The sequence below is a fragment of the Psychrobacter sp. GTC18467 genome (genome assembly GCF_055397455.1).
Map to the genome: position 1 here is coordinate 690,631 of NZ_AP038920.1, position 57,537 is coordinate 748,167.

53 protein-coding genes (2 of these 53 cut by a window edge) are annotated in these 57,537 nt (G+C 45.8%); 26 read left to right on the plus strand and 27 right to left on the minus strand.

Annotated elements, in window-relative coordinates; translation table 11 throughout:
* A protein-coding gene (locus ACZ5XY_RS02890) for a malate synthase G (protein ID WP_464743721.1) crosses the window boundary here: on the minus strand, positions 1-139 show its beginning. It extends 2,054 nt beyond the left edge of the window; only the first 139 of its 2,193 coding nucleotides appear in the window; it begins with the start codon at positions 137-139; the stop codon falls past the left edge of the window.
* Between the two features lie 611 nt (positions 140-750).
* Between ACZ5XY_RS02890 and ACZ5XY_RS02895 the strand changes: the two genes are divergently transcribed.
* Positions 751-1,473: a MiaE family protein gene (locus ACZ5XY_RS02895; protein WP_464742797.1), complete on the plus strand. Its 723-nt coding sequence runs from the start codon at positions 751-753 to the stop codon at positions 1,471-1,473.
* A gap of 74 nt (positions 1,474-1,547) precedes the next feature.
* On the opposite strand, the gene ACZ5XY_RS02900 is transcribed toward ACZ5XY_RS02895, so the two are convergent.
* The 6 genes from ACZ5XY_RS02900 to mtgA form a co-directional block, all read right to left on the minus strand.
* Complete coding sequence (locus tag ACZ5XY_RS02900; protein WP_464742799.1) at positions 1,548-1,763, minus strand: hypothetical protein; 216 nt, start codon at positions 1,761-1,763, stop codon at positions 1,548-1,550.
* A gap of 32 nt (positions 1,764-1,795) precedes the next feature.
* Positions 1,796-2,665 carry a hypothetical protein gene (locus tag ACZ5XY_RS02905; protein ID WP_464742801.1) on the minus strand — a complete coding sequence of 290 codons (870 nt, stop codon included), beginning with the start codon at positions 2,663-2,665 and terminating at the stop codon, positions 1,796-1,798.
* Positions 2,666-2,785: 120 nt separating this feature from the next.
* The gene (locus tag ACZ5XY_RS02910; RefSeq protein WP_464742803.1) at positions 2,786-3,145 is read right to left on the minus strand and encodes a hypothetical protein; all 360 of its coding nucleotides are present in this window, start codon (positions 3,143-3,145) and stop codon (positions 2,786-2,788) included.
* Between the two features lie 57 nt (positions 3,146-3,202).
* Positions 3,203-3,400 (minus strand): hypothetical protein, encoded by a 198-nt coding sequence (locus ACZ5XY_RS02915; RefSeq protein ID WP_464742805.1) that lies wholly within the window; start codon positions 3,398-3,400, stop codon positions 3,203-3,205.
* Between the two features lie 273 nt (positions 3,401-3,673).
* A complete protein-coding gene (gene ppk1, locus ACZ5XY_RS02920; protein WP_464742807.1) occupies positions 3,674-5,860 on the minus strand; it encodes a polyphosphate kinase 1 in 2,187 nt (728 codons plus the stop codon).
* Positions 5,861-5,988: 128 nt separating this feature from the next.
* Positions 5,989-6,669 (minus strand): monofunctional biosynthetic peptidoglycan transglycosylase, encoded by a 681-nt coding sequence (gene mtgA / locus ACZ5XY_RS02925; protein WP_464742809.1) that lies wholly within the window; start codon positions 6,667-6,669, stop codon positions 5,989-5,991.
* Positions 6,670-6,811: 142 nt separating this feature from the next.
* Here mtgA and ACZ5XY_RS02930 point away from each other — a divergent pair, with 142 nt between their 5' ends.
* The 8 genes from ACZ5XY_RS02930 (at position 6,812) to ACZ5XY_RS02965 (ending at position 16,240) form a co-directional block, all read left to right on the plus strand.
* Complete coding sequence (locus ACZ5XY_RS02930; RefSeq protein WP_464742811.1) at positions 6,812-7,135, plus strand: glutaredoxin family protein; 324 nt, start codon at positions 6,812-6,814, stop codon at positions 7,133-7,135.
* Between the two features lie 272 nt (positions 7,136-7,407).
* Complete coding sequence (locus tag ACZ5XY_RS02935) at positions 7,408-8,874, plus strand: FAD-linked oxidase C-terminal domain-containing protein (RefSeq protein ID WP_464742813.1); 1,467 nt, start codon at positions 7,408-7,410, stop codon at positions 8,872-8,874.
* The gene (gene glcE, locus ACZ5XY_RS02940; protein WP_464742815.1) at positions 8,871-9,929 is read left to right on the plus strand and encodes a glycolate oxidase subunit GlcE; all 1,059 of its coding nucleotides are present in this window, start codon (positions 8,871-8,873) and stop codon (positions 9,927-9,929) included. Before ACZ5XY_RS02935 ends, glcE begins: the two co-directional genes overlap by 4 nt.
* A gap of 12 nt (positions 9,930-9,941) precedes the next feature.
* Complete coding sequence (glcF, locus tag ACZ5XY_RS02945; protein WP_464742817.1) at positions 9,942-11,150, plus strand: glycolate oxidase subunit GlcF; 1,209 nt, start codon at positions 9,942-9,944, stop codon at positions 11,148-11,150.
* Positions 11,151-11,366: 216 nt separating this feature from the next.
* Positions 11,367-13,157, plus strand: a complete 1,791-nt coding sequence (locus ACZ5XY_RS02950; RefSeq protein ID WP_464742819.1) for an L-lactate permease — start codon at positions 11,367-11,369, stop codon at positions 13,155-13,157.
* 90 nt (positions 13,158-13,247) lie between these two features.
* Positions 13,248-14,453 carry an alpha-hydroxy acid oxidase gene (locus ACZ5XY_RS02955; RefSeq protein WP_464742821.1) on the plus strand — a complete coding sequence of 402 codons (1,206 nt, stop codon included), beginning with the start codon at positions 13,248-13,250 and terminating at the stop codon, positions 14,451-14,453.
* A 99-nt stretch (positions 14,454-14,552) separates the two neighbouring features.
* Entirely contained in the window at positions 14,553-15,371 is an 819-nt protein-coding gene (locus ACZ5XY_RS02960) for a rhomboid family intramembrane serine protease (protein WP_464742823.1), read from the plus strand.
* 59 nt (positions 15,372-15,430) lie between these two features.
* Positions 15,431-16,240 carry a MipA/OmpV family protein gene (locus ACZ5XY_RS02965; RefSeq protein WP_464742825.1) on the plus strand — a complete coding sequence of 270 codons (810 nt, stop codon included), beginning with the start codon at positions 15,431-15,433 and terminating at the stop codon, positions 16,238-16,240.
* Between the two features lie 100 nt (positions 16,241-16,340).
* Here ACZ5XY_RS02965 and ACZ5XY_RS02970 read toward each other — a convergent pair whose 3' ends face one another.
* On the minus strand, positions 16,341-17,285 hold the full coding sequence (locus ACZ5XY_RS02970) for a DMT family transporter (RefSeq protein WP_464742827.1): 945 nt from the start codon (positions 17,283-17,285) through the stop codon (positions 16,341-16,343).
* A gap of 232 nt (positions 17,286-17,517) precedes the next feature.
* On the opposite strand from ACZ5XY_RS02970, the gene ACZ5XY_RS02975 reads away from it, so the two are divergent.
* Positions 17,518-18,036 (plus strand): MarR family winged helix-turn-helix transcriptional regulator, encoded by a 519-nt coding sequence (locus ACZ5XY_RS02975; RefSeq protein ID WP_464742829.1) that lies wholly within the window; start codon positions 17,518-17,520, stop codon positions 18,034-18,036.
* Between the two features lie 168 nt (positions 18,037-18,204).
* On the opposite strand, the gene fumC is transcribed toward ACZ5XY_RS02975, so the two are convergent.
* Positions 18,205-19,608: a class II fumarate hydratase gene (gene fumC / locus ACZ5XY_RS02980; RefSeq protein ID WP_464742831.1), complete on the minus strand. Its 1,404-nt coding sequence runs from the start codon at positions 19,606-19,608 to the stop codon at positions 18,205-18,207.
* A gap of 247 nt (positions 19,609-19,855) precedes the next feature.
* Here fumC and ACZ5XY_RS02985 point away from each other — a divergent pair, with 247 nt between their 5' ends.
* Positions 19,856-20,512 (plus strand): 5-formyltetrahydrofolate cyclo-ligase, encoded by a 657-nt coding sequence (locus ACZ5XY_RS02985; protein WP_464742833.1) that lies wholly within the window; start codon positions 19,856-19,858, stop codon positions 20,510-20,512.
* Positions 20,512-20,763 carry a hypothetical protein gene (locus ACZ5XY_RS02990; protein ID WP_464743723.1) on the plus strand — a complete coding sequence of 84 codons (252 nt, stop codon included), beginning with the start codon at positions 20,512-20,514 and terminating at the stop codon, positions 20,761-20,763. Before ACZ5XY_RS02985 ends, ACZ5XY_RS02990 begins: the two co-directional genes overlap by 1 nt.
* Before the next feature lie 45 nt (positions 20,764-20,808).
* Here ACZ5XY_RS02990 and ACZ5XY_RS02995 read toward each other — a convergent pair whose 3' ends face one another.
* Entirely contained in the window at positions 20,809-22,170 is a 1,362-nt protein-coding gene (locus ACZ5XY_RS02995) for a Na+/H+ antiporter family protein (protein WP_464742835.1), read from the minus strand.
* Between the two features lie 382 nt (positions 22,171-22,552).
* On the opposite strand from ACZ5XY_RS02995, the gene lon reads away from it, so the two are divergent.
* Positions 22,553-25,012, plus strand: coding sequence for an endopeptidase La (gene lon, locus ACZ5XY_RS03000; RefSeq protein ID WP_464743725.1), 2,460 nt, complete (start codon positions 22,553-22,555; stop codon positions 25,010-25,012).
* A 196-nt stretch (positions 25,013-25,208) separates the two neighbouring features.
* Positions 25,209-26,171, plus strand: a complete 963-nt coding sequence (locus tag ACZ5XY_RS03005) for a hypothetical protein (RefSeq protein WP_464742837.1) — start codon at positions 25,209-25,211, stop codon at positions 26,169-26,171.
* A gap of 75 nt (positions 26,172-26,246) precedes the next feature.
* On the opposite strand, the gene ACZ5XY_RS03010 is transcribed toward ACZ5XY_RS03005, so the two are convergent.
* Positions 26,247-26,645, minus strand: a complete 399-nt coding sequence (locus ACZ5XY_RS03010) for a hypothetical protein (RefSeq protein ID WP_464742839.1) — start codon at positions 26,643-26,645, stop codon at positions 26,247-26,249.
* A 318-nt stretch (positions 26,646-26,963) separates the two neighbouring features.
* Here ACZ5XY_RS03010 and ACZ5XY_RS03015 point away from each other — a divergent pair, with 318 nt between their 5' ends.
* Positions 26,964-27,533 (plus strand): superoxide dismutase family protein, encoded by a 570-nt coding sequence (locus ACZ5XY_RS03015; protein ID WP_464742841.1) that lies wholly within the window; start codon positions 26,964-26,966, stop codon positions 27,531-27,533.
* 104 nt (positions 27,534-27,637) lie between these two features.
* Here the strand turns inward: ACZ5XY_RS03015 and topA are convergent, their stop codons facing one another.
* Both topA and ACZ5XY_RS03025 read right to left on the minus strand, forming a co-directional pair.
* Complete coding sequence (topA, locus tag ACZ5XY_RS03020) at positions 27,638-30,286, minus strand: type I DNA topoisomerase (RefSeq protein ID WP_464742843.1); 2,649 nt, start codon at positions 30,284-30,286, stop codon at positions 27,638-27,640.
* A 253-nt stretch (positions 30,287-30,539) separates the two neighbouring features.
* Positions 30,540-31,067, minus strand: coding sequence for a hypothetical protein (locus ACZ5XY_RS03025; RefSeq protein ID WP_464742845.1), 528 nt, complete (start codon positions 31,065-31,067; stop codon positions 30,540-30,542).
* Between the two features lie 243 nt (positions 31,068-31,310).
* Here ACZ5XY_RS03025 and ACZ5XY_RS03030 point away from each other — a divergent pair, with 243 nt between their 5' ends.
* Positions 31,311-31,820, plus strand: coding sequence for a DUF2799 domain-containing protein (locus ACZ5XY_RS03030; protein WP_464742847.1), 510 nt, complete (start codon positions 31,311-31,313; stop codon positions 31,818-31,820).
* A gap of 173 nt (positions 31,821-31,993) precedes the next feature.
* On the opposite strand, the gene ACZ5XY_RS03035 is transcribed toward ACZ5XY_RS03030, so the two are convergent.
* From ACZ5XY_RS03035 to ACZ5XY_RS03045, 3 genes are all read right to left on the minus strand, one after another.
* Entirely contained in the window at positions 31,994-32,395 is a 402-nt protein-coding gene (locus ACZ5XY_RS03035; protein WP_464742849.1) for an ExbD/TolR family protein, read from the minus strand.
* Between the two features lie 30 nt (positions 32,396-32,425).
* Entirely contained in the window at positions 32,426-33,082 is a 657-nt protein-coding gene (locus ACZ5XY_RS03040) for a MotA/TolQ/ExbB proton channel family protein (RefSeq protein WP_464742851.1), read from the minus strand.
* A 132-nt stretch (positions 33,083-33,214) separates the two neighbouring features.
* On the minus strand, positions 33,215-34,366 hold the full coding sequence (locus ACZ5XY_RS03045; protein WP_464742853.1) for an energy transducer TonB: 1,152 nt from the start codon (positions 34,364-34,366) through the stop codon (positions 33,215-33,217).
* Positions 34,367-34,628: 262 nt separating this feature from the next.
* Between ACZ5XY_RS03045 and ACZ5XY_RS03050 the strand changes: the two genes are divergently transcribed.
* The 4 genes from ACZ5XY_RS03050 (at position 34,629) to ACZ5XY_RS03065 (ending at position 38,725) form a co-directional block, all read left to right on the plus strand.
* On the plus strand, positions 34,629-35,702 hold the full coding sequence (locus ACZ5XY_RS03050) for a siderophore ABC transporter substrate-binding protein (RefSeq protein ID WP_464742855.1): 1,074 nt from the start codon (positions 34,629-34,631) through the stop codon (positions 35,700-35,702).
* Between the two features lie 40 nt (positions 35,703-35,742).
* Positions 35,743-36,834 (plus strand): ABC transporter permease, encoded by a 1,092-nt coding sequence (locus ACZ5XY_RS03055; protein ID WP_464742857.1) that lies wholly within the window; start codon positions 35,743-35,745, stop codon positions 36,832-36,834.
* 66 nt (positions 36,835-36,900) lie between these two features.
* Positions 36,901-37,926, plus strand: a complete 1,026-nt coding sequence (locus ACZ5XY_RS03060) for an iron chelate uptake ABC transporter family permease subunit (RefSeq protein WP_464742859.1) — start codon at positions 36,901-36,903, stop codon at positions 37,924-37,926.
* A 37-nt stretch (positions 37,927-37,963) separates the two neighbouring features.
* Complete coding sequence (locus ACZ5XY_RS03065) at positions 37,964-38,725, plus strand: iron ABC transporter ATP-binding protein (protein WP_464742861.1); 762 nt, start codon at positions 37,964-37,966, stop codon at positions 38,723-38,725.
* Here the strand turns inward: ACZ5XY_RS03065 and ACZ5XY_RS03070 are convergent.
* The 3 genes from ACZ5XY_RS03070 to ACZ5XY_RS03080 form a co-directional block, all read right to left on the minus strand.
* Positions 38,673-40,022, minus strand: a complete 1,350-nt coding sequence (locus ACZ5XY_RS03070; protein ID WP_464742863.1) for a PepSY-associated TM helix domain-containing protein — start codon at positions 40,020-40,022, stop codon at positions 38,673-38,675. The two genes, ACZ5XY_RS03065 and ACZ5XY_RS03070, sit on opposite strands and share 53 nt — an antisense overlap.
* A 269-nt stretch (positions 40,023-40,291) precedes the next feature.
* On the minus strand, positions 40,292-42,328 hold the full coding sequence (locus tag ACZ5XY_RS03075; protein ID WP_464742865.1) for a TonB-dependent receptor domain-containing protein: 2,037 nt from the start codon (positions 42,326-42,328) through the stop codon (positions 40,292-40,294).
* A gap of 370 nt (positions 42,329-42,698) precedes the next feature.
* A complete protein-coding gene (locus tag ACZ5XY_RS03080) occupies positions 42,699-43,352 on the minus strand; it encodes a TetR family transcriptional regulator C-terminal domain-containing protein (protein WP_464742867.1) in 654 nt (217 codons plus the stop codon).
* Positions 43,353-43,600: 248 nt separating this feature from the next.
* Between ACZ5XY_RS03080 and uraD the strand changes: the two genes are divergently transcribed.
* The 5 genes from uraD to ACZ5XY_RS03105 all read left to right on the plus strand — a co-directional run bounded on the left by uraD (position 43,601) and on the right by ACZ5XY_RS03105 (position 48,459).
* Positions 43,601-44,122 carry a 2-oxo-4-hydroxy-4-carboxy-5-ureidoimidazoline decarboxylase gene (gene uraD, locus ACZ5XY_RS03085; RefSeq protein WP_464742869.1) on the plus strand — a complete coding sequence of 174 codons (522 nt, stop codon included), beginning with the start codon at positions 43,601-43,603 and terminating at the stop codon, positions 44,120-44,122.
* Positions 44,123-44,181: 59 nt separating this feature from the next.
* Positions 44,182-44,550, plus strand: a complete 369-nt coding sequence (gene uraH / locus ACZ5XY_RS03090) for a hydroxyisourate hydrolase (RefSeq protein ID WP_464742871.1) — start codon at positions 44,182-44,184, stop codon at positions 44,548-44,550.
* 342 nt (positions 44,551-44,892) lie between these two features.
* Positions 44,893-46,149 (plus strand): urate hydroxylase PuuD, encoded by a 1,257-nt coding sequence (locus tag ACZ5XY_RS03095; RefSeq protein ID WP_464742873.1) that lies wholly within the window; start codon positions 44,893-44,895, stop codon positions 46,147-46,149.
* 515 nt (positions 46,150-46,664) lie between these two features.
* Complete coding sequence (gene puuE, locus ACZ5XY_RS03100; RefSeq protein WP_464742875.1) at positions 46,665-47,648, plus strand: allantoinase PuuE; 984 nt, start codon at positions 46,665-46,667, stop codon at positions 47,646-47,648.
* A 277-nt stretch (positions 47,649-47,925) separates the two neighbouring features.
* Complete coding sequence (locus tag ACZ5XY_RS03105; RefSeq protein ID WP_464742877.1) at positions 47,926-48,459, plus strand: ureidoglycolate lyase; 534 nt, start codon at positions 47,926-47,928, stop codon at positions 48,457-48,459.
* 61 nt (positions 48,460-48,520) lie between these two features.
* On the opposite strand, the gene ACZ5XY_RS03110 is transcribed toward ACZ5XY_RS03105, so the two are convergent.
* From ACZ5XY_RS03110 to ACZ5XY_RS03125, 4 genes are all read right to left on the minus strand, one after another.
* Complete coding sequence (locus ACZ5XY_RS03110; RefSeq protein WP_464742879.1) at positions 48,521-49,264, minus strand: amino acid ABC transporter ATP-binding protein; 744 nt, start codon at positions 49,262-49,264, stop codon at positions 48,521-48,523.
* A gap of 70 nt (positions 49,265-49,334) precedes the next feature.
* A complete protein-coding gene (locus ACZ5XY_RS03115; protein WP_464742881.1) occupies positions 49,335-50,057 on the minus strand; it encodes an amino acid ABC transporter permease in 723 nt (240 codons plus the stop codon).
* Positions 50,057-50,881: an amino acid ABC transporter substrate-binding protein gene (locus tag ACZ5XY_RS03120; RefSeq protein ID WP_464742883.1), complete on the minus strand. Its 825-nt coding sequence runs from the start codon at positions 50,879-50,881 to the stop codon at positions 50,057-50,059. Before ACZ5XY_RS03120 ends, ACZ5XY_RS03115 begins: the two co-directional genes overlap by 1 nt.
* A 289-nt stretch (positions 50,882-51,170) precedes the next feature.
* Entirely contained in the window at positions 51,171-51,755 is a 585-nt protein-coding gene (locus ACZ5XY_RS03125) for a PepSY domain-containing protein (RefSeq protein ID WP_464742885.1), read from the minus strand.
* 131 nt (positions 51,756-51,886) lie between these two features.
* Between ACZ5XY_RS03125 and ACZ5XY_RS03130 the strand changes: the two genes are divergently transcribed.
* The gene (locus ACZ5XY_RS03130) at positions 51,887-52,735 is read left to right on the plus strand and encodes a hypothetical protein (protein ID WP_464742887.1); all 849 of its coding nucleotides are present in this window, start codon (positions 51,887-51,889) and stop codon (positions 52,733-52,735) included.
* Positions 52,736-52,778: 43 nt separating this feature from the next.
* Here ACZ5XY_RS03130 and ACZ5XY_RS03135 read toward each other — a convergent pair whose 3' ends face one another.
* The 4 genes from ACZ5XY_RS03135 to ACZ5XY_RS03150 all read right to left on the minus strand — a co-directional run.
* Complete coding sequence (locus ACZ5XY_RS03135) at positions 52,779-53,732, minus strand: glycosyltransferase family 2 protein (RefSeq protein ID WP_464742889.1); 954 nt, start codon at positions 53,730-53,732, stop codon at positions 52,779-52,781.
* 51 nt (positions 53,733-53,783) lie between these two features.
* Complete coding sequence (locus ACZ5XY_RS03140) at positions 53,784-54,992, minus strand: hypothetical protein (RefSeq protein WP_464742891.1); 1,209 nt, start codon at positions 54,990-54,992, stop codon at positions 53,784-53,786.
* Positions 54,993-55,021: 29 nt separating this feature from the next.
* The gene (locus ACZ5XY_RS03145; RefSeq protein WP_464742893.1) at positions 55,022-56,254 is read right to left on the minus strand and encodes a glycosyltransferase; all 1,233 of its coding nucleotides are present in this window, start codon (positions 56,252-56,254) and stop codon (positions 55,022-55,024) included.
* Between the two features lie 73 nt (positions 56,255-56,327).
* Positions 56,328-57,537, minus strand: partial view of a glycosyltransferase family 2 protein gene (locus ACZ5XY_RS03150; protein ID WP_464742895.1) — the 3' portion only. 392 nt of this gene lie beyond the right edge of the window; 1,210 of the gene's 1,602 nt are visible here — the last part of the coding sequence; the start codon falls outside the window, past its right edge; its stop codon occupies positions 56,328-56,330.

The following is a 57,537-nucleotide window of genomic DNA, read 5'->3' on the forward strand; positions in this document are numbered from 1 at the left end:
TCAGGGTTTTGACTGCATTTTCAAACCCCGACCAATAAGCTTGCGAGTCAACGCCGACGCTTGGTAGCACGTCATTTTCAATAAAATCAAAAAGTTGAGGGTCAATGGCAAGACTGCCCTTTTGAATGCGATTGGCGATAGCTTGGCTCATAGCGGTGTCCTTATCGGTTGGCTGAAACAATTAGCGTCAATTGGCAAAACTGACGTTTTTTAGGTATAACCCCCATGATTAGATACCTAAACCTCTTAACTTAAGCCCATTTCACAAGGCGGTTGCGCGCTTATTAACTTTAAAACAGGTGTTAATTACCCAATTGTCTTGATTGATTTGACCTTATTTTTAGCCTTTTTCTGCCAGCTTCGTAAGCTAACCTATTATGATGACTATTTAATGACAACCTTAAGTCCGAATTTCAGCAGACTATTTATTGCCTAGATACAGATAAAACCCCTTATCGATATTACTTTTTGGTTATCGTTTTTATCAATAATAATATAATTTGTCTTAAAATCTAATCCTTATACTACTATCAAATTATAAAATTAACAATATATTGTCATTTTTAAAATAAATGTTGGGCTTTTATATTAATGATGTCCTATATCCACTATAGCTTTAGCGGTATAATAGGAGACACAAATTTTGATGACCAGTCAGTAAGCGCAAACTGTAAGTAATTATTGCGTTGGCTTAAAACCCTACTATTTTTCTAATTTATCGCTCATTTATCACCTATCATTGAAGTCTTTATGAATAAAACTGATCCAAATACCTCAAATTCAGCAGCCTCAAGCTATCTTAATGACCCGTTAACCGATGACAGCGCCGATATCAATCATATTAAGTCACCCATCGCCGTGGATTTAACGGCTATTTATGAGTTTTTAGGCGCTCGAACGTCGCCAAGTTGGGTTCAAGCTGCGCTTACCAATTTGCCGCTGATTATTCAAGACCACGCCAATTGCGAAAAAAAGGCGGCAGGAACGGCGATGAACTTGATGTTTCGTTATGAGTTTTCTTATGATTTGCAAAAAAAGTTGGCGCAGCTTATCCGTGAAGAAATGCTACATTATGAGCAGGTGCTTGGCATCATGAATGATCGCGGTCAAGCGTGGCAGTACCTAAGCGCAGGGCGTTACGCCAAAGGCATGCTCAAGCATAAAAGAACGTTTGAGCCTGAAGCGATGATTGATGTTCTCATCATTGGCGCGTTTATTGAAGCGCGGTCTTGTGAGCGCTTTGCGGCGTTAGCTGAGCGCATTGATGATGAGCGCCTGGCGCGCTATTACCGCTATTTACTCAAATCTGAAAGCCGTCATTTTGAGGACTATTTGGCATTGGCGCAGTCGCTAAGTGCTACGCCAATTGGTGACCGCGTTCAGTTTTTTAAAGCGGTGGAAAGCGAGCTGATTTCAAGTCCTGATTCTGAGCTGCGCTTTCATAGTGGCGAGCCGGCGGCTATTGCAGATTAATGAACTACTAACCGTAAAAAATTAGGCAATCTCTCGCCATTGCCTAATTTTGATTTGATCCTGTTGAGCACTCATTAACTCTTAGCATTTAATCCATTTTTGACGACGCCGTGCGGATCATGATCGGAAGTGATGCGCTCTGCCAATTGCGGATTGACCTTTTGCAAGGCATCTTCTGGGACAACGCCATCAAAATCATCGGCATCTGCTAAATGGTACTGCCGATTGGCTTTGATATCGTCATCAGCCATCAGCATCAGCGGCGCATCATTTTGATCTTTAACTGTCATAAGTCACCTTTTATTATTGCGGTTAACCACCGTTATTCATTGTAGCGGTTATAGCTTTTGTCATCATCTTTATCTTCTATAGGCAACACGCGAGATTGGGCATTATCAACGCTGGCATAGCGGTTATGGTCGCCGATAAATTCACTTTTTGGGATTTCAGTTCCGGTGGTTTCTTCATTGATATCGCCATCAAACGGACTACCTTCTTGGTCGCGGCGGTCAGGCTCACGGGCTGGATTGTCACCGGTATTGACGTGCTCAGTTTGCATCACCTCTGAATCAAACTTGTCGGCTCCGTTTTCAACATGGGTGTGCGCCTCAATATCACGCTCGTTAATACGCTCCTCGGTTCGAGCAGCCATCGGCGCGCGGCTGGCTTGCAATTCTTCCACCGCCATAGCGTCGGTCTGCGGGTTTTTAAGCGTCGTCTGCCCCATTCGGCTTTCAGCCGCAACGTGGGATTGATTCAATTCAGAGCCATATGCCAACTCTGAATCATGAAGGGTTGACTCATGGAGGGTTGAGCCATCCATAGTAGTATCACCGAGTCGACAGGAACCGATGACCGTTTCTTGCATGGTGTCCGTAGTTTTGCCATCCATAGGATGAGCGGTTGCCGCTGCAAGCTCTGCGCGGCGTGACTCATGAAGCGGCGCTGCATTATGATGAACGCTTGAGTGTGGTGTGCCATCTGAATGATGCGGCGCGCCTTCTGGGTCAAGTTTGTCTTGAAGCTCATTTGGCTCTAAAAACCCTGAGCCAATGACCGTTTCTTGCATGGTATCAGTGATTGGGTTTTGAACATGGGCATGATGATGGTCATAATGAACATCAGTTGCCAAACGCTCACGCTCAGTATCGGTAATTCTCGTTTTGGTTAAGTTTGGGTCGCGGGTTTCCATGATGCTATCCTTTATTATTTTAAGCTTAATTTTGATTAAGCAGTTATTGATATCGTGGTAAAGCGGTCGTCCAACTTATTTAGCTTTAGCGATAAACTTACAGTTCGCTTTTTTAAACGTTTAAAGATTGTCCTCTTTACCTAAATTAAATGCATTAAGCTCGCCTACATTTTTGCCGGCAGGCGGTAAATCTTCTTCTTTTCTTGGGTCGGAATAGACCTCGTCCGTTTCTTGTGATGGTGCTTCGGGACCTTTAATGTTAGGCAAGTCTTTGCGACCTTTGTAACTGCCGCGTGGATTTTCTACTTCTCCTACCGCAGGGTCGTCCACCACAACTGCCTCTTCATTATTGACCAATCTTGGGTCTTGTGATGAGCCGTCCGCGGCTGATTTATCAACGGCAAGTATAGGGTCGGCATCTAAGGGAACGTCTTCAGGGGGAATGCCAACAATTTTTGCCCCTGTATCTTTATTCATCATTGTTTTCTCCTTCATAATTATTTTTAAAATCAAAAATTTTAACGCTTTAACTTAAGGTTAATTATCCGTGCGCAAATCCTCATCAATAAATGGCGTTTCTTGCGACTCAGTTAACTTCTCAGGCGTGTGAACTGGCTTGTCTTTTTGCAAATTTTCAGCAAGCTTTTTTGGGCTAACATTGTCCGCCGCTTTTTTAACTTCTGAAACATTCTCAGTTTTATTGGTTTGATTGCCGGTGTTACTTTGCGTACTCATTGTTGTTTTGTCCTTTATTATTAATGATATTCTTCATTTTTATAATTATTAACACTAAGAATAGTTCTCAACTATTTTTTATTATAAAGGACATAAAAACAACTGCCAGTGGCTTGCGGTAGTAATATGTGAAAAATTGTGGGGCTTACGTTGGCTTTGTAAAATTACTTACTCCTTTTCCTAAGCTTTAATAAAAAATAATGCCCCTAATTCAAGTTGAATTAAGGGCGCTTAATTTTTTAAAAACTTTTACTATCAATCAGTTATTATCAATCAGTTATCATCAATGACGCTATTAATGGTTCTTAGCAAATGATTTTGCGCGATATGGGGGCTTTCGCCGTCTTTTGGCTGCAATTGGTGCCAATTGCCCTCGCCGTCAAGCTCCCAAGCTTGGACATTGTCTTTAAGATAATTAATCAGACCATCTTGATAGATTTGGTCAAACAGCGCTTTGTCTTCAATCGGGAACGCCACTTCAACGCGGTGGAATAAGTTGCGGTCCATCCAGTCGGCGCTGCTGCAATATAGGCGCTCGTTGCCATTATTATAAAAATAATAAACGCGGGTATGCTCCAAAAAGCGACCAATGACCGAGCGGACGGTGATGTTTTCGGACAAGCCTTGAACCTGTGGTCGCAAGCAGCACATGGATCGCAAAATCAGCTCAATTTTGACCCCCGCTTGTGAGGCATCATAAAGCTTGTCAATCAAACGGCGCTCAGTTAAGGCATTAACTTTAACGATGATATGACCGCGCTTGCCAGCTTTGGCGTTCTCGATTTCAGCATCAATAAAGCTTATTAGCGAGTCATGCAAGGTAAAGGGCGCATGAAGCAGCTTTTTGAGGTTGGCAGGTTTGCCCATTCCGGTCAGTTCTTGGAAAATTTTGTGAACGTCTTCGGACATATCAGGGTCAGCGGTAAATAAGCCGTAATCGGTATAGGCTTTGGCGTTGCCGGCGTGATAGTTCCCCGTTCCCATGTGAACGTAGCGGCGGATTTTGTTGTCCTCGCGGCGGACAATCAGCATCAATTTGGCATGAGTTTTATAACCCACGATGCCGTAAACGACAACCGCGCCGGCTTCTTGCAAATAATTGGCAACAGCAATGTTGGAGGCTTCATCAAAGCGGGCGCGAAGTTCAATCACCGCGGTGACTTCTTTACCATTTCGGGCAGCAGCAGCGAGCGCTTGAACGATTTCAGAGTTGGTTCCAGAGCGATAAAGCGTTTGTTTAATCGCTAAAACTTTGGGGTCACTAGCGGCTTGCCAAAGCAGATTGACCACAGGCGAGAACGCATTAAATGGATGATGAACCAACACGTCGCCTTTACGAATGGCAGCAAACATACTGGTGCTGCGTTCAAGCTTGTCAATATCACGGCGAAAGGCTTTGGGAATGACAAAGTTAAACGGCTGATAACGCAAGTTAGGAATGTTAAAGTCAAACAAGAGCCGCGTTAAGTTGACCGGACCATTGACGCGGTAAAGCTGATTGTCATGAAGCCCAAACTCCTCAAGCAAATAATCGCTCATGTGTTTTGGGCAATCGGTGGTGACCTCAAGGCGGACTTTATCCCCAAAGCGGCGGTTTTCAAGCTCACCCTCAAGCGCTTTGGCAATGTCGTCCACGTCGTCCGCTAAGTCCAAATCGGCGTTTCGGGTCAAGCGGAATTGATGGCAGCCGGTGACGTTAACGCCCGGGAACAATTCGCTCACATGCTCGTGAATAATGGCAGATAACATCACATGGTGTTCTTTGCCGCCGGTCAGCTCGTCAGGCAAACGGATAACCCGCGGCAGGCTTCGCGGCGCAGGAACAATCGCAAGATTAATATCGCGACCAAAGGCATCTTTGCCCTCAAGGCTTGCAATAAAGTTAAGGCTTTTATTCACGAGCCTTGGAAATGGATGCGCAGGGTCAATGCTGATTGGCGTCAATACCGGCATCACTTGCTCGATAAAATACTGCTTCATCCACGCCGACTCTTCAGGGGTCAGCTCATCGCGCTTTAAATAACGGATATCTTCAAGGGCAAGCGCTGGCAAAATATCTTCGTTCAGCAGTCGGTATTGCTCAGCAATCGCACGGTGCGCAATCACTGAGATTTCGTCTAACACCTCACTGGGGCGCATACCGTGCGGCGTGGCAGCCACGTTGCCTAAATTCAGCTTTTGCATCAGTCCTGCAACGCGAATTTCAAAAAACTCATCCATGTTGGATGAAAAAATAATCAAGAAAAACAAGCGCTCAAGCAGCGGATGGCGCGGGCTTGCCGCTTGGGCAAGAACCCGAAGATGAAACTGAAGCAAGGAGATTTCGCGGTTGATATAACTGTTTGCCGAATAGCTGCCATCATCAAAGCGCTGCCAATTGATTTCGTTTAAAGCGCTTTCATGACGGTCACTTGCTGCTAAAGCGTTGTCAGTTTTTTTCGCTGTGGATTTTTGGGTCATGCCGCGATTCCTTATCTTCTGCTATCAAGGGGTATTATTTTAGTCCCTATCAGCCGATTTGTCTTGCTTTCGCCGCAAAAAACCCCTAATTGACGCGATTTAACGCTATAAGATAAGTTTGACAAAAGTTATTGCGGCAAAATGGCGCTATTCATGCGCCGTTTAATGATGCGCTGCTTGTTTTTTAAGCGCCGATCATTGCGGTTTTTTTCGTAATACTTGGGATTGGGCAGCATACTAATGAGCATCGCGGCTTCATCACGGTTCAGCTTCGCCGCTGATTTATTAAAGTAATGGTGAGCCGCCGCATCAATGCCATAAATGCCATTGCCAAACTCAGCCACGTTTAAATAAACGGTTAAAATGCGTTTTTTATTCCACATTTTTTCAATCATCACGGTAAGCAATGCTTCCTCGCCTTTACGCAAATAAGAGCGGTGTGAGGTTAAAAATAAATTTTTTGCCAATTGCTGAGTGATGGTTGAGCCGCCGGCTGCCATTTTGCCGGACGCTTCGTTTTTTTTGTGCGCAGCTTCTATGCCTTGTAAATCAAAGCCATTATGCTGAGTGAATTTGGCGTCTTCACTGGCAATGGCGGCTTGTTTTGCTGATTTGGCAATGGCGTCGTAATCTGCCCAAGACTGAGTGACCTTACCCACCGTCAAGCGGTGCTTGAGCATAAACATGCTGTTAGTCACCGGTTGCGTTTTCCAAACCACCAATAGCCCTGCCACCATCAAATGAAACGCCACCACCAGCAGCATAACAGCAAGCAGCAATCGTTTAAAAAATTTGCCAATTAAGGTCATGAAACAAGCTTCCAAATGAGCAAGTTGCGGCTGCAATCTTGCAAAATAAATTGCGGGTATCTTACCTAATCTAGGATTGGCTGTCATTAACCGCGCACTTTCTTTATGATAGAGCGACACGTGAGCAACAAAAGAGCCAATTATGACCTTGCCTGCAACCGCAAATTCAGCCGCCACTGCCGAGCAGCTTCGCGCGACTATATCAGCACAGCTGCCGTCTATTGATAGCCCTAATAAGGAGTCGTGGTGGCTGCTTGGCACGACAGGCTGCCATTTATGTGATGTTGCTGAGCAGTTATTAAACGATTTTCAAAAAGTTTATCTCATTGACTATATTAAAGTGGATATTGCTGATTTTGATGAAGAATTAATAATGCAGTTTGCCACGCAAATTCCGGTGATTTTAACGAAAAATTCAAGGCTTGATTTTCCGTTTTCGGTACTGGATTTGCAGTGGTTGTTGTAGTTTTTTATTTTAATACATTGATACATTGATAATTTGCTTTTGGTTTTAGAAGCGCTAGCTTTGAAATACTTAAGCTTTGAAATACCTAATTGGGCGGGGTTACCGCCTTTTTTTATAGCATTTTAATTAAAATCATTTGATTAATTAATGCAAATTATCTCACTTTATGACGGTTTAGTTACGGCAACTTGGCTTTTTTATTATGTCACAACCGTTATCTGTGTAATAATCAAAGGATTCTAGCCAAATTCAGTAAGCAAAGGAGAGCTTTCATGAATCCAAGCCAACGACCGGACAAAGCCGCGCTTGCCGAGATGTTTCGCGCCTTTCTTGAGCCGCAATTTGTCATTTGCGATGCCGAGACGCAAAAGCCGTTTGAGTGTGATGGGCTGTCGGTGTATTGCGATATGCCGCTTTTGGTGGTGCTGCCAGGGACGGTTGCCGAGGTTCAAGAGGTGATGCGAATTTGCCACCGTTTTGATATTCCTGTAGTGGCGCGCGGTGCAGGAACGGGGCTTTGTGCCGGTGCCATGCCCAACCCTGACGGCGTTTTGCTCGTATTATCCCGATTTAAACATATCCTTGAGATTGACCCGCTTGCCCGCAGCGCACGCTTGCAACCGGGGGTTCGCAATTTAGCCATTAGCGAGGCGGCGACCCATTACGGCTTATATTATGGTCCTGACCCCTCCTCGCAAATTGCCTGCTCCATCGGCGGCAATGTCGCTGAAAACTCCGGCGGCGTTCACTGCCTAAAATATGGTTTGACCGTTCACAATCTATTAAAGGTCGAAATGGTCACTGTTGAGGGCGAGTTAATCACCCTTGGCAGCGAAGGTTTAGATAATAACGGCATCGATTTAATGGCGCTGATTACCGGCTCTGAAGGCTTACTTGGGGTTATTACGGAAGTCACGGTAAAATTGTTGCCAAGCCCTTCGATGGCGCAAGTCATCATGGCGGCGTTTGACACGGTTCAAGCGGCAGGCGATGCCGTTGGCGGGGTGATTGCCAAAGGTATCATTCCGGCGGGGCTTGAAATGATGGACAGCCCTGCCATTATTGCGGCTGAAGCCTTTGCTCATGCCGGTTACCCAACGGACGCCCAAGCGCTGCTGCTTTGCGAATTGGACGGCAGTGAGGCTGAAGTGATTGAGCAAATTGCGCAGGTTGAGCAGCTGTTTATTGACTTTGGCGCCACCGCCACTCGCGTCTCGCAAAGTGAAGCTGAGCGCGCGCTTCTTTGGAAAGGTCGCAAATCAGCATTCCCTGCCGTTGGTCGCATTTCCCCCGATTACTATTGTATGGATGGCACGATTCCACGAAGTCAGCTTGCCTTTGTCTTAACCGAAATGCAAAAACTTTCCGACCATTACGGCTTAAAAGTTGCCAACGTGTTTCACGCGGGCGATGGCAATTTGCATCCGCTGATTTTATTTGATGCCAACGTGGCAGGCGAGCTTGAACGCACCGAAGAATTTGGCAGTAAAATCTTGGAGCTTTGCGTCAAAGTTGGCGGCTGTATCACCGGCGAGCATGGCGTTGGCGTTGAAAAAATCCGGCAAATGGCCGTTCAGTTTAATGATGAAGAACTGGCGCAATTTCATGCCATCAAACACGCCTTTGACCCAAATGGTACGCTCAACCCTGGTAAGGGTATTCCCATTTTAAAGCGCTGCCAAGAGTATCGAACGCTTGATGCGATTAAAAACGACGCCCAACAAGGAGAGCCGGCATGACAGATATCAGCGCTCAACTGATTGAGCAAGTTAAACAAGCCGCGAGTGACGGCACGGCGCTACAAATCATCGGCGGCGGCAGCAAAGCCTTTATGGGACGAACACCAACAGGAGCGCCCATATCACTTGCCGAGCATAGCGGCATTATCAGCTATGAGCCGGTTGAGTTGGTATTGACCGCTCGCGCCGGAACGCCCTTATCACAAATTAAAGACGCCTTGAGCGAGCATCAGCAAATGATGGCGTTTGAGCCGCCTTTATTTAACGATAAAGCCACGTTGGGCGGAACGCTAGCTTGTCATTTATCAGGACCTGCGAGACCTTGGAGCGGCTCGATTCGCGACCACGTGCTTGGGATTCGCCTCATCAATGGCAACGGCGAGCATTTGCGCTTTGGCGGTCAAGTGATGAAAAACGTTGCCGGTTACGACGTGTCACGAATGCAAGCCGGCGCCATGGGAACGCTTGGCATCATCAGTGAGGTGAGCCTTAAAATCATGCCAAAACCTGCGGCAAGCTTAACGGTAGTTCAAAACATGAGCACCGAGCAAGCCATTGACACCATGAACCGCTTGTCAGGTCAACCAAAGCCATTAACTGGTGCGTGTTGGTTAAACGGTCAGCTGTATTTGCGCTTGGCCGGTGCAAAAAGCGCAGTTGAAACGACGGCTCGCGAGGTGAATGGCTCAGTTTTAGACGATGGCGACGCCTTTTGGGAACAGCTTCGCGAACATCGCTTAGACTTTTTTGCCAGTGACGCGCCGCTTTGGCGATTTTCGGTGAAAAGTAGCGCGGAGCATGTATTGCCAAGTGAAAATTGGCTGATTGATTGGGGCGGCGCTCAGCGCTGGTTAAAAGGGGATTTTAACAAAGCCGAGCTTGAAGCCATCGCTGAAAAAATGGGCGGTCAAGTCAGCCTGTATCGCGGCGGCAATCGCGATAGCGAGGTGTTTCATACTCAGCCTGAAGCGCTAAAGCTGATTCATCAACGCTTAAAACACGCCTTTGACCCCAACGCCATTTTTAATCCCGGACGGCTTTATAGCTGGATGTAATAGGAGAGCGCCATGCGAACCCAAATCAATGTTAAATATTTAGACCATCCGGATATTGATGAAGCAGAAGCCATTTTGCGAACCTGTGTTCACTGCGGATTTTGTAACGCCACCTGCCCGACCTATCAGGAGCTTGGCGATGAGCGCGATGGTCCACGTGGTCGGATTTATCTCATGAAGCAAATGCTTGAAACCGGAACGGTGAGCGAAAAATCACAAAAGCACCTTGATCGCTGCCTCACCTGCCGAAGCTGCGAAACCACCTGCCCATCCGGCGTTCAATATGGCAGATTGGCAGAAATTGGTCGCGACATCATGGAACAGCAATTAGAGCGACCGCCCAACCAAAAGCTTAAACGTTGGCTGATTTTAAAAGTGCTGCCCTATCCGCGCCGCTTTGGTTTTTTATTGCGACTTGGGCAACTTTTTCGGGCGTTTTTACCAAAAGAGTTAAAAAACCAAGTCCCAGTAAAACAAATCACCAAGCCGCGACCAACTCAGCAGCATGAGCGGCGAATGCTTGTATTAGAGGGCTGCGCGCAACCTGCCGCCACGCCTAACACCAATATTGCCGCTGCTCGCGTTCTTGATAAGCTTGGCATCAGCTTATTTGCCGCCCCCGATGCCGGCTGCTGCGGTGCGGCAAGCTATCACATGCCCGCTCATGAAGAAGGTCTTGGCTTTATGCGCCGAAATATTGACGCTTGGTGGCCGCATATCGAATCGGGCGTTGAAGCCATCGTCATGAACGCTTCTGGCTGCGGCTCCATGGTCAAAGAATACGGCGAAAAATTGCGCCACGACCCCAACTACGCCGAAAAAGCAAAGCGGGTGAGCGAAATGACCAAAGACTTAACCGAAATTTTAATCAAAGAGGATTTGGGCAAATTAGAGCTTAAAAACTCAGCAGCAAAAACGGCGGTTCATTGCCCTTGCTCCTTGCAACATGGTCAAAAGCTTGGCGGCGCGGTCGAGCAAATCTTGCAAAAAGCCGGATTTGAGTTAACCCGAACTCAAAACAAGCACTTATGCTGCGGCTCAGCCGGAACGTATTCACTGCTGCAGCCCAAGCTTAGCCAAGAGCTGTTAACCAATAAGCTGAATGATTTGAGCATTGATAACCCTGAACAAATCGTTACCGCAAACGTCGGCTGTCAGCTGCATTTGGGCAGCCGAGCGGACGTTCCGGTCAAGCATTGGATTGAACTGTTAGACCAATAGCAAATTTAAAAAAATGTACAAAAATAAGCAGGATTAGGATTTATTTTTAACCCTTAATCCTGCTTTTTTTATTGATAATCAATTGCTTAAAACGCCAATCAATATTCACCAATAAGAATCAATATCAAAAAATACATTTTCTGCTAGTAAAGCGCGCCAATTCTTGCTAGTTTGTTTCTAGGACTTCTCGATTCATAATAACAAGGATGGTTGATTATGTATGTCTTTTTGGCGCTCGCGCCTATCCTCGTGGTTCTTGTATTACTTGTCATTCTTCGGCTTCCTGCCAAAATCTCAATGAGTGTGGCTTACTTGGTGACTGCCCTTTTAGCGCTATTTGTCTGGCATGCCAGCGGCGCTCAAGTGGCAGCGGCAACCGCCAACGGCGTTATCGTTGCGCTTACCTTATTATTCATCGTTTTTGCGGCGATTTTACTGCTTAACACTTTAAAAGAAGCCGGCGCCATTGTTGCCATTCGCAAAGGCTTTATGGACATCTCCCCCGACCGGCGGATTCAAGCCATCATCGTGGCTTGGCTGTTTTGCTCGATGGTGGAAGGCTCCTCCGGATTTGGAACGCCCTCCGCCATTGGCGCGCCGCTTTTATTCGCGCTTGGTTTTCCTGCCATGGCTTGCGTGATGGCGGTGCTGATTATTCAATCGACGCCAGTATCGTTTGGCGCCGTGGGAACGCCGGTCTTGCTTGGTGTTTGGACGGGGATTGATGATAAGCCAGACATTGCCCAAGCAATTGCCCCGATGACGCCTGAAAATTACCTTTTGCAAATCACCGCAGATATTGGCTTAATTCATGCCGTCGTTGGCTTTTTAATTCCGCTGATTTTAAGCGCCTTTTTAACGCGGTTTTTTGGTGAAAAACGCTCATTTGTTGAAGGGCTAAAAGTTTGGCCGTTTGCGATTTTTGCAGGACTGAGCTTTACCATTCCTTATTATTTGGTTGCCAAATATTTAGGGCCTGAATTCCCCTCATTGGTTGGCGGCTTTATTGGCTTGATGATTGTTCTGCCCGCAGCAAAGCGCGGCTTTTTAATGCCTAAAGAAATCTTTCATTTTGCCCCAAGAGCGTCTTGGGATAAAGATTGGCTGGGAACGCTTACCGAGGAAAAATTTGATGATAACGTTGCGCCAAAATTTTCATTAATCCGCGCCTTTTCCCCGTATTTAATCGTCATTGCGCTGCTGATTTTGACCCGAACCGTTGCACCGTTAAAAGCATTTTTAACCGGTAATTTAACCAGTTTTGAATTTAGCAATTTGTTTGGCACCACCATTTCAAGCAAAGTTCAATTGGCGTATTCCCCCGGTGCAATTTTGATTGTGACCTCGTTGATTTGCATTTTATTGTTTAACATGAACGGCGGCATGGTCAAGCGCAGTTGGCGCAATTCGGCAATCACGATGGTGGCGGCAGCGCCTGCGCTGTTATTTTCCGTTCCGATGGTTCAAGTCTTTATCAATTCAGGGTCAGCAGCGGATGTGGCAAACGCGCTTCCTGCCATGCCGATTTTATTGGCAGAAAGTGCCGCTGCCGCCTTTGAAAATGCTTGGCCGCTGATTTCGCCGTGGATTGGGGCAATGGGGGCGTTTATTGCCGGCTCAAATACGGTCAGTAATATGATGTTTGCCTATTTTCAGTGGTCAACGGCAAGCCAAATTGGTCTTGATGGCAACCTTGCCGGTCAAGTGGTGGCGCTGCAAGCCGTTGGCGGGGCGGCAGGAAATATGATTTCGGTTCATAACGTCGTGGCAGCCTGCGCGGTCGTTGGTCTTATGGATAAAGAAGGTTATGTCATCCGAAAAACGCTACTTGCCATGACTTATTATGTGATTCAAGCCGGACTCATTGGTATGGGACTCATCTTTGGGCAGCTTTGGTGGTGGATTTTGGCAGTAATTTGGCCCGTTGCCTTTTTTGGCATCATGGCAATGATGTCTAAAAACGCCGCGGCTTCTGTTAAAATAGCTGAGCAAAACCGAGTAAATTGATAAATAGCGCCTTGATATAACAGTAGTAAGTGGTTTAAATATTGAGAATATCAAGGCGTTTTCTTCATAAAAATTCAGGAGTCTGCAAGCATGAAACTCAGCACCATTACCGAGATCGAAGACCTACGGCGCATTGCCCAGCGCAAGTTGCCGCGAATGTTTTATGATTATGTCGATTCAGGATCGTGGACGCAGACGACGTATCGCAATAATGAAACCGATTTTGACAAAATCAAGCTGCGTCAGCGGGTGATGGTCAATATGGAGGGGCGCTCGCTTGCAAGCCAAATGCTTGGCACACCAGTGAATATGCCCGTTGCCATTGCGCCAACTGGTTTTACCGGAATGATGTGGGCGGATGGTGAAATTCACGCGGCTCGAGCTGCTGAAAAGTTTGGCGTGCCGTTTTCGCTTTCGACCATGAGTATTTGCTCCATTGAAGACGTGGCAGCGCATACCACTGCGCCGTTTTGGTTTCAGCTTTATGTGATGCGCGATAAAGAATTTATGGCAAATCTCATCCGCCGCGCTCAAGCTGCCAATTGCTCGGCGCTGATTTTAACCGCCGATTTACAAGTGTTAGGTCAGCGTCATAAAGACATTAAAAATGGACTTTCTGCGCCCCCAAAGCCGACCCTTGCTAATATGCTCAACCTCATGACCAAGCCTGAATGGTGCTTTAATATGCTGGGCACGAAGCGGCGAACGTTTGGCAACATCGTCGGTCACGCCAAAGACGTTGAGGATTTGTCGTCCTTGTCAGCGTGGACGGCGGAGCAATTTGACCCGGCGCTTAGTTGGGATGACGTGGCACGGATTAAAGACCTTTGGGGTGGCAAGCTGATTATCAAAGGCATTATGGAACCTGAAGACGCCATTTTAGCAGCAAAAGTTGGCGCCGATGCGCTGATAGTATCCAACCACGGCGGTCGGCAATTGGACGGCGCGCCCTCCTCCATTGCGGCGCTGTCCGACATCGTTCAAGCGGTTCGCGCTGAAAACAGCAACATCGAAGTTTGGCTTGATAGCGGTATTAGATCCGGTCAAGACGTGCTCAAAGCCATCGCCATGGGCGCTACTGGCACGATGATCGGTCGGGCGTTTTTATACGGTCTTGGCGCATTTGGTGAAGATGGCGTTCGCCGAGCGCTTGAGCTGATTTATAACGAATGCGACATCAGCATGGCGTTTTGTGGTCATACCGATATTAATGAGGTTAATCAAGACATTTTGGTCAAAGGCACGTTTGAGCATTTAAAATCAGCACCGCCGTTTGTGACGCCGATTAATTGGTAAGTTTTTAAAACCAAAAGCATTACACTTGCATTTTATAATCCAACCCTGAGCCGTTATACTGTCAATTTACCATTATAACTAGTGATATTGACCTTTGTTATGACCGCTCAGCAATTATTAAAAACCGCTCCCGTTACGACCTTACTTTTAATTAGCTTTGTTGGGCTGTTTGCCTTTCAAGTTTACAGCGGCGTGGATGCCAATGAGCCTTCCACCGAGGCGCTACTGCATTGGGGCGCAAACGCCCTGCCCTTTACCATGGGCGGTGAGCCTTGGCGCTTGGTGACGAGCGCTTTTTTACATATTGGCCTCATGCATTTGCTTTTTAACAGCTTTGCTATGTACTTTTTTGGTCAAGTTGCCGAACCCATTTTGGGATCGGCTAAGTTTTTGGCGCTGTTTTTATTATCGGCAATCGGCGGTAATCTATTAAACAGCCAAATCATTTGGAACGCCATTTTAGAATCCGGCGCTCAGCCGGGGATTTCAGCAGGGGCGTCAGGCGGCATCATGGGGATTGGCGCGGCGCTCCTCATCATTGCGCTGTTTAAAATTTCGGTGAATGGTTTGCAGCTGAATTTAAAAAGCTTGGTCATCATTATGGCAATTAACTTGGTTTATGGCTTCGCCGTTCCGGGGATTGATAACGCCGGTCACATCGGCGGCGCGATTACCGGCGTCATTATTGCCGCCGCCTTTGCTTTGACTTACAAGTTTGACCCGCCCGCGCCCTCAGCTTATTTTGACCCTGTCACCAAAATCACCTATTACCCCTCACCAACGCAAACGACCAAACCAAAAATAAGCCCTTGGCAATTTTTTCCGTGGCTTGTCATTGCGCTAATTGCGCTTGGTTTTTTTGGCTGGTGGCAAAGCATTCATCAGCAAATTATTGCCGCGCTTACCATGATAAATTAAGCTATTTTGATGGTATGATGACGTTAATATTTTATAATTTTTACCCATAATGAGAGTCGATGATGACGATTTTTAACCCCCTAAGTTTTAAAATAAAAAGCCCAAAAAAAGCGCAACTTTTTGTGCTCAGCACCGCCGTTTTTGCCATGAGCGCGCAAGCGTTTGAGTTTGATAACATTCCTGTTGATAAAAATGCCCAACTTAGCGTTGGCGCAAACGTGCTGATTAACAAGAGCGCTTACGATACCGATGGCACGGAGGTTCGCGTGTTGCCGGGTGTGTTTTATGACAACAATAAAATCTACGCTCGCGGCGCTCAAGCGGGCGTTTATCTGATCAATGATGGCAGCAATCAGCTGTCGGCGTACACAGAGCTTGCCGGAAGCGAGTTTGACCCTGACGATGCCAATGGCGCATTGTCTAAGCTTGATAAGCGCAAATGGTCGGCGGCAGCAGGATTGACGTATTTACGATTGACGCCGGTTGGCGGATTTCGCGCTCAGCTTGCCACTGATATTTTGGGGCGCAATGACGGTAGCCTTGGCAGGCTCACCTACCTTGCCAAAGTCAGCAAAGACAAGCTGACCGTGTACCCAAGCGCAGGCTTTGAGTGGCACGATAGAAAATACAATGAGTATTATTACGGCGTAAGCAACGAGGAATCCGCGCGCTCAGGGGTCGCTGCGTATCAGCCAAGCCCAAGCGTGAATCCGTATGTCAGCGTCAGCGCCAATTATGACATTAACGATAAATGGGCAGGGTTTGCCAGCCAAAGCCTGAATTACTTGCCCAATGATCTGTATGACAGCCCGATGGTGGACTCACGGTTAGAAGCAAATACGGCGATTGGGCTGCTTTATAAGTTTTAGGGAGTCTAAAATTAATAAAAAAGGCTATGTATTCTACTTAGCCTTTTTTGTTTGTATTGCATGTCTAAATATTCTCTATAAAGTCTAAAGAACTATAGGATTACGCTTTAGCTTGAGACTGTTTCTGTATTTTTATGCCACCCCAACTCACAGAAGCAATCCCAAGTGCGATTAAAGAAGCACCCAAAATAAGCCCATCTGGCGGCGCTTCGCCTTGTAAGAATATAGCAACAGGAACGCCAACAACTGCCCCAACCGACCCTAGTAGGCTTAAAAGCACAGGTCCCCCAGTTTTTTGCAATAAAAACAGTAATAAGAACTGACCTGAAAAAACAAAAGCTTGGATTACAATTAAGATAAAAGGATAAAGGTTTTGATTTGGAATAGCTAAAGAAATGTTGGTTATAATACTAGTAATTCCAAGGCTAATAGCAGCTGCAATTAGCATTCCTGGAGCTAAGGCATTAGGTGATGCTCCTTGTGGCCAGCGTAGAGTGCGATAGAGATTACCAATCGCTAGCAATACAGGACCGCAAAGTGTAATGACTATCCAAAGAGTATTAGCATTTGGGGCTGAAAACTTATGAGCTGCTAATACCCCTGCGCCTAAAAGCGCTGCCGCTACTCCGAACGCTCGAGTAGATTGAAAGTACTCCATACGAAGCAACAGAGCACCCATATATGTTAATAACGGTGGTAAAGCGATAATTAGGGCAACAAAACCCGCGCCAACGTGAGGAATGGCTGAAAAGAAAATCAAGTTTGAGCCCGCTACACTAACAAGAGCTGCGATGATGTAATACTCAAAACTGCGAGCATTCAGGGGCGGAAGCTCCTTCCTTAAAAAAGATATGATCAACAGTATGAGTGAAGCACCAGCAATCGACCAAAATAAAAAAGCAAGAGGGGCTAGATTAATTTCACCTGCATATTTCGCAAGATTAGTAGAGATGCCTAGTAAAGAGCCGCCTGCTAGAAGGCACATTAAAGGGATTAACCAAGCGTTATTAGAGAAGAATTTATTTTCTGTTTTTTGCTCATCCATGAAATACCTTCTTGATAAAAATGTATCGTAGTATGAGGATATCACTAAATATCTCTATGTCAAGATAAATAGCTATCAACCTATGGTAGATTTTATAAATATATGTTCATAAAATGAAACTATTTTATTTAGCTTACTTGGTAGATCATCGTTATACAAAAATTTAGACCCCTTAAGTATCGGCTTAGATGATAACATTGCGGCAAATCTGATTCTTACAGGAGACAATTAGATGCTATCAAAAGAATCACAACAAGAAGATTCCGTGCAATATATTATTAGCCAATGGCAAAACCAAGGCTTTCATAGTGATGAGTTATTAGCGATGGAAACTATAGGGCGCATAAAGCGATTAGAAGTTATATTAATGCGCAGGTTATCTGCTAATTATAAAATTAATTATCAGCTTTCCCACTGGGAATTTGATGTATTAGCCACTCTACGACGAGCAGGCAAGCCTTACTGCTTAAGTCCAACAGTATTATTTGACAGTATGATGGTAAGCTCAGGTACTATGACAAACCGCTTACAACACTTAGAGAAAAAGCAGCTTATTGAGCGAATTGATAATCCAGACGATAAGCGTAGCTTGTTAGTTCAATTAACAACTGAAGGTATTTGTTTAATAGATAGGGCAGTTGCCTCACATATATCTTTAGAAAATAGATTGATGAGTGGTATGAGCAAGGAAGAATTAACAATAATTAATTTGCTATTAAAGAAGACCGAAAATAAGTTGTTTAATGCCTAAATCCAACTTTTTCAATTCTTTTAATGTTACTGATGAAAATCGCTTGTATGACTCTTTACGAAATATATAAATATAAATCTCGACGTTAAGATACTTTTTTAATACTCTTATTTTCAGATAGAAAACCCCGCATCATCGCAGGGTTTTTTTATTAAAAGAAAACCAAACCTACGACGGATGAACCATCTCCTCCGGTTTCACCCACTCATCAAATTCAGCTTCAGTTAATAACCCAAGCTCAACTGCCACTTGTTTCAGCGTTTTGTTTTCTTTATAGGCAGTTTTGGCGATTTTGGCAGCGTTTTCATAGCCAACATGACGGTTCAGCGCGGTCACAAGCATGAGTGAATTGTGCAAATAATGGTCAATTTTTTCTTTAACCGGCTCAATACCGACCGCGCAATGCTCATTAAAGCTGTTGCAAGCGTCGCCTAGCAGTTTGATGGATTGCAGTAAATTATAAGCAATCACTGGCTTAAACACGTTCAATTCAAAGTTGCCTGACGCGCCCGCAACGTTGATGGCAGTGTCATTACCAAGCACTTGCGCAACCACCATGGTCATGGCTTCGGACTGAGTAGGGTTAACTTTGCCCGGCATGATGGACGATCCTGGCTCATTTTCAGGGATTTTAATCTCGCCGATGCCGCAGCGAGGTCCTGAGGCAAGCCAGCGGATGTCGTTGGCGATTTTGTTTAAACTTGCTGCCAAAGTTTTTAGCGCGCCGGAGGCAAAAACTTCGGCATCACGAGCGGCAAGCGCTTCAAATTTATTTGGTGCGGTGACAAACGGCAACTCGGTCAAAGTTGCCAATTGCTCAGCCGCTTTTACCGCGTAATCGGGATGCGCGTTTAGCCCTGTGCCAACGGCAGTACCACCCAGCGGCAACTCATAAAGCCCTTGCAGCGCGTTGTTAATGCGAATCAGCGCATGGTCAAGCTGACTGACATAGCCGCTAAACTCTTGCCCCAACGTCAATGGCGTGGCATCTTGTAAGTGGGTGCGACCGATTTTGACGATGTCGCTAAACTCATTTGCTTTGCCATCAAGCGTATCGCGAAGCGCTTTTACCGCAGGGATTAACAAGCTATTAATTTGACGCGCCGATGCAACGCGAATGGCGGTTGGGAAGCTGTCATTGGTCGATTGCGCGTGGTTGACGTGGTCGTTTGGGTGAATCGGCTGATAGCTGCCGCGAGCATTGCCGGCGATTTCGTTGGCGCGGTTGGCAAGCACTTCGTTCATGTTCATGTTGGACTGCGTTCCTGAACCGGTCTGCCAAACCACAAGCGGAAACTGGTCGGTTAAGCCGCCATTGATGACTTCATCGGCAGCTTTGACGATCAAGTCGCGCTTATCATCGTCAATGCGTCCCAAGCTTGCGTTGGTGATTGCCGCCGCTTTTTTGACCAGCGCCATCGCCTCAATCATTGGTCGCGGTAAGGTTTCGCCACCGATTTTGAAGTTTTCGCGGCTGCGCTGAGTTTGCGCGCCCCAATAGGCGTCCGCAGGAACTTCCACGTTGCCCATCGTGTCTTTTTCGGTTCGGGTTGCCTGATTATTTGTCGACATAACAGTCCTCTTTTTTTTGATAATTGCCAAAAAATGGTATAAAAAACCTTTATTTTTAAAACGGCTTTTAATGTTGAATCCGCACCGCTTTGCTATGATACCATGAGTTATCACAAATATCGTTGCCATTCAAAAATGCTTTTGATAGCTATAACGATAACTATCGTATCGCAAAAATAACAATTAATCCTAAGCTTTTTGCAAAAACTGGCGCGAATGTTTAAGCAAACTTTTCAAAGGCGCGATAATGACTAACAATAAAACCATAACTTCTTCTATTAACAATGATGCTGATATTCAAGACGCGCTGATGACAAATCCGCCACGGCGCTATTTTACAAGGCAGCGGCGAAAGTTGAGTGCTCAAGAGCGCCGTCAATTTGCCCATCAAGCCCGCGTTTATCTGAATAAATTAAATTCTCGCCTGCCAAACCGCGCCAAAATCGGGCTGTATTATGATGGCTTTGGCGAGTTACCAACGCAGCCGATTTTGGATTGGTGTTTAAAAATGAATTTTTCGCCGTATTTGCCTGTGGTCGGCTCGCTTGGTCAACACGACAAACGGCTACGATTTGTGCCGATTTATCAGCATAAACTTATCACTATTCCTACCAGAATCCATAACCTTGGCATGAAGCAAAACCATCATCGCAGATTGCTTTGGGCAGATGAGCTTGACGTCATATTTTGCCCGCTGACCGCGGTTGATAGCTTTGGCACGCGAATGGGAATGGGCGGCGGCTTTTATGACACGACATTGGCAAAAAGTTATCGTGCTCGTGCTAAAAAACCGTTAAAAATCGGTTGGTGCTATGACTTTCAGCGAACGGTCACGCTAGTTCGCGCGCCTTGGGACGTTCCGCTTGATGGGGTGATTTCGCCAAGTGGATTAAGGTGGTTTTGATGAATAATAAATCTTTAGATAACCACTCTAGCGCAGAAAATGTCGAACAGCATTTGCAAGAGTTAGAAAAAGCGGATTATGAGCTGCTCTATTATAGCCAAGAGCAAACTTTTGATTCTAAGGAGCTTGCAAGCTTAATTAATGAAAAACGATTGCGTGAACTATTGGCGCAAAGTGATGCGTTTTTAAACCGCTTGAATAGCGAAATTGAAGATTTTGAGAAGCCGCCAGATTTTGAACAAAAAAAATGACATTTAAACCTGATTTAAACGCCATTTTTAAACTTAACATATTTCCTAAAGCACCATCGCCGCCACCCAGCCAAATATCAATAGCGGAATGTTGTAATGAATAAAGGTCGGAATAACGCTGTCATTGATGTGGTCATGCTGACCGTCGATGTTTAGCCCCGAGGTGGGACCAAGGGTTGAATCGGACGCCGGCGACCCGGCATCACCAAGCGCCCCTGCCGTCCCGACAATTGCCACCGTGGCAAGCGGCGAAAACCCTAAAGAAATACAAAGCGGAACATAAATCGCCGCCAAAATTGGAATGGTCGAAAACGACGAACCAATCCCCATCGTTACAATCAAGCCAATCAGTAGCATGACAAACGCTGCCATCGCTTTATTGCCAGAAAACAGCGCCGCCGCCCCATCGACCAATGGCTGAATTTGCTCGGTCGCTTTCATCACCTCAGCAAAGCCTTGCGCGGTAATCATGATAAAACCAATCATCGCCATCAATTTGATGCCATCGTTAAATACGGTATCGGCTTCGTGCCATTTGACCACGCCGGTTGCCATAAATACGCCAAAGCCAAACATCGAGCCTAAAATCAACGAGTCGGTCAGCAGTTGCACGACAAAAGCAATAATCAGCGCGGCAACAGCAACAAGCGTTTTAAATAATGGCTGTTTGGGTGCGTTTTTGGCGGTTTGGCTGAGCGGATCGTTATCGATGGCGGCTTGTTCGGTGGCTTTGTCAATACTCAATTGCGCATATTGGCGCGGCTTTCGGTAGCTGATAAAAACGGCGGTTAATAGCCCTGCCACCATGCCAAGCGCCGGAATTGCCATCGCATGAGTGACCGAAATGTTCGCCACATCAATTCCCGCCTCACCGACGTTTTTAAGCATGATTTGGTTGAGGTAAATATCGCCAAAGCCATAGGGGATAAACATATAAGTCGTAACCAACCCAAAGGTAATCAGGCAAGCTACTAGCCGTCTATCCACTTGCATTTTGTTAAAGGCAAGCAACAGCGGCGGCACAAGCAACGGAATAAAGGCAATGTGAATGGGGATTAAATTTTGGCTAAAGCAGCTCATGAGCACCAGCCCTGAAAACAAGCCGTATTTAATCAAAAAGCTTGTGCCGCCCGCTTCAATCCGCCGAACGACACCGCCTGCAAGCGCCTGCGGCAATCCTGAATGGGCAATCGCCACGGCAAACGCCCCAAGCAGCGCGTAAGATAACGCAATTTGCGCGCCGTTTTTAATGCCTTCACTGAACGCATCAAGCGTTGCGCTCATGCCAAGCCCTGCAATCAGCCCGCCTGCCATCGCCCCGATGATCAAGCTTAATACCACGTGAACCCGAGCCAATGACAGCCCAAGCATAATCACCACCGCAACCAATACTGCATTGATGGTCATAACTTCTCCCAAATTTTTCAACGCCTAGCTAGCAGACGCTCGCCCAAGCGCCTTTTACTTTTTTAAATCACTTTTTCCGTTAGCCTTACTGTTTTTTAAGCAAAGCCTGAAACAGTCGGGCGCAAGTTTACCTGATTTTTTAGCGACATCGGGAATTTTTACAGGGCTTATTTTTTAGTAAATTGGCGCAAAGTCTTATAAATTAAGGGTTAAGCAGCCATCATTTTTTATAACCAACTATTTGTTATTAACCCAAGCTTAAGCCTTGCAATTTTTTATCGCAGCACCATTTAGAGAACATGAACCACGAACTTGACTTGACAAGTCTGGTTAACGAGGAAACTATATGACTGAATATAATATTGACAATATTAACATTGATATCGATGATGAGGCGCTTGACAGCACCAAAGCCACCGATAAAACCGAGAACTACCTGCCCCTTTTAGCCCTTCGTGACGTCGTCGTCTATCCGCACATGCAAATTGCGCTGTTCGTCGGTCGCGCGCCGTCGGTCAAAGCGGTTGAGCTTGCGCAAGCCGAATACGACAGCAAGGTGCTGGTGGTCGCACAAAAAGACTCTTTAACCGAAGATATCGACCAAGACAACCTTTATAAGTTTGGCACGGTTTGCCGAATCGTCAGCACCATGCCGCACGACAGCGATGACAACTGCATCAAAGTGTTGATTGAGGGCGAATACCGCGCCCGCGTTGATAGCTTAGAAGACCATGATGACGTCTTGATGGCAAGCTTTGAGCGCGCCGATTTGAACGTCGAGATGGACGAGCGCCAACAAAAAAACACCATCAAAGCACTGATTAGCTTATTTGAAAGCTATGCCGACGCACGCCTGCGCAATGCTCGCGAGCTGATTCGCGTTGCTAAACGTATCGATGACTTGCTTGAATTGGTGTATTTCATCTCAACTCGCGTGTCGATGGATTTGGATATCAAGCAGTCGTTTTTGGAAGAAGACGATTTAAAAGCGCACATCAACACCTTAACTGAATATTTGGTGAAGCAAAGCGCCGAGCAAAATATCGAGCAAGACATCCAAGACGCCGTTCGTCAACAAATGGAAGACAATCAGCGCGAGTACTTTTTAAATGAAAAAATGAAAGCCATTAAAAATGAGCTTTCAGACCTTCATAACGGCGCGTTTGATGCGGAAGACGACACCGCCGAGCTTGAGCAGCGCTTAAAAGACGCCGACTTGCCAGAAGACGTTCGCAAAAAAGCCGAGCAAGAGTTTAAAAAGCTTAAAATGATGCCGCCTGCCTCCTCTGAGTCGTCCGTCGTCCGCAATTATATCGAGTGGATTTTGGACACGCCTTGGAACGCAGCAAGCAAAGTGTCGATCAACCTTGATAAAGCCAAAACTATCTTGGATGAAGACCATTATGGCTTGCAAGATGTGAAAGACCGCATTTTGGAATATTTAGCGGTGCAATCACGAGTGAAAAAACTTCGTGGTCCTATCTTGTGCTTAGTGGGTCCTCCAGGGGTAGGTAAAACCTCGCTTGGGGAGTCCATTGCTCGCGCAACCGGTCGCAAATTTGTACGGATGGCATTGGGCGGCGTTCGTGATGAAGCTGAAATCCGTGGTCACAGACGAACCTATATCGGTGCGATGCCCGGTAAAATCGTTCAGTCGTTGGCAAAAGTTGAAGTCAAAAACCCGCTATTTTTACTCGACGAAGTCGATAAAATGGCGCAAGACTTCCGCGGCGATCCGGCATCAGCACTACTTGAGGTGCTTGATCCATCGCAAAACGACAGCTTTAACGACCATTATTTAGACATGGACTTGGACTTGTCGCAAGTGATGTTTATTTGTACTGCCAACAGTATGGACATTCCGCCGGCGCTACTTGACCGGATGGAAGTGATTCGCCTTCCGGGTTATACCGAAGAAGAAAAAATCAATATCGCCCAAAAATACTTGGTGCCAAAAGCCGTTAAGCAAAATGGGCTCAAAGAAGGCGAAATTAAAATCGTTGATGCCGCGCTGCATAGCATCGTTCGCAGCTACACTCGGGAAGCTGGCGTTCGTAACCTTGAGCGTGAAATCAACAAAATCTGCCGAAAAGTTGTCCGTGAGTCGGTCGAATCGCACGGCGCTCGCGCTCCGAAAAAAGACGAGCGCAACCTTGTCACCGTTGACGACAGCAACATTGACGACTATCTAGGCGTTCATCAGTTCGACTACGGCTTAGCTGAAAAAGAGCCAGAAATCGGTCGCGTCACCGGTCTTGCTTGGACGCAAGTTGGTGGTGAGCTGTTAACCATTGAAGCAGCGGCAATGAAAGGCAAAGGCGAGCTGATTTTCACAGGCTCTCTTGGTGATGTGATGAAAGAGTCGATTCGCGCGGCGATGAGTGTGGTTCGCGCTCGCGGGGATTTACTCGGTATCGATTACGAAACCATCAAAAACACTGACATTCACGTCCATATGCCAGAGGGTGCAACGCCAAAAGATGGTCCTTCAGCCGGTGGCGCGCTAACGACGGCGTTGGTATCGGCATTGACTGGAATTGCGATTCGACCGGATATTGCCATGACGGGGGAGATTACCCTTCGCGGTAAAATCCTACGCATTGGCGGGTTGAAAGAAAAGCTTCTTGCTGCCCATCGCGGTGGTATCAAGCACGTGTTGATTCCAGCAAGCAATGAGCGCGACCTAGCGGACATTCCGGACAATGTCAAAGCAGGATTGACCATTCAGCCGGTCTCGACCATTGACGAGGTGTTAAAAGAAGCCTTGGTGAGCGTCCCTGACCCCATCAAGCCTGCCAAAGTCACCGTTGATACCACTAAAGGCAACGCGCTGCATAATTAATCACATAATTATTTATCTGTTTTAAAAAAAGCCGCTTATTTATAAATAGGCGGCTTTTTTATGGACTGCTCTTTTTGATAAACATTTTTTTACCAATATCTTAGAAAAGTCTATGCTATGGTCGGATAAAATAATGATTAAACGGCTTATTATCATGTTAAAAAAATTATCGTTAACAACCATAGCAGCGCTTAGTTTGACCTTTCTAGTTGGCTGTCAAACCGCACCGTTATCAAAAACTGCTAATCAAAATTCAGCAAGTCCAACTTTTAAAAACGTTAGCTTAAACGCCGTACCAAAGCCGCAATTGCTTGAGCGCTTGACCTATTACGATTGGCAATTAATTCAGGTTAAAAGCGCGACTGGCAAAACCAAACCCTTTCGCCACGACCCGCCTTTACTCATGGATATTTTCCCTAACCGATTGATGTTTCATGAAGGCTGCCACCGTTATCAAGTATTTATTAATGATGTTATCGGTCGACCTTACCTTTATCGTTTTAATAATTTTAGAACGCTTCCGGCGCAAACTTGCCAAAACAGTGACCATAGTGAAATTCGAGCCGCACTCGAGCACTTATTTGTGCCTTATGGCGATGTTGGATTTAATTTTAATATTTTATCCGAAAGCCAACCACAACCAAAAATCGCGCTGAGCATCAACAACGGCACCGCGCTTATTTTTAGCGGTAAAGCAAAGCCTCAGCAGAGCATTTCAGGGATTCCACTTACCCATGAGTTATTAGAGCGCTATAACTGGCGACTGGTTCGGGCAACAGATGCCAAGCAACAGCGGATTGACGACTTTTATCAGCCTGATGTTCCGATCGCAGCAAGCTTCTCTACCGATGAGCGTAGGCAACACTTTGGCGCTTCAGTCGGTCAGCAAGGCATAGGCGGAAGTTACGTACTGTCAGTCAATCAAACCTTGTTAACCCAAACTGACCCCTCACCCGCCATTAGCTTTGGAAAAAGATTGGATAACATCTGGCGTAAATTTGTCGTTGTGGCATTAAGACCAAGCCAGCTTATGTTAACTGAGCAACAAGCGCCATCGCAAAATAGCAATCAATTCAGCCCGCGATATTTACTTACGCAAAAGGCAGAATCAGGCGAAACCTTGGTTTGGGAAAGTGAAGTAAAACCAAAACGTTATTAAATTACCATATTAACCCTCGAAAAAGCCGAGACATACTCGGCTTTTTATTTGCAATATTCCAACCTTATTTCAACGCTATTTAATCGTCACCGTTAAATAATACGGCTTTGGCGTGTTGCTTGCTCGGGCTTGGTTTCGTGGTTGCAGCACGCGGATGGTTTGTGTTCCCGTTTTGCTTAGCGTTACCGGATTTTCACTAATATCGGGTGAATTGGTACCATAAAGTACCGGATACAGATCCTGGCTACCCACAAGCTTAGCGCTCACCTTTTGACCTTTTTTGGCATAAAACTTATATTCGCAATAATCATAGCCGATAACTGCCCCTGCCCGATTGACCTCAAAGCTGCCTTGGTTCATTTTAAGTTCTAAAGCGCCGCAGCGGTTGCTATCTTGAGCGGCGTTGGCACTTACCGTGACGCCAAATAACATTGCCGGAACAATCGCCAAACTTAGGATTTTATTAACTTTCATCAGAGCTTCCTTATTCTTATCACATCGTTTATGGAAAAATTTTTAGCTAACTCATCATAACTAAATTTGGCAGGTATTAAGAAACGATTTGTTGTGAAGTTTTTAGTCAGTCATGGCGATAGTTTTCGTAGCCGTTAAATGAACGTATGCGGCACTATGAATCTTTCACAAAGCTTACATTTATTAACTGATTGTTGCGCTTATCTTCATTTATTTAGAACTGAGCCTCGCTATACTAAAAAAGCATAACCTTAGCCAAAGTTAACCCTATCAATAACTTTAAAAAACCAATAAGAATTAGCCTTTACGGAGATAATAATGAGTAACCTTAATAAAAAAACCCTGCTAACTGGTGCCGTATTTTGCAGCGCCGCGCTTGCACTAAGTGCCTGTCAAAGCACTGAAGGTCAGCTGCATACGGGCAACCCATTAAGCCAACCTACCTTAAAATCCACGTTGAAAACGACCGATGCCAAACAAATGGAAGTGGGTCAGATGTTTTTGCGACCCGTTAAAGATGGCGTTCAGGTCTATGGTAAATTGATGAATTTAAACCCCGGTCAAACGGTTGCTATCCACATCCACGAAACCGGAAGCTGCGCGAATATGGGAAAAGCTGCGGGCGGTCACTTTAATCCTGACAATTATAAGCACTCAAACCCAAATGATATGATGGGTCATGCCGGCGACCTACCAAACATCACCGCCAATGCTGACGGCGTGGCAACACTTAACTTTGTGAATAAAAAAATCTCAGCCGCAGAAGCCGGAAAATATAGCGTCAACCGCCGCGCCTTTATCGTTCATAGCGGCGCTGATGACTATATGAGCCAACCCGCAGGCGCGTCAGGTGAGCGAATTGCTTGCGGCATTATTGAAATGAACTAAGAATTTTCGCTAAATCAGCTTAGCTATTCATAAAAAAAACCTCTTAACATTTTAAAGTTAAGAGGTTTTTTATAGACAAATCCAAGTTAAAGACTTAAGACGACCTATTCTTCAATCCATTTACCATTGCGCCAGTAAACGCCCCAACGCGTGGCTTTGCCATTTTTTTCTGAACCGACGTACTGTTCTTTGTTTTTTCGGGACCAACGTAAAATGGTTGGGTTACCCTCGGGGTCTTCATCGGGCGCGTCAAATAAATATTGAAACTTATCTTCCAATTTATCTTGGATAGGTCGCAATTCGCTCAGCTTTGGCGCTCGCGTTTCGCGAACTTTGGGGAATTTTGACGCCGCCAAAAACATCCCTGCTGCCCCTTCACGCAAAATAAAGTGGTCATCATGCTTGGTTGATTTTAAGTCCGGCATGTCGATAGGCGCCATTCGCGGCGGCGCAGGCTCGCCGGTTTTGAGCACTTTTCGGGTGTTGTCGCATTTTTGACACGCAAAATAAGGACCAAAGCGACCGGTTTTAAGCTCCATTTGACCATCGCATTTGTCGCAATCGATGGTGGGCGCATCCGACCCTGGAACTTCAAATTTGCCTTCTTCTAAAATATAACCGTCACAATCCGGATTGTTGCCACAAACATGCAGCTTTAGACCGCCATCAACGATGTAGCCGTCCATGGCGGTGGCGCATTTTGGGCAGCGCTTTTTTTCCATCAAGTCTTTGACTTCGGCAATCTCATCGCTTTCTGAATCATCAAGATTGGCAAACGCTTCAACGGGCATTAGGTTTTTAGTGCCTTTGCAGCGCTCTTTTGGCGGCAAGTTATAGCCGGTGCAGCCTAAAAATACGCCGGTTGAGCCGGTGCGAAGCTGCATGGGTCGACTACACAAATCGCAATGAATGTCAGGAACGTCCGTTGGGTCATTAGGTCGCATGCCGTCTTGGTCTTTGGCATGCTCAAGCTTGGTTTTAAAGTCGCCATAAAAGTTATCAAGGACATTTTTCCAGTCCTGCTCGCCTTCGGCAACATGGTCAAGCTTGTCTTCTAACGCTGCGGTAAAGGTATAATCCATCAAGTCTGGAAAGCTTGCGGTCAAACGGTCGGTGACAATATCACCCATTTTTTCGGCAAACAGGCGCTTATTTTCAAGCTTGACATAACCACGGTCTTGAATGGTCGAGATGATTGAGGCGTAAGTTGAGGGGCGACCGATGCCTTTTTTCTCAAGCTCTTTGACAAGGCTTGCCTCGGTGTAGCGCGGTGGCGGCTTGGTGAAATGCTGACTTGGGTCAAGCTTATCAAGGGTTAGCTTATCGCCTGCTTTGACATCGGGAAGTAAGGTGTCGTCCGTTTTGGCAGGCGGCATGACTTTGGTAAAGCCATCAAAGGTCATGGTGCGACCGCGAGCTTTTAATTCAACATTTCCGGCAGTGACCAGTAAATTGACCGATAAGTATTTGGCTGGCATCATCTGACATGCCACAAACTGCCGCCAAATCAGCTCATAAAGGCGAATGGCATCGCGCTCAACGCCTTTTAGCTGCGTTGATTTCAAATTAACGTTAGAGGGGCGGATGGCTTCGTGAGCCTCTTGCGCGTTTTGCTTATTGCCATAAACGTTGGGTTTCGCCGGAACATATTTTTTGCCAAAATTGTCCTCAATAAACCCGCGAGCAGCCGTTTGAGCGTCGTTCGATAAAAACGTCGAGTCGGTTCGCATATAAGTGATATGACCGGCTTCATAAAGACGCTGAGCCAAAATCATGGTCTTTTTCACTGAAAAGCCAAGTCGTGTGCTCGCCGCTTGCTGCAACGTTGAGGTGATAAAGGGCGCGCTTGGCTTGGACTGCGTCGGTTTTTCTTCGCGCTCTTTGACGATAAAATCCGCCGATTTTAAAATATCAAGAATACTGTCGGTTTGATCTTTATTGCCAAGCTTTAAGGGTTTGCCGTTTTGTTTGACCGCTTCTAAGCGGATATTTTCCGGCTCAGCACTGGCGCTTTTTTTGGCAGTAGCAACATGAGTGTCCGCATGAATTTGCCAGTATTCCTCAGGAATAAAAGCGCGGATTTCATGCTCGCGCTCAACCACCAAGCGCATGGCAACCGACTGAACGCGACCTGCCGACAAGCCGCGAGCCACCTTTTGCCAAAGCAGCGGCGATACCATAAAGCCAACCACACGGTCTAAAAAGCGGCGCGCTTGCTGAGCGTTGACGCGGTCGATGTCCAGCTTTGAGGGCTGCTCAAAGGCGCTTTGAATGGCTGATTTGGTAATTTCGTTAAATACCACGCGCTGATATTTGCTGTCATCACCGCCGATGACCTCTTTTAAATGCCAAGCAATCGCCTCGCCTTCTCTATCCATATCGGTTGCCAGATAAATTTTATCGGCATCTTTGGCAAGCGCTTTTAACTCTTTAATAACTTTGGTTTTGTTGGGCAGCACTTCATAAACTGCCCTCCAGCCGTGCTCAGGGTCAACGCCCATCCGCCGAACGAGCGCTTGCTGCGCCTTTTCTTCTTTGGTTAAGGTGTCATCTTTTGCCGTTTTTTTAGTGGTTTTGCCGCTGCCGCTTACCGGCAAATCACGGACATGACCGATACTTGAGCGCACGATAAAATCATTGCCCAAATACTTGTTAATCGTTTTGGCTTTGGCGGGCGATTCGACGATAACGAGCGACTTGCCGCTGCTTTCGTTGTCATTTTTTTTGCTAGCTTTGCTTGGGGTTTTTGCCATATTTGACGACACCATACTATCAATGAAGGATGACCGCATCGCCAATATAGTTGTCGTTGTAAAGGCGCGGCTGTCCAATCGTAAAATTAATAAAAATGCGGTTTAAAGCAGCAATTGCCTGTTGAGTGACGTTTTAATTGCTGCGAATTAAGTTATGATGACGGTACACTGCTAAGAGTTGCCATGTCAACCGTAAAAGCGCTGCCGGTGCGAAAGTTTTTTGCGCAAAGGCTGAAATCATGAGAGCTAGAAGCTATTTAAGCGATTGCTGCAATTGAGTTGCCAATGCCACAAGCCTTGATTTTAGCGCCAATAAATCCGGCTCAATTTGCGCCTTTTGATAATTCGGGTTGGTGTTTGGGCGAACATAATTGACATCTTCCCAAAATATCACGATGCTGTTGGCTTTGATATAAAGCGCTTTGGCAAACGGCGCGATGGTTGGCGGCAATTCCAAAGGCGTATTGTCTAATAAAAAGGCGGTTTTTTGATGCTTATCATCGCTGTCTAAAACGCGAAAATGACCATCAATCACTTGATAGCGAAGGCTTGGCAGCTGAATGTTGTCAAGAACCAAGCCATATTGCCCCATCATACCGTGACCAAGCGCCTCATCACGACCGCGAACCCAATCAGGGCAAGCAATCAGCTTTGGGTTTAAGTCAAGGCGTCTTGCCGTCATGCGCAGCGCATCTAAGCGCTGGTCAATGCCGCTTGGCTTTAAGGCGAGTATACTGCCAAGCACGAACAATGCCACAGCAATTGCAATCCAAATCCCCATCGTTTGTGCTCCGCCTCTTGCTCATTTGTTATTTAGCCAATTATAAAAGCTTAGTTATTTTCTGTTTGCCTCGATATCGCGATTTTGTAGCCAAAAATCAAGGTGCAAAATTGTTATACTGATAACGCTTTACTATCAATAGCTTGTCAATATTTTTACTGCTGAAAATAACAAGAAGGCAATCATTTTGCGCCAAAAAGGCTGCTATGATAAACCAAAACCATCGATTAGCGCAGGATTATTATGAACAAGTTATCTTGGCAATCCGCCTTATCTTATTTTTTAAGAAAATCGTTAACGACTAAAACCTCGATAATCGCCGCAAGCGCAAGCCTGTTGCTGCTTTCTGGCTGCGCCACCACCCAAAACCTCACGCCGCAGCAGTGCCAAACCAGCAACTGGCAAGACATTGGCTATCAAGACGGTTTGCGTGGTCGCTCGGGCGATTATTTTGGGCGCTATGTTAGCCAATGCGCAAGCGTTATGGGGTCAGCTCCTAACCGAATCGCTTGGGAAACCGGTCGCAAACAAGGCTTAAAAGGGTATTGTACAGAGTTAAATGCTTACAAACGAGGTCGTGAGGGCTTTGACTGGCAGCCGGTTTGTCCGCTTGAGGGCATCGAAAAGCTTGAGGAAGCTTATTCGCAAGGGCGCTATTACTATTTGCGCCAACGCGATTTTGACTCTTTATATTCGCCTTATCCTTATGGTTTCAGACCGTTTGGCTATCGCCCATTTGGTTATTATTGGTAAATAGGTAAAAACTTACCAACAAAGAAAACCTCACAAGGGTAACCTTGCGAGGTGGGAGGGCGGCGGTCTTTTTCGACCATTATTTTAGTTATTGTTATTATTATTTGACTTATAGCGCTGCTGGCGGCTCTCATTGGTATCGCTTGCGGGTTGCTATAATTGTGAATTTTTCTTTATTCATTCACAAAGGCAATTTTACTCAGTCCTGCTTGGCTTGCCGTGGCGAGAACTTGGGCAACGGTGTCGTATTTGCTGTCTTTATCGGCACGAAGCTGAATTGAGGGGTCAGTGCCTTTCGCACTTTCAGCAGCAAGGCGGCTTTCTAACTCTTCAACACTGATGGGGTCACTGTCCCAAAAGATTCCGGCGTCTTTATCCACGCTGATTTGAATGACCTCTGGTGGCTGCTCGTTCATTGAGGCGCTGGTTTTTGGCAGCGTTAGCGGTACGGTTGGGTTTAATACCGTTGCCGTCAGCAAAAAGATAATCATCAGAACAAGCATAATATCGATGAGCGGGATGAGGTTCATCTCGTTCATGCCATGAGCGTCGTCGTCACCTAGTTGAAAAGCCATAATCGTCTCTTTTGCGGATAATGTTAAAAGTTATGAGGACTGCGATACCGAATTTTGGTAATTGGTCGCTGCCGCCATGTTAGCCGCTTTAGCAGGTTGTTGTAGCGCTGTTCTTTGGGTGGTAGGCTTTGGGCTGACCTGAACCGTTCCGGCAAGCAATTCATGAGCACGGTCATTGGCAAAAAACATCACTTTGCGATTAATGCGAACGCAAAGGTTATAAAACACCACGGCAGGAATAGCTACGGCAATACCAAATCCAGTCATAATGAGCGCCTCACCTACAGGACCTGCCACTTGACCTAGTCCTGCTTGACCGCTCATGCCGATGTTGTGAAGGGCGTGAAAAATACCCCAAACTGTGCCAAAAAGCCCAATAAATGGCGCAATTGCGGCAGTCGTTCCAAGGATTGGCAAGCCGCGCTCGCTGTTGTAGCGATAGCGACCGATTTGCTGAAGCAGTGCCTGCTCTGTGGCAACGCGGCGCGCGGTTAAATCGCTTTGGTCAAGGTTCGCTTGATTTTGAATAGCTTGACTTAAATCATCAGCCACCACCGTTGATAGCTTATGGCTTTGATAAACGCGGATAATTCCGGTCACCCACGACAAGATGGAGAGCAACAGCAAAATGAAAAATAAGCTTTTGGTCACCAAGTCGCTATATTGCCAGTAACTTGCAAAGTCCATGTCAGACTCCTGTTGTTTGCCGCAAACGGCATCAATTCGGTACTAATTTGCGGCGTTATTACGGTATCAATTGGCAGTTTTTTGCCAAATATCTTAGTTGCTTGTTAATCACTGTCTTTATCAAATAAAAACTTAGGGCACTTGATAGCTGATGGGTAGGGTCACGTTACCTACAACCGGAACACCATCTTTTTTAAATGGATTAAAGCGTCCTGATTTAACTTGGCGCTGAGCCTCACGGTCTAAAATGGCATTTCCAGAAGACCTTGCCAATTGAACGCTTTCAATGCGACCTTGTTTATTCACCCGAAGCAGCAACACCACTTCAAAGGTATCACCCGATTGCGCGCCACGAGCAGCGCGGTCTGGGAAGCTAAATCGTGGCATCGATGCCCAGTTGGCATTACTCGCCGTAAAGTTAACTGGGGTGTTGCTTGCTTCTTCAGCCGCTTTTTTGGCTTGGGCTTCGGCGTCAGCACGGGCTTTGGCTTCTGCATCGGCGCGAGCCTTGGCATCGGCTTCAGCTTTTGCTCGGGCATCAGCTTCGGCGCGCGCTTTGGCGTCAGCCTCAGCTTGGGCTTTGTCAGCAGCAGCCTTTTCAGCCACCCGTTTTGCTTCTTCTTGCTGCTTGCGCTGAGCTTCACGTTGCAGCTCCTCTTGGCGCAATTGTTCTTGCTGCAAGGCTTCTTTTCTTAAAGCTTCTTCTTGTTGCTGTCTTTCTTGCTGCGCAGCTTCCGCCGCTTGTCTTGCCAGTTCTTGAGTACGCTTGCGCTGCTCTTCTTCAAGTCGCTGCTGCTTAATAAACCAGTCTTGCTCATGAATTTTTGGCTCGTCAACGGCTTCTATTTTCTCTTTAATCACCGGTTCAGGTTCAGGAAGCGGTTCAGGGGTTGGCTCAGGAAGCGGCGTTGGCTTTTCTTCAATGATAGGTTCAGGTTTTGGCTCAGGAATTGGCTCTGAGACAACCTCTTCAACGACCTCTTCGACCACAGGGTCAGCTTTTGGCGGTGGTGCGACTTTAGCCACTTCTGGTTTGGGTTCAGGTTTTTTAGGTTCAGGCTTAACAGGTTTGGTTAATTTTTGCTCTTTTTTTACCACCGGCTTTTCTTGCGGCGGTGGCAACTCAATCAGCTGAATCTCAATCGGTGGGGTCTCTGCCAGTTTTTCGATCGGCTTTGGCGTTTTTACCGTCGCCAGCGCTACAGCGGTCAGGGCATGTAAGCCAATCACGCCTGCTGCTGCAATGAGCTTTACTTTTCGAGAGGGCGCGCCAAATTGTTTCAAATCAACATTACCTTTACTGAAGTCTAAAATAAAGTAGCCCAATGATATTACAAACGATAATTATTATCAATAATTATTTTAACTGGAATTAAATTTCAGATAATACTATTAATAACAATCGTTATCATTAGCATTGAAAAAACTATGCAATTACCGTATGATGACTTTTCATTTGTAGCAATGGCGATAATTTTTCTTAGCCGTCACCACAGCTAGAAATTCGATTGCTATTGTTCAAAGTTACTGATTAAACGAGTTTTTTATGATGACTACCACGCCCCGATCCCTTCCCGCCTCTTTATTTAATAAATCTGTGATGTCTGTCATGCTCGCCTCAATATTGGCAGCAGCAGGAGTGTCAGGCTGTTCAAAGCCGGACTCCGCTTCAGGGGATAACTCGGCGCCATCGGAGTCACAAAAGAAAAATGAATCGGCAGATGCGGCATCAAACGTGGCAGATAATGATAACGTTTCTACCGCCAAAATTGATGTGGATACAGTCAAAGGTGTGGTCAGCTTACCCATCAATCCGGCACCGGTTGTGGTTTATGACATGACCTTGCTGCAAGACTTAGCGGCGCTTGATGTGGCGGTTGATGGCAAGCCTGCAAATTTAAAATTAGACAATTTAGTGTCGAAAAATCAGCCCGATCCTAAAGAGGTTGGAACGTTATTTGAGCCAGATTTAGAGGCGCTTAATGCCATGCAGCCCCAAGCCATTTTGATTGGCTCACGAATGGCAGAAAAATATGATGAGCTGGCTGCCATTGCGCCCACGCTTGATATGAGCATTGATACTACCAATATCTATGAATCCAGTAAAAAGCGCCTTCATGATTTAGGCGCGCTATTTGGTAAAAGTGATGAGGCGTTAAAGCTTCAGCAAAATATTGATACGGCGATCAGTGAAACCAAAGCCGTTACCAAAGATAAAGGTCGCGGTCTTGTGGTGATGGTCAATGGCAACAAATTGTCCGCTTATGGTCCTGACTCACGCTTTGGCTTTATCCATACCGTTCTTGATATTCCTGCCGCTGACAGCAGTATTCATTCAGGACCGCATGGTCAGCCGATTTCTTTTGAATATATCCAAAAAACCAATCCTGATTGGCTGTTTGTTCTCGACCGCAGCGCCGCAATTGGTGAAGATGGCGCGGGGGCAAAAGCAGTTCTTGACAATCCCTTGGTGGCGCAAACTCCGGCTTGGAAAAATCAGCAGGTGGTCTATTTAAGCCCAGATTCTTACCTTGCGTTTGGCGGTTATAACCAGTGGATGCAAGACTTGACCAACATCAAAAAAGCGTTTAGCAGCGCCAAATCGCCAAGCGCTTCGTAAGCGTTTGATTTAACTTAACACCGCTTTTGCCACTTTGCCTATGACTTCGTTTTATCGCAGCAGCACCAAAGATATTTTGCCTGATACAGATCCTAAAGCGTCACCGACTGTGGCGTCCTTAAGTCAGGTGAAGCTTGCTTATAAAACGCCAAGCAAGATTGCACCTTGGGTATTAAATAGCGCAAGCTTTTTTATCATGGCGGCGCTCATTTTAATCAGCCTCTCCCTTGGGGTGGCTGATTTTTCATGGTCGGGGATTTGGCAAAGTATCGCTCATCAAAGCGCAAATTCTGATACGGCGCTTTTGCTGATTAGCCGACTACCAAGAACGCTTGCCATCATTTTAACGGGCGTTGCCATGGCGGTCTCAGGAATGATTATCCAAGTGGTGCTTAAAAACCGCTTTGTTGAGCCATCGATGGTTGGCGCCACTCAAAGCGCCGCGCTTGGGCTGCTGATTGTCAGTTTATGGTTTCCGGCAAGTGCGCTGATTATTAAAATGGGGGTCGCAACCGTCACCGCAGTGATTGGGATGATGCTGTTTATGGTCATTATCCACCGCATTCCGCCAACCGATTTTTTGATGATTCCGCTCATTGGTATTGTGTTTGGCGGCATTATCGATGCCATCACCACCTTTATTGCTTATCAAACAGAAACGCTGCAAATGCTGAGCGTTTGGCAATTTGGCGACTTTTCAGGGGTGCTTGCTGGTCGCTATGAGCTGCTTTGGTTCACCGGAATTCTTTGCGTGATTGCTTATATATTGGCGGATAAACTCACCATTGTCGGTCTGGGTGATAATATTGCGCTCAATCTTGGCATCAGCCGCCGGCAGGTCACTTGGCTTGGCGTGGGTATGGTGGCAATGATGAGCGCGGTGGTCGTGGTGACGGTGGGAATGATTCCGTTTATCGGTTTGGTGGTTCCGAACATCGTCAGCCGTATGATGGGCGATAAACTCAAACGCAGCTTGCCGGCAGTGGCGCTTTTGGGAGCATCGGCGGTGCTGCTTTGTGACATCATCGGTCGCGCCATTCGTTATCCGTTTGAGATTCCGGTGGCAACGGTGTTTGGCGTCGTCGGAACGGTGGTGTTTTTATGGCTGCTGCTGCGAGCGCCAAATCGCTAATAAATCGCTAAACTGCCGCTAAATCGCTCGCGGTGCCAATTTTTTTATCAGTAATAAGATTTGCTTATGAAGTCGCCTCAACCTGAAGCCGCGGCGCTTAACCCGTTAAATAACGACCATCATTGGTCAGCAAGGCTGCTTAAACTAGCTGCGCATCCGATTGCGATTTTAGCGCTGATGCTGATCATTTCTGCGGTATTGTTTTTAACCCTTAACGTTCACGGTTACTGGGACTTTGCCCTGCCCCTTCGCGGTAAAAAACTGTTGTCGCTTATCGTGGTGGGTTACGCGATTGGCGTTTCAACCTTGCTGTTTCAGACCCTCACCCAAAACCCAATTTTAACGCCGTCGCTGTTAGGCTTTGACTCGCTTTATGTGCTGCTGCAAAGCCTCATGGTGTTTTTTTTGGGGGCAATCAGCTTCGCCAATGTTCCTCCTGTTGGCAAGTTTTTATTTGAAGTGGTGCTGATGTTTGGCGCGTCGCTGCTATTGTTTTATTTATTATTCTCCAAAGCCAATCAAGACTTAACACGGCTGATTTTGGTTGGGGTGATTTTTGGCGTTTTGTTTCGCAGTCTGTCCGCGCTGATTGCTCGCTTGATTAACCCTGATGACTTTGTGGTGGTGCAAGCGGTCAGTTATGCGCAGTTTAATACGGTCAATGCTCAGCTGTTAGGAATCACGACGGCAGTTTGCGTTATCACAGCGATCATCATTTGGCGGCTGCGCTTTCAATGTGACGTGCTGATGCTTGGCAAACCACAAGCCATCAATTTAGGAATCAACTATCAACGCTTAGCCTTTGGGCTGCTTGCCATCATTGCCATTTTAGTGGCAACGGCAACGGCGCTTGTCGGTCCTGTCACTTTTTTTGGGCTGCTGGTTTGTGCGCTTACCAATCGCCTAGCGCGGCAAATGTATCACGGCGAGCGGCTGATTTTGGTGAGCCTAATTGCCATGGTTTGCTTGGTTTTAGGTCAAGCAGTCTTTGAGCAGTTGCTTGGCATGGCAGGGGTCTTATCCGTGGTGATTGAGCTTGCCGGCGGTTTGGTCTTTTTGGCGCTGATTTTTATGATGCAGCGCCGCCGTTAATCGCCCTCCATTTATTTAATTTGTCAAAAGTACCGTTATGATTGAGCTTTCACAAATCTCGTACCAAATTGGTCAACATCAAATCCTGCATGACATCAATGTAAACTTGCCTGCATCACAAGTGATTGCCTTAATTGGTCCTAACGGCGCGGGCAAATCAACCTTGTTTTCCCTGATGTCACGACTTCAGCCGTTGCAATCTGGCAGCGTTCGCTTTGGCAATCATGACATCAGCAGTTGCGATGCCAAAACGCTTGCCAAAACCGTGGCGATGCTCAGCCAAGAAAACCACGTTCAAGGTCGTCTTCGCGTTCATGAGCTCTTGATGTTTGGGCGCTATCCGTATCATCAAGGCAAACCTTGCGCTACCGATTTTCAAAAAGTCGCTGAGATGATTGAGCGCTTTGAACTTGAGCCGCTCGCCCAGCGCTTTTTGTCGTCATTGTCAGGCGGTCAACGGCAGCGGGTGCTGATTGCAATGATTGTTTGCCAAGACACACCTTATATTTTGCTTGATGAGCCGCTCAACAACCTTGATATGTATCACACGGGCAAATTGATGCGCAGGCTTCGTGAATTGAGCCAAAATCAGCAAAAAACGGTGGTCATTGTGCTTCATGACATTAACCAAGCAGCCCAATTTGCCGACACTGTTGTGGCAATGAAAAATGGCGAAATTGTCACGGTCGGTGCGCCAAGCGAGGTCATCACCGGTGAGACCATCAAGGCGCTTTATGATGTTGACGTTACCGTTTTGCAGCACGCAGGGCGACCGGTGATTGTGGATACGGTGGCGTAATGGGCGCTTTTTTCTTCGCAAGTTTTCGCGACTTTCGACCTTTAAGCCATAAATAAACGCCCGTAACTGAAGCAATTGCCAAAGCCACACCGGTTATGGCTAAAAATATCTGATAAAGTAAATGCCCGACCCCATCACCAATATGACCCATATGCAGGGCGCTGAGCCATTGGTCTGTCTTTTGGGCAGCCGTACTTTCATCACCAAAATGGGTTCGAACCACCGCGCCGGATTTGGCATCGACTGAAATGCTTGAGGCGCCGCCTTTTTGACCGGCATCTTTATCGGTTTTAAAGCGCAGTTGCCAAACTTGCTCTTCACTGTCCCAGCGGATTCCTAATGGCTTTTGGAAAACGGCGCCGTAATTTTTTGAAGCGATTGTCGCTTGTTGGCTCAGATAATCGATGCTATTGGCTTTGGTGACGGCAAAATTTTTAGCGTCATTTGGCATCGCTTTTGATAGGGCTTGCTCGTCCTCACTTTGCTTTTGCGCAAGATTTTTTGCCTTATCCGCCTTTTTATCTTTATCCTTTCCTTTTGCCTCAAGTCCAATCGTCGCTTTCATTACGGGTTGATAAACTTGCTTGAGGTTAAATCCCACACTCGACCACGCAATCACAAAGAATATCAACCAAAGCCAAAGTCCAAACGCTTGATGCAGGTCATAATTGAGCTTAAAGGTATTGGTTTTGGTACGGATTCTCCAAGCCGGAAGCCAGCGCTTTAAAACGGAAGCGCGTTTTTTTGCAGAGTTTCGACTTTTTTTGGTCGGTCTGGGTAAGGTCAAATAAAAGCCAATAAAACAATTAAGCGTCCAAACCAGCACCACAATTCCCAAAACCAGCTTACCAATATCGCCAAGCAGCAGCTCGCGATGCAGCCAAAACACCTTCCACATCACATTTTGCCATTGCCAAGCGTCTTTATCGCGAGTTCCGATGATCTCGCCTGAATAAGGGTTGACATGAACCTCTTGAAATAAAGGCTTGGCTTGGCTTTTGTCACGGGATCTATCGACAAAAAATACCACGGACTTATCAGCTTCTATCGCAATCGGCAAGCTTGAAAAGCTATATTGGGGATAGTTTTGCACCACGTTATCGTGAAGCGAGGCGATAGGTAATAGCGTTGATTCTTCTACCCTAACACTTGTCAGACGATGATTAATGGCGTCATCGATTTCTTTATGGAAGGCAAGCAAGCTGCCAGTAAGTCCTGCCATAATCAAAAAGGCAGCCATAAAAAGCCCTGTATAGCGGTGAATCCAAAGGCAGTATTGGCGAAGGTTGATGCTCATCAGCTTTATTCTTTTAAAAAAGGTTGAAAAAGAGGTTTTTTGATCAAAGGTCAGTAGAACACGACTAACTTTTCCCCTTTGATGGTTGCAAATTTTAAATGATAATGATAACGATTAGCATTTAAAGGCTGCGCCATCATAATGATTTTTGAAGAAATTGACAATGTTTGCTACAAAATATTTTTATAACTCTGGGTTAATTCAAGGCAGGAGGTCATAAAAAAGCCAGCTTAACGCTTAAGCTGGCTTTTTTAATTGCTTTTAGAATTTTAGAATTGATAAGTCAAAGAAGCTTTAATATTGCGACCTAACTCAAAATCTGTAGCAACATCATCTGCTGGATTTAAGCGCGATGAGTGGCTGGCATAAGTTTCGTCAAAGAGGTTATAAACCCCAAGCGTGGCTTTTAAATTCTCCAACTGACGCGGTAAGTAGCTCATATAAACATCATGAACATCGTAGCTTGGTTTGGTAATTTGTTTGTTGTCGGTGATTGAGGCAACATAAGTACTGCGCCAACCTAAGCCGACTTCCTCAGTTGGATCATAGGTTAAATCCACCATATAACGATCACCTGAGTCCGCGCTGCTGCCGGTTACCGAAGGAATGGTATTGCCGGTTTTGTCGCCTTTGCTGCGAGCGCGGGTGTAGCTAAGTCCCATGCCAAAATTGTTCATTTTGTAATCCGCAGCAAGCTCTACGCCTTTGATTTTATAGTCTTCATTGCTGTTCACAGCGCCTTGACAAGTGCCGCCTAACGCCCCAGTCGCACAATCCAATCCGACTCGGCTACCACCGGCTCGAACGAACTCGATAAAGTTTTCAATGTTGGTTTCAAAGTATTTGCCGCTTAGTTGCAGCGCATCATTCGCCACGGTCAAATCGCGAAGGGTGCTGATAACACCAACTTCGGTATTTGAGCCTTCTTCAGCCTTCAGATCTTTGTTAACGAACATGTTATCGCCATTTGAGTTAAAAATGGCTTGGCTGAGATCAGGACCATTAAATAATTGCGTGTAGCTTGCAAATACTTGGGTTCTTGGGGCAATCTCGTAGCTTCCGGCAAGCGCGCCGACCACGTTGTTATAAGTTTTGCCATCAGCGATGAACTTTGGCGATTCATAGCGATCAAAGCGAACACCCGGAGTTAAGCTTAGCTTGCCATTGCGCCATTGGTCTTCTAAATAAATTGAGGTATTTCTTGCTTGGTCGTCGCCGCTTTTCACAAAATCACGGGACATTTCTGATTGTTTTTTATAATGCTCAATCCCGCTGATCAGGCGATGATTGCCAACGCTGCCCTCAATGCTGCTCACGTTTTGAATTTTGCCGCCGGTGGTTTTTACTTGGGCATCAAACTCATAACCTGGATTTTTCTCAAAATCGGAGTCACGTAAAATGCGGGTTTTGGTGTCATAAATATTGGCAGTGACATCAAACCATGGGTTGGTGGGGTTAAAGTTATAATCGACTGCAACCGTATCGCGGCGAACCTCTTGCGGGATGGGTGCTTCAGGACGGCTTGGAAAATCAGGACGGAATGGGAAAATTCCTGTTTTTTCGGTTCGGCTAAAGCTTGCGCCGATGCGATGATCGTTCGCAATTGAGGCGCCCGCTTTTAATAAGATATTTTCGCCTTTACTGTCTTCGAACAACTCACGACCATCGCCATCTTCGCCTGAGTTGCTATCACGGCGACCATAGTAAGCAAGCAAGTCGGTATTTTCAGTAGGCGCGGCAAAGACGGTGGCGGCGGTTAACCACTCATCATTGTTGCTCGCGTAACCGGCGTGAAGCTTTGCCCCAACCTTTTGATTCGGCTTTAACAAATCAGCCGCATCGACGGTTTTAAACGCAACCGCACCGCCAATGGCGTCATTACCAAGGGTGACTGAGTTATTTCCCACTGACACTTCAGCTTCTTTGAGTAAGTCAGGATCAATCGTGATGTCACCCATATGATAAAACAGCTTGCCTTCTTGACGAGCGCCATCAATGGTAACTTTTAAATTGGTATCATCAAGACCACGGATACGAATACGTTGGTTCACGGTTGAGGTACCGCCAACTGTCACCCCAGGAACGGTGTCTAGAAAATCACTTAAATGACTTGCTTGCTGGGCAGGAACATAGTCATCAACATAAATGCTATCTTCTTGGGCATCTTTACGAACTGACTTATTGGCGGTGACCACCACTTTTTGTAGTGAGGTTTGCATCAACTCATCAGCAGCTGCCACTTGCGACCAAAGCACCGCTGCCACGCCCATCGATAATACGGTTAACTGACCTGAAATCTTACTCATAGTGTCTCAATCCTGACTTTTTCTAGCAGTTAGCGTTGGTAAAACTCTTAAGGTTTCAACGCCCTTACTTTAAACAAAGTTGCAATTGCAAGTATAAACAATAATAGTTTACGTTTTAGATTCGGCGCTATCATAACCATCTGATAAGTTTTTAGCAATATTGAAACAAAATATTTATTTAAAAAAATAAGAATTTATGATAACGATTATCTTTATCATTGCATTTATAGTTGGCTTATTATTTTTAAGCCTTCATAAAATAAGCCCCCAGCTTTGCAAATTAGCAAAGTTGGGGGCTGACTTTGGCGTTTATCAATTTAGCTATACTTTAAGCAAAAATGCGCCATAATCTTGAAAAGATCAAATCGAGTCATTCAAGACCACAACCTTTTAAAATAAAAGGCACTAAGAAGTCAGCAGCTCGCGCTTCATCTTCAGCATCATAAGCGTGTTTGCCAAGCAGCCCCACCACTTCGGTCTCAAACTCAGCATAGCGCTGAGTGGTTGCCCAAATCAAAATAAGCAGCTGTAGCGGGTCGTCGATACCGATTTTGCCTTGTTGATACCAAGATTTCATCACCTGAGTTTTATCAAGCGCCCAATCTTTCATGGTTGACGACATAAAATCATGAAGATGCGGCGCGCCGCCGATGACCTCAACGGCAAAAAGCTTATGTCGGTTAGGGTGGGCAAAGGCTTGCTTTAATTTAGTTCGCACAAATTTTTCGATGACTTTTTTAGGATCGCTATCTTCCGTCATCGTGACTAAGCCGTCATTCCACTCCTCAATAATGGAGCGCAGAACCGCTTTATAGAGATTTTTTTTATTTTTAAAGTAATAGTGAATATTGGCTTTTGGCAGTCCGGCTCGATCGGCAATACCCTGCATGGTTGCCCCGCGATAGCTTTGCAGCACAAATTCCTCTTCAGCGGCGCTTAAAATTAATGCTTGATTTTGAGCGCGGATGTCTTGCTGGCTACGCGGTGCGGCTTGAGAAACGCTTTTGAGATTTTTTTGAATCATAACAATCTGTTATAGTTGATGAGAAATGACAGCCATATTTTAAAAAAGCCTGAAATATTGAAACAATTTTAGAATAAAGCGAGACAAATAAAAATATTTTTTATAAAATAGTTGACCAAATGGTCAGGTTTTAGCAGAATAGCCAATATAAACCAATTTAATTGGGATTCATATCATTTTATCAACAAAAGGTTGAAAGATGATTTTAGCTTGATTTTAAGCATTTATTGACAGAAAAGGATGTCGCTATGAGCTTTACTCTGGAGCAATTTAACTCTTTGTCTGATTCTGAGGCTACCGCCAAGCTATTGACCTGCTGCACGAGCGAAGCTTGGGCAAAGTCACTGGCGGCAAAAAAGCCTTTTGCAGATGTTGATGCGATGCTCAGCGCCAGTGACGCGTCTTGGAATGAGGCGGCTAAATCTGAAGCCAACCTTATGGAAGCCTTTGAAGGTCACCCACAGATTGGCAATGTGGATTCTTTAAAAGAAAAATACCGCAACACCCAAGCTAGCGCCGCCCATGAACAATCAGGGGCAAGCGAAGCGGATGACAGCGTTTTAGAGGCACTTGCCAAAGGTAACCAAGACTATTTAGATAAGTTCGGCTTTATTTTCATTGTCTTTGCTACGGGTAAAAGTGCTCAGCAAATGCTTGATTTATTGCTTGCCCGTTTACCAAACAGCCGTGAAACTGAGCTTGCCAATGCCGCTGCTGAGCAAAATAAAATTACCAGTCTGCGCATCAAAAAGATGTTTGACCTTGCGTAATTAACGATCATTGACGCTGTTATTTTTATTTCATTCATGACTAACCACAAGGAAGCATTATGTCAGCCACCCTATCTTCTCATATCTTAGATACTCATCTTGGAAAGCCTGCCGCAAATATCGCCGTGACTTTGCGCCGTGTTAATGACAATGGCGAGAGCACGCTGCTTGCTCGTGGCACTACCAATGATGATGGTCGTGTGACCCCAACTGATTGGGCTTTTGACTCATCAGTAGATAGCAGTGAGCAAAACATCGCCACTGGTCGCTACACGCTAACTTTTGACACCAAGTCTTATTTTGATTCACAAGACTTAAAGGTTTTTTATCCAGAAGTGATTATTGATTTTGTGGTGAGCGATGATACTCACTATCATGTGCCTTTATTATTAAGCGCTCATGGTTACGGTACTTACCGCGGCTCATAATTGCTTTTTCGTTCAGCTTTAGGCTTTTAAGAGAGGCGATTATGAGATTCATAACCTCTCTTAAAAGTTAACCTGTTATACCCTATGAACATTTTAACTCGCTAGTTCTGGTAATTTAATCTTTGTCTTAATTCATTGTTTAACTTCAATAAATTGCTTATTAAATTCTTGTCAGTGTTCGATCCCTTATACGGATCATAAGCGATCAAAAGACAGGGTCACAATAAGCCGGCAACAAAACCGCTTGTCACATTTTGCCACGATAAAATTTTTATTGCGGTAGGATGTGTCGCCGCCGTTATCACTTACCACAACCTAGCAACACAAAAGGACAATTGCTGCATGGGCGCATATTTTCTCGATTGGCTAAACCTATTTTTTCGCTGGTTTCACGTCATCTCTGGTGTCGCTTGGATTGGCGCATCTTTTTACTTCGTTTGGCTAGACATGAGCCTTCAAAAGCCACCCCAATGGAAGGCGGATAAAGGCATTTCAGGTGATCTTTGGGCAGTTCACGGTGGTGGTTTCTATGAAATTGCCAAATATAAGCTTGAACCAGAAGAAATGCCAAAAACATTGCATTGGTTTAAGTGGGAAGCTTATACCACGTGGTTGACTGGTATGTGTATGTTGACGATCGTCTACTATGCCAACGCCACTGCTTATCTTATCGACCCCAATAAGGTTGATTTTGGCAGCAACCTTGGCGCAATCGCGACCAGCTTATTGTTCCTAGGTGGTAGCTATGCCATTTATGAAATTATCGTTCGTAGCCGTATTGGTAAAAATGCCATGGCGTTTAGTGCGACAATTTTCATCTTAATGATTATCGCCACTTGGGGCGCTTACCAGCTGTTCAGTGACCGTGCGTCATTCATCCACGTTGGGGCGATTCTTGGTACCATCATGGCAGGTAACGTATTCTTCGGAATTATGCCAGCTCAGCGCGCGCTTGTTGATTGCGTTCGCCGCGGTGTAAAACCTGATGAAAAGGTTGCTAGCTTAGCATTGATGGCGCGTAACCGTTCATTGATGAACAACTATTTCACCTTGCCATTGATCTTCACCATGATCAGCAACCACTATCCAATGATGTACTCACCAAACAGCAGCTGGTTGAGTGGTTGGATGGTATTGGTATTCGTTGGTATCATTACCGCTATCACGCGTCACTTCTTTAACCAAAAACACTTAGGAAAATTCAAGCCTCAGTTCTTGATTGTTCCTGCAATTTTAACTTTAGTATTAGTTTTCTTAATGCGTCCCGCTCCTATTGAACCTGCGCCTGCAGCTCCTGTTCAAGCAACAGCTACTGGTGATGCCGCTACTGCTGAGGCAACTCCTGCGGCGGCTTCTGGCGACGATGCCACCATGGCAATCGTTCATGAGCGTTGCACCGTTTGTCACGCGGCGCAACCAACCCAACCAGGATTTGCGGCGCCACCTGCCGGAATCATCTTGCAAACTCCTGCCGACATGGCATCACATAAAGCGAAAATTGTAACTGCCGTTCAAAGCAGCTATATGCCACTTGGTAACATTACCAAAATGACCGATGAAGAACGTCAGCAAGTGGTTGCTTACGCTTCAGGGTTGTAATACCGCTTTATGTCTTTAAAATCGTTTTGATGGAATAGCTGGCTTGTTGCCAGCTATTTATTTCATATAAAACGCTTCACTTTAAGCCATCTTTGATAAGCGCTGGCGTTAAACACCATTTAAAATTAATTTTATCAGTAAATTTCAAATTTAATGCAGAATTGACTTGACCAAATTGTAAGTTCGTCATACAGTAAATGGGGTTTAAATTACAGATTTAATCATTGTAATTACTAAATCATTATTTACAGCGCGATTCTCGGGCATCCCCATATCTAATAATCCGCAGTTAATGATAATTTCAAAGTTAGTCTTCAGCAAACTGTCAAGAGTTCAATTATCTTAACCCGACTGTTTTGCTTGAACGGTCAGTCATCGATTAAATAAGACCCCTGTTTAAGCGTTTAATTCAAAACGCTTAGTTACGCAAATAGGCTCGCCAACAATAATATTCCTATGCCATGGACTGTTTTGGCAGGGTCATTGAGCCTACAACCAACCAGCAAGGATTTTTTATGACCACTCCAAAAATCACCAGTGATTTTGATCAAGACGCTTATCCGCGCGACCTTAAAGGCTATGCAGGTAACCCTCCAAAAGCAAACTGGCCAGGCGGCGCTCGCATTGCCGTTCAGTTTGTACTTAATATTGAAGAAGGCGCAGAAAACAGCGTGTTGCACGGCGATGGTCAATCTGAGCGCTTTTTGTCTGACGTGTTAGGAACGCCTGAATTTACCAACCGTCACCAGTCGATCGAATCGGCATTTGAATACGGTAGCCGCGTTGGGGTTTGGCGTATTTTAGACCTCTTTAAAGAGTATGGGTTGCCTATTACCACCTTTACTTGTGCTGCTGCTGCCGAAAAAACGCCGCACATCATTGAGCGCGTTTTAGAAGACGGTCATGAAATCGCAAGCCATGGCTTACGCTGGATCACGTATCAATATATGTACCGTGAGGTAGAACGTGAGCATGTACGCCGCGCCACTGAAATCTTTGAACGTATGCTTGGCAAACAACCTTTAGGTTGGTACACGGGTCGTGACAGCCCCAACACCCGCGAGCTTGTGGTTGAGCAAGGCGGTTATGTTTACGATTCAGATTCTTACGCGGATGAGCTTCCCTACTGGCTTGATGTCAAAGTTGAAGATGGCAGCAGCATCGTCAGAAAACCTCATTTGGTCATTCCTTACACGCTTGAAACCAATGACATGCGTTTTTCATCAAGCCCTGGCTTCACCAACGCTGAGCCCTTCTATCAGTACTTAAAAGACAGCTTTGATACGCTTTATGAAGAAGGGGCTGACACGCCAAAAATGCTAACCATCGGTTTGCATTGCCGAATCATTGGTCGAGCTGGCCGTATTACGGCGCTTAAGAAATTCTTACAATACATCACCAGCAAGCCTGACGTTTGGGTTTGCCGCCGCGATGCCATCGCCAAACACTGGTATGAGAACCATCCTGCCACTCAAGAAAACACCACCAACTGGATGTAACTCAAGGTCGGTTATTTCTTTATTGATTTTCAAAATTTACGCTTGCTATGTGCCTTCGGGCACATGGTCATCGTCTGCAAAGCTTTTATCAAATCACGCAATCAGACAACAATCAATTTAACGGCAATTGCCGTTTCCTGCTAGTGGCTAATACTGGTCCTAGCTTTTAGACGTTAACAATCAAACGATTATTAACAAGGAATAATGATAAGCAGCTCATCAAGCCACTTCCTATCAGGGATAAAGTAGCCAACGAGACTGTAAGAAAGGTAACCATATGAAAGCTAAAATCATCGCCCAACCCTTAACCAAAGAAGCATTTGCACCTTACGGCTCAGTGATTGAGCCTTATAGCAAGGACGAAGCTTGCCCTGAAAACAGCTGGGACATTAACCGTGGTTATGCCTGCCGCCACCACGCCATCTCAAAAGTAGCCCTAGATGGTGGTGAAGTTGGCTTTAGTATTTTCCGCACCAAAAAGCGCGACTGCCCTGTTATGCTTTCGGTCATGGAATACCATCCGTTTGGAACTCAAGCATTTTTCTCAATGAACGGTCAAGACTACCTTGTGGTGGTTGCAAAAGCTGGTGCCGAGCTAAAATCAGTGGATGATTTAAAAGTATTTTACGCCAAGTCACATCAAGGCGTTCAGTATGATGCTAACGTTTGGCATCATCCGCTACTTGCCCTTAGCGCTGATTGCGACTTTTTAGTGGTTGACCGCATCAATGGCGACGGCAACAACTGCATCGAATTTCCTATCGATGATTGGGAAGTTTGCGTAGATTACGAAGGCGCCTCAAGAAACTAATTGATTCTTGAGTCATAAAAAAAGCCAGTTGATCGTCAGCTGGCTTTTTTTAGTTTAGCGGCTATTGCAAAATCCGCTGCAAAAACGCCTGCGTTCGCGGATGGCGGGACAACTCAAACAGCTGTTTGGCGCTGCCCTCCTCAACAATCACACCATCTTCAATGAGCACCACATGGTCAGCAACGTCGCGGGCAAAGTTAATTTCGTGAGTGACCACCACCATCGTCCAACCCTCTGAGGCAAGCTGCTTCATGGTCGCAAGAACGTCTTGAACCAATTCAGGGTCAAGCGCCGAGGTTGGCTCATCAAATAACAATAGCTCAGGCTCAATCGCTAAGGCGCGAGCGATACCAATACGCTGCTGCTGACCGCCGGACAACTGAAACGGGTACAAGTCGGCTTTGTCTTTTAGTCCAACTTTGTCTAAAAGTGCTAAGGCTTGCTCGCGGCTTTGGGCTTTGGATTTTTTTTGGGCGACTATGGGACCTAGCATTAAATTTTCCGCCGCCGTTTTGTGCGGAAACAAGTTATAGGACTGAAACACCATTCCTGATTTGCGCTGCAACGCGGTGAGCAGTTTTTTACTGGGATTGTTACCAAAATCGACGACCAAATCGTTCTTGTCAAAGCTAATCACGCCTTGGTCGGGGATTTCAAGGGCATTTAAGCAGCGCAAAAAGGTGGTTTTCCCTGACCCTGAGGGTCCAAGAATCACCACCACGCTGCCTTTTTGAATGGTCAAATCAATGCCTTTTAATACCCTATTTCCACCAAAGGCTTTTTGAATATTAGTCACTTGAATCATTAGCGCTCCTCAATGGCGGAATTCTTATCGCTTTAACGTTTGGCATTTTTTTATTGTTAATCCTCACTTGCTATCTTGCCACATAGCGGTCAAGCCTTGTTTCAAGCTTACCTTGAATAAAGGTTAAAAATAGACAAATGCACCAATATAGGAAGGCAGCTTCGGTGTAAACCAGCATAAATTCATAGTTACGAGCGGTGATGATTTGCGCCTGTTTAAACAATTCGGTGACCAGCACCAATGAGGCAAGCGAGGTGTCTTTCACAAGGCTGATAAAGGTGTTTGACAAGGGCGGCACCGAAACCCGAAGCGCTTGTGGCAAAATTACGTGCCGAAAGGTTTGTAAATAACTTAAGCCCACCGTCGCGCCAGCTTCCCATTGACCTTTAGGAATGGACAAAATCGAGGCGCGAACTGTTTCTGAGGCGTAAGCGCCAATGTTAAGCGAAAAGGCAATCACCGCTGAGGGAAACGGGTCAAGCTTGACGCCCACACTTGGCAGCCCATAAAAAATGATAAACAACTGAACGAGCATGGGGGTTCCGCGAATGGCGGAGACATAAACCCGAGCAACTCGGTAAAGTACCCGATGCCAAAGGCTTGCCCGCGGAACAATGCGAATAAGCGCCACGCCAAGCGCAATCATCATGCCAATCGTAAATGAGATGATGGCAAGCGGAATGGAATAATAAATCCCCGCCTTGAGCATCGGCCAAAATGAGTCAATCACGATTTGGGCGCGCTCAGGCGTCATAAAAGGTAACAGGGCTAAAAAATCAATCAAACTTGCCATTATTTTTGCTGACTTATATCCGCACCAAAGAACTCTTGGCTTAGTTTGGTTAAGGTGCCATCGGCTTGTAACTGGCTCATAGCCGCATCAATCTTGGCAACGGCTTCGTCTTCCCCTTTTCTAAGTACCAACCCCGAGCCGCGAAGTTCCTCTTTTGGCGCAACCAGCTTAATTTCAAGACCACTATTGGGAAACTTTTTGAGATAATCTAGCACCGCAAGGTTGTCATTCATGGTAAAGTCCGCGCGACCTTGCTTAACCAGCTCCACCGCTTGCGCCATACCATCGACCGGAACAACGGTTGCTTGATAGCGGTCGGCAAGTTCACCATAGTTGCTGGTCAACGACTGCGCGGAGCGAAGCCCTTTGAGCGCCTCCCATGAGCTATAACGGTTATCGTCCTTGGGCGCAAGCACCACCGCGCCCGACCAACTGTAAGGCGTGGCTTTGTCATATTTGGCTTTGCGCTCAGGGGTGGTTAGGCTCACTTGGTTTGCCACCATATCAAAGCGCTTAGAATCAAGCCCTGCAAGCATCGCATCCCACTGAGTTTCTTTAAAATCAACCTTAACGCCAAGTTTGTCGGCAACGGCTCGGGTCACCTCGACATCATAGCCGGTCAATTTGCCGCTTTCATCATGATAAGTAAAAGGCGGATAAGTGCCTTCTGTTCCTACATTAATTGTACCGCCATTATTGATGCGCTCAATCAGACTGGCATCTTTTGACGACTCGGAATTGGCAGTGTCATTGGGCGTATTTTGACTGCAAGCACTGAGCATCATAGCACTTGCGGCAAAAGCCAGCAGGGTTCGGCGATTCATAAAGCGTCCTTGTTTCAAGTTTTTGGCAAAGGGTAAGACTAATCAAGCTGCAAAATTTGAGGTTAACGATTTGGTTTTTCAATTATTTTAAAAAATTTTTATCAATTAATAATGTTTAATAACTTAAACGCTTGCAAAACATTAACCTCATTGAACGATACCGTTATAGTAACGCAATATCAGCAAAACAACGTACAGAAACGGTGACTTTGTCCCAAACCAACAAAACACCAATTAGACTACCAACTGGTGTTTGTTTGTTATTAACTTTAATTTAGAGTCTTTTTAATCAACTTTTGGTTTTGCTTTGAAAAACTTTTCCTGAGTTGGCATTCATCTTTAATTCCATGATTTGATTGCCTTTGAGCAATTCAATTTCATAATAACTGGGATGAGCGTTATAATCGCGGTCATTTTTAAACTCAATTTCCATCACGCGACCGCCAAATTGCTTTTCAGCGCGGCTGATGGCGCTCATAATATCAATTTTGGCTTTCATTTGGGTTTGATGGTCGCTTATGTCGCCGCTGTCTAATCGCGAGCTGTCTTGACTGAGCACTTTTCCGGTTAGGGCATCGACTTTGATTTCGTGATTGTGGGTTGCAGAGTTAATCTCAATTTCAAAAACACCGCCTTTGGCTTTACTGTCATCGTCATCAAATTCAGCGCTAACAAGCGTGCCTTTGGCAAGCTTATTAGCAATAGCAATGGCTTGTTTTAGGCTGATTTTAGCAGCTTTTGCCACGCGAACTTCGCTTGAGGGTTGCGCGGTGGTGGCACTATAAGCACTTATACTTAAAACGCTTAACGACAGGCTTAAGAAAACTGCCTTGCTGCAAGTTGAGAGATAAAAGCTTGGATTAGAATTACGCATAACGTGGTATCCTAATGTGGTTGATTTACCTTTATCATAATAAAATCAACGCTTTTTTTTAGGATAAAAAAGTTTCATTGTGTCGCTTGACTGTGTCAAGATGGCTTTTTAAAGAGGCAATTTTTGCAGCTATGCCAAACCTATCGCGACAATCTTCTAAAGTGTTAACGGAGCTTTTAGATAACGAGTGGCAAAACCCTCACGCCACAAACGTGACGCAGCAAACCGCGCTCGCAAAAAACCATGCCCTAGCAGCGTTTTTAAGCTTACCAACACCCATTCAAACTGCCCTTTTGAAGCAGCAGCGTCTGGTTTGCATTGCTAATAATCCGTCAATTACCCTAAAAACGCTTGAAAATTTGCTCAAGCCGACAGACATCGTCGTCTTGTTTAATTATTTTATTCATGCAGAATTTTTTAGTGAGCATCCTTGTGCAAAGCGGCTGCCAAAGCTGTTATTTTTTCGGCAAATTGGCGACAGCAAACTGCATTTTGGGATGCCGCCTCGGCGCAATCATGTGGACGTTTTGACAACTATGCTCACGCAAGCGCCTGTTGGAATGATGTTTGCCAATATTCCCTATCAGTTTCCAAGTCCAAGCGCTGACCCGCGCCCTGACGATGACCCCATCACCGCGACTCGGCAATTGCAAATCCCGCCTAAGCTCAAATCTGCCTTGATGTGCCAAGACCAATGCCGCGTGTTGCCTGAAACGCATACGGTGGTGAGCGATTATCCCATATTTAGCCACATTCATTCATCAGCGCCAACTTCAGGATTTTTGCTTTATCGCTTGCTGCTATCGGCGCGCTATTTTGTTCAGCAAGAAAAAAACGCCGCGAAGCTTATGCCGCTATTGATGCTTGGGTTTAATGACGACAGCAAAACGGGCTATTTTTGGGAAGGTCACAATTGGGCGTTTGAGCGCTTTGAGCTTGCCAATCCACCTATTGGGGTTGAGCGCATCACCCAATACTAATTTGATTGACAAGATTATCAAATCGGCTGAAGCAATCCCTTCATTAAATAAAAGGCGCGTCCGGTTGATGGGCAGCTTCAATATCCGCTTGGGTTGGGGCGTTTTGAATCTTAATGGCTTGAGATTGCTCTGCTGACCAATGAATGAATCGCAATTGCGCAAACTCACTCAGCCAAGCTGCCATCGGCCAGTGCTGCCATTTGTGATAAAAGCGATTGGCGTTAACCACAATGCTGTCTAAGTGGTTGATGGGCGGTCTATGAACGCTGTGCTGCTGATGATAAACAAGGTCATTGGTTAAATAAAAGGCAATGCCAAGCTTTTTTGCCATAAATGCAAAGTCGGTATCTTCTGCGCCATAGCCGATATAGGCAGTATCAAAGCCGCCAATTTTTTTAAATTGCTCGCGGTAAATAGCAAAGCACAAACTCCAAAACGCGCCATAATCTTGACTTGGCATCACCCCTTTATCTGCTTGCTCAGCCGTATTCTCATAGCTTTGCGGCGAAAAATTAAAACGGTAGGGATTTAAAATTGACAGCCGATTGAGCGTTGCCATGGTAAGCTTGCCTTGTTTTAATTGGCGGCTCTCCATTTTTGATAGCGGTCTTGTCAAGTATCGCGGCTGCCCCATCAATAGCGCGTTTGGGTGACTTGTTAATCGGTTAAAAAAACTTTCAACAAAATTGTTGGCAACCAAGCAATCCACATCTAAAAATATCATGGCTTCATGGGTTGCCGCCGCCGCGCCCAAATTGCGATTGCAGCCAATATCAAATCTGCCATCGGCCGCGGTACTTTTGGTGGGGATTTGCTTGATATTTAAGCCAAAACTTGCCAATACCTTGGCGTCTGCATCATCATTTACAATGATGACCTCATCGGGAATGGCGCTTGCGGTGGCAAGGCTTGCCAGTAAATTGTATAAATGCGTATTGCGACCAAAGCAGGTGGTAATGACGCTTACCGGAAGTGTTTTTTGATTTACTGGTGACATAACATCCCTGTCATTGTAGCGTAAGTGCTAGCAACTAATTTTAAAATTCATTCAATATGACGCCGGCAAAACATCAAGCTGAGGCAATAGCCAATGCTCAAACCAAGATTTCACCGAAGTGCTGACAGCCAAATTATTTATCAGCGCGCTTGCTGCTTGATTGTCTCTCAAGGGTTTTGGGCGGCTGGGTAAAAGTTTGCTATCAAGCGTCATTGAATACTGCAAGAATTGTGCCCAACTCATTGCCCATTGCTGCTCAATCAGCGCGGCTGCCATGGCTTTTTGTTCGTCATGCGGTCGCTCATCGGGGAGAGCAACGAGCGGCGTTGAATAAGGAGAAGCTTGCGCAATCGCATTTAAGCCGCAAGCCATCACTAAATAATCGCTAAAAGCCAAAAATGGCGTGACATCATCGACCGTCATTGCCATATCAACCTCTTGCCGCGCCTCATTACTAATAGGTCCTAGCGATATGATCAACGCTTCTGACCAAAGCTTACGCAGCTTTGGCAGTTTATTATCAATATTTTGATGACCGCCAAAGCCTTTAATCACGGTGATTAACGCGATTTTTTTAGATGCCAATGCGGTGTTATTAAGCCGTTCTTGCTGATATTGGGCAATTTTTTGCTGCGATTGCAGGTTCACGTCAGCGCTTTTAGCCCGCTCGTTCAGGGTAATAATAAATTCATCAATACAGGGCGGCGCTTGCGGCGAAGTTAAAAAATTTAAATAAAGGCTCTTTTGGCAAACCCAGTTGGGCGTTTGAATGCTTTCAAGCGCTTTTGGAAACGGCGCAAGCAGCCCAAGCGCGCCGGCAAAGGCATTGAGGTGCGGGGCGTCATTACGATTGCCGGCAAGCCTGATGTACAGATACGGAATACTGGCAGTTCGGCAAAGCATGGCAACCTCAACGCTGACATCAATAATCATCAACTCGATATTAAAGCGCCGAACACCATCAAGCAGCTGCCAACTGCGCTGCCGGATATCGCGATTGCCCACCGGCGAATAATGCAAACAGTCGGGGAAAAAATGCCGGTCAGCTCGACCCGATAACACCTCATCGCCGCGCTCTTCTTCAGCGGCAAGTCGTACCACTTGCGACTCGTTAATTTGGGAAAAGGTGAACTCCTCGGCACTAACTGTGGTAAAAACCGTTAGTTTGTGGCGGCAGTCTTTTGGCAGCAGCCCTGCCAATTTATCCGCTTGCCGGCAATGCCCTGAGCCGTGATGATGCGCATAATAGCCGATATTCATGCTTAAACTCTCACCTCAATTATTACCGGTTACCCTAAAGCCGCCACTAAATTTGGTTGCTGTAAGTTTTTTGGTAACATTGCAACCTTGTTAATTTTTTTAGTAGCACTTGACCCTTTTAATGCGTCCTTAACTAAAGCGTCTTGGTTCACTTGAGAATAAAGCTGCAAGTAGCCATTGACCATCGCAGCAACTGAGCAAAATTCTTCAGCGCGGCGGCGACACTCAAAGCGCGAGATGCGGTTTACTTTATCAAACGCCGCAATAAATGCTTCTTTATCCAGTTTAGGAACGATAATACCCGTATTTTTGGTGATAATTTCCGCGCTTGCCCCAACATCAAAGCCAATCACCGGCGTACCACAAGCCAAGCTTTCTGCCAACGTCAAGCCATAAGGCTCATCCCAAGTGCTGGTAAACAGCATGGCGCTTGCTTGGTTTAAATAACGATTGATTTGTGATTTGGTCAAATGACCAACGTAGTCAAAATAGTTTGGCGACCCATTTTGGCCATCAGCGGCTAAGAGGGGCGCGACTTTTTCTTTAAAATAAGCCTCATTGCTTTTTGGTCCTGCAATAATCAGCCGCTTTTTGGCAGCTTTACAATATTCCATTGCCAAGTGCGTGCCTTTTTCTGGGCAAATGCGCCCAAACCAAAAATAAACCTCGTCCGCAACCCTAGCCGTTTGCGCGGTAAAGTTCTCCACCTCAATGCCGTTATAAACCACCGCTGATGGCACAAACGGCGCAAATACCTGCTGCTGATGTTTACTAACTGCGGTAAATTGCGTGACCGTTCCCAATTGCAGCGTTAATAAAGCAAGCTTTAATTGTGGTAAGTTAGGCGTATGAAAGGTGGTAAAAAAGCGCTTGCCAAACGCCTGCCCCATGAGCATGGGCACATGATGCAAGCTGTGATTGTGAATCACATCAAACGGCTCAGCGCGGTCACGCTCAAGGATGTCGCGCATTGCTACCTGATAAGTCAGATGCTGATAAACTTCCTCGGGTGTCATTTCAAACTGCTCATGCTCGCCCTCCGCAACCAGTTCTGCCACCGCCTCGCGGCTTAATAACGGCACAAGCGTTGCCTTAGTTTGGCTGTCGGCGTGCGCAAACAAAGTGACCTCATGACCCATTGCGACCAACTGATTACAAATCAGCTGCGTAATCATCTCAAGACCGCCGGCAAACGGCTCGGCAATCGGAAATAAGGAATGGGCAATAATCGCAATGCGCAGTTGATTTGAGGCGGTGGTCATAAATAAACATCACTCCTAAAAATAAAAAGATAAAAGGTCAATTTGGTACAGATTTAAAAAGTCATAACGCCGCTTAAAAGTTAGCGGCTTTATCGGTTTTTGAATTGCCGGTATTATTAAGCCTTTCTGATTTAATAAACACCTCAGAGTTTGCTGCCAGCATTTGCGCATGACGTCGGCTATAGCCAAAGCGCATAGGTTGAGCGGGCGTTTTGTGGTATTGATAGTCGGCAGTGTCACTTTCAGTAGCTTGATTTGCTGTCGCTTCTGAGGCAATGTTTGAATAATTGCTTAAAATAATTTGCGCTGACCAAAGTTTTAACACGCAAATGCTAAGCGCGGCGGCAAACAATACAGGATCGTACAACGGTGACATCGGCGACACCAGCATGGCGGTGATAAGGTTTAATCCCAACAATAGCTTTGGCAGCGCTTTGATGTTATTCATCAGCACGGCGGATTTTGATTGCTCAGCTCTCTGTTTGGGCGTGCAAATAAACGGCTTGTCGCGACCCCAAAGCACGGGCAGCCACGACAGCGCCCCAAACTCCCAAAAATTAAGATGCAGCGCCCAAACCTTTAAGCGCTGAAATATTGTCGGCAAAGCGCTTGACTTGCTTTTGTCGTTTGGATGTTTTAGCGGCACTTTATCACTTAAATACGCAACAAGCCTTCGGGCTAAAAACACCCCATAAGCGCCATAAATGGCAAACAACGGCAATAGCAATTTATCTGCGTTGACTGTGGCATTAAACGCGATTACCCCTGCCATAACTACAATCATAATCAGCTGCAAAACTATAAAAACGCCGGTGAAATTAACCCAAGCGCTCAATTGGGAGCCGTGAGCGCGCAAGTCTTTCCAGTTTAAAGCCGCTGATTTAGCGGCTCTATTTTTGGCGGTAATCGTAAAATAGCGGCTAAGTACCTGCATGTTGCCATAAATCCAGCGCTGACGCTGTTTGACCAAATCACAAAGGGTTAAAGGCAAAAGCCCAGTAGCAATCACCTCAGGGATAAATCGGCTTTTTAGACCTTGTTTGTGCATGAGAACCCCAAGTTGGGCGTCTTCGGTAATTGACGCCCCCGACCAGCCGCCAAGCTGCTTAAGGGCATCACAGCGCAACACGGCAAACGTTCCGGTGGACAAAACCCGCTCTTGGTTAAAGACTCTAAAAATATGATGATTAAAATAATGATTGAGCTCGCCATGAACCTCAATCATTCCCTTATCACGATAAAACTGCGGAAACTGCAACAGCGCATGGCTTGGATATTGCCCA

What these genes read in the sequence shown, in the direction of transcription:
- ACZ5XY_RS03015 (WP_464742841.1), top strand. Translation starts at nt 26,964, where the DNA reads ATGAGTAACCTTAATAAAAAAACCCTGCTAACTGGTGCCGTATTTTGC.
- ACZ5XY_RS02900 (WP_464742799.1), bottom strand. Translation starts at nt 1,763, where the DNA reads ATGACAGTTAAAGATCAAAATGATGCGCCGCTGATGCTGATGGCTGAT.
- uraD (WP_464742869.1), top strand. Translation starts at nt 43,601, where the DNA reads ATGAGCTTTACTCTGGAGCAATTTAACTCTTTGTCTGATTCTGAGGCT.
- ACZ5XY_RS03095 (WP_464742873.1), top strand. Translation starts at nt 44,893, where the DNA reads ATGGGCGCATATTTTCTCGATTGGCTAAACCTATTTTTTCGCTGGTTT.
- ACZ5XY_RS02995 (WP_464742835.1), bottom strand. Translation starts at nt 22,170, where the DNA reads ATGACCATCAATGCAGTATTGGTTGCGGTGGTGATTATGCTTGGGCTG.
- glcF (WP_464742817.1), top strand. Translation starts at nt 9,942, where the DNA reads ATGCGAACCCAAATCAATGTTAAATATTTAGACCATCCGGATATTGAT.
- ACZ5XY_RS02990 (WP_464743723.1), top strand. Translation starts at nt 20,512, where the DNA reads ATGAATAATAAATCTTTAGATAACCACTCTAGCGCAGAAAATGTCGAA.
- ACZ5XY_RS03035 (WP_464742849.1), bottom strand. Translation starts at nt 32,395, where the DNA reads ATGGCTTTTCAACTAGGTGACGACGACGCTCATGGCATGAACGAGATG.
- ACZ5XY_RS03070 (WP_464742863.1), bottom strand. Translation starts at nt 40,022, where the DNA reads ATGAGCATCAACCTTCGCCAATACTGCCTTTGGATTCACCGCTATACA.
- ACZ5XY_RS02975 (WP_464742829.1), top strand. Translation starts at nt 17,518, where the DNA reads ATGCTATCAAAAGAATCACAACAAGAAGATTCCGTGCAATATATTATT.
- glcE (WP_464742815.1), top strand. Translation starts at nt 8,871, where the DNA reads ATGACAGATATCAGCGCTCAACTGATTGAGCAAGTTAAACAAGCCGCG.
- ACZ5XY_RS02985 (WP_464742833.1), top strand. Translation starts at nt 19,856, where the DNA reads ATGACTAACAATAAAACCATAACTTCTTCTATTAACAATGATGCTGAT.
- ACZ5XY_RS02970 (WP_464742827.1), bottom strand. Translation starts at nt 17,285, where the DNA reads ATGGATGAGCAAAAAACAGAAAATAAATTCTTCTCTAATAACGCTTGG.
- ACZ5XY_RS02955 (WP_464742821.1), top strand. Translation starts at nt 13,248, where the DNA reads ATGAAACTCAGCACCATTACCGAGATCGAAGACCTACGGCGCATTGCC.
- ACZ5XY_RS02950 (WP_464742819.1), top strand. Translation starts at nt 11,367, where the DNA reads ATGTATGTCTTTTTGGCGCTCGCGCCTATCCTCGTGGTTCTTGTATTA.
- ACZ5XY_RS03105 (WP_464742877.1), top strand. Translation starts at nt 47,926, where the DNA reads ATGAAAGCTAAAATCATCGCCCAACCCTTAACCAAAGAAGCATTTGCA.
- ACZ5XY_RS02965 (WP_464742825.1), top strand. Translation starts at nt 15,431, where the DNA reads ATGATGACGATTTTTAACCCCCTAAGTTTTAAAATAAAAAGCCCAAAA.
- topA (WP_464742843.1), bottom strand. Translation starts at nt 30,286, where the DNA reads ATGGCAAAAACCCCAAGCAAAGCTAGCAAAAAAAATGACAACGAAAGC.
- ACZ5XY_RS02930 (WP_464742811.1), top strand. Translation starts at nt 6,812, where the DNA reads ATGACCTTGCCTGCAACCGCAAATTCAGCCGCCACTGCCGAGCAGCTT.
- ACZ5XY_RS03030 (WP_464742847.1), top strand. Translation starts at nt 31,311, where the DNA reads ATGAACAAGTTATCTTGGCAATCCGCCTTATCTTATTTTTTAAGAAAA.
- ACZ5XY_RS03050 (WP_464742855.1), top strand. Translation starts at nt 34,629, where the DNA reads ATGATGACTACCACGCCCCGATCCCTTCCCGCCTCTTTATTTAATAAA.
- ACZ5XY_RS03025 (WP_464742845.1), bottom strand. Translation starts at nt 31,067, where the DNA reads ATGGGGATTTGGATTGCAATTGCTGTGGCATTGTTCGTGCTTGGCAGT.
- ACZ5XY_RS03080 (WP_464742867.1), bottom strand. Translation starts at nt 43,352, where the DNA reads ATGATTCAAAAAAATCTCAAAAGCGTTTCTCAAGCCGCACCGCGTAGC.
- ACZ5XY_RS03075 (WP_464742865.1), bottom strand. Translation starts at nt 42,328, where the DNA reads ATGAGTAAGATTTCAGGTCAGTTAACCGTATTATCGATGGGCGTGGCA.
- ACZ5XY_RS02905 (WP_464742801.1), bottom strand. Translation starts at nt 2,665, where the DNA reads ATGGAAACCCGCGACCCAAACTTAACCAAAACGAGAATTACCGATACT.
- ACZ5XY_RS03135 (WP_464742889.1), bottom strand. Translation starts at nt 53,732, where the DNA reads ATGTCACCAGTAAATCAAAAAACACTTCCGGTAAGCGTCATTACCACC.
- ACZ5XY_RS03140 (WP_464742891.1), bottom strand. Translation starts at nt 54,992, where the DNA reads ATGAATATCGGCTATTATGCGCATCATCACGGCTCAGGGCATTGCCGG.
- uraH (WP_464742871.1), top strand. Translation starts at nt 44,182, where the DNA reads ATGTCAGCCACCCTATCTTCTCATATCTTAGATACTCATCTTGGAAAG.
- ACZ5XY_RS02935 (WP_464742813.1), top strand. Translation starts at nt 7,408, where the DNA reads ATGAATCCAAGCCAACGACCGGACAAAGCCGCGCTTGCCGAGATGTTT.
- ACZ5XY_RS03130 (WP_464742887.1), top strand. Translation starts at nt 51,887, where the DNA reads ATGCCAAACCTATCGCGACAATCTTCTAAAGTGTTAACGGAGCTTTTA.
- ACZ5XY_RS02910 (WP_464742803.1), bottom strand. Translation starts at nt 3,145, where the DNA reads ATGATGAATAAAGATACAGGGGCAAAAATTGTTGGCATTCCCCCTGAA.
- ACZ5XY_RS02895 (WP_464742797.1), top strand. Translation starts at nt 751, where the DNA reads ATGAATAAAACTGATCCAAATACCTCAAATTCAGCAGCCTCAAGCTAT.
- ACZ5XY_RS02960 (WP_464742823.1), top strand. Translation starts at nt 14,553, where the DNA reads ATGACCGCTCAGCAATTATTAAAAACCGCTCCCGTTACGACCTTACTT.
- ACZ5XY_RS03055 (WP_464742857.1), top strand. Translation starts at nt 35,743, where the DNA reads ATGACTTCGTTTTATCGCAGCAGCACCAAAGATATTTTGCCTGATACA.
- ACZ5XY_RS03040 (WP_464742851.1), bottom strand. Translation starts at nt 33,082, where the DNA reads ATGGACTTTGCAAGTTACTGGCAATATAGCGACTTGGTGACCAAAAGC.
- ACZ5XY_RS03125 (WP_464742885.1), bottom strand. Translation starts at nt 51,755, where the DNA reads ATGCGTAATTCTAATCCAAGCTTTTATCTCTCAACTTGCAGCAAGGCA.
- puuE (WP_464742875.1), top strand. Translation starts at nt 46,665, where the DNA reads ATGACCACTCCAAAAATCACCAGTGATTTTGATCAAGACGCTTATCCG.
- fumC (WP_464742831.1), bottom strand. Translation starts at nt 19,608, where the DNA reads ATGTCGACAAATAATCAGGCAACCCGAACCGAAAAAGACACGATGGGC.
- ACZ5XY_RS03110 (WP_464742879.1), bottom strand. Translation starts at nt 49,264, where the DNA reads ATGATTCAAGTGACTAATATTCAAAAAGCCTTTGGTGGAAATAGGGTA.
- ACZ5XY_RS03115 (WP_464742881.1), bottom strand. Translation starts at nt 50,057, where the DNA reads ATGGCAAGTTTGATTGATTTTTTAGCCCTGTTACCTTTTATGACGCCT.
- ACZ5XY_RS03120 (WP_464742883.1), bottom strand. Translation starts at nt 50,881, where the DNA reads ATGAATCGCCGAACCCTGCTGGCTTTTGCCGCAAGTGCTATGATGCTC.
- ACZ5XY_RS03060 (WP_464742859.1), top strand. Translation starts at nt 36,901, where the DNA reads ATGAAGTCGCCTCAACCTGAAGCCGCGGCGCTTAACCCGTTAAATAAC.
- ACZ5XY_RS03065 (WP_464742861.1), top strand. Translation starts at nt 37,964, where the DNA reads ATGATTGAGCTTTCACAAATCTCGTACCAAATTGGTCAACATCAAATC.
- mtgA (WP_464742809.1), bottom strand. Translation starts at nt 6,669, where the DNA reads ATGACCTTAATTGGCAAATTTTTTAAACGATTGCTGCTTGCTGTTATG.
- ACZ5XY_RS02915 (WP_464742805.1), bottom strand. Translation starts at nt 3,400, where the DNA reads ATGAGTACGCAAAGTAACACCGGCAATCAAACCAATAAAACTGAGAAT.
- ACZ5XY_RS03145 (WP_464742893.1), bottom strand. Translation starts at nt 56,254, where the DNA reads ATGACCACCGCCTCAAATCAACTGCGCATTGCGATTATTGCCCATTCC.
- ppk1 (WP_464742807.1), bottom strand. Translation starts at nt 5,860, where the DNA reads ATGACCCAAAAATCCACAGCGAAAAAAACTGACAACGCTTTAGCAGCA.
- ACZ5XY_RS03010 (WP_464742839.1), bottom strand. Translation starts at nt 26,645, where the DNA reads ATGAAAGTTAATAAAATCCTAAGTTTGGCGATTGTTCCGGCAATGTTA.